Consider the following 56,114-nt stretch of genomic DNA (forward strand, 5'->3'; position numbering starts at 1 on the left):
GTGACACGGTGGGAGCACGAGGACGTGCTGGAGGCCGTGCAGCGCCGGTTGGACGGCGATCCGCTGGCCATGCGGGTCCGGCGCGAGACGGTCGAGCACCCCTTTGGCACGCTGAAGGCGCGGATGGGGGCGACGCACTTCCTGACCAAGACGTTGCCGCGCGTCTCGACCGAGATGGCACTTCAGGTCTTGGCCTACAATCTGACGCGTGTTCTCAACATCCTGGGAAGCCGGAAGCTCTTAGAAGCCATTCCCGCCTGAGCAAGAGCCTTGGATCGCTCACTGAGGAACTGAAAAGCCGTCCAACAGCGCCTTCAACTCAAACGGATTGTCGCTCGACCACAAAAGGTCGCTCCAAGCCATGGAACGCCCATTCTCGCAAGATTGGGGGTCACCCGAGCGCAAAGCCCATTCCCGGCGTTTTGACACGGCCTGGGTCGAAAGCTGCCGACACCAAAGTTAGACCTCCGCCCACGCATTCCGCCCTATCGCGCGCCGACCCCCGGCTCACCCGCCCAGGCCGGCGCATCATCCCCCAGCCGGCGCGCGGCCCGGTCCCAGCGCATCGCGGTCCCGGCTACCGTGAGCGGCGGGCGCAGGCGGCGGGCCAGGCCCCAGGAGGTCGCCTCGATCTCCGGGGCCAGATCCTCCGGGGTCTCGGGGGCGAGCGCCGGCTCCGGCTCGGCTGGGCCGGCGGCGATCAGGAGGTCCGCGGTCCGGGCCAGCGACAGCCGGGCCTGGCCGCCGGTGCCGTCCGACAGGCGCCGGGCCAGCAGCTGGAGCACCGAAGCCGCCATCAGGTAGCCGGTGGCGTGGTCGAGGGCCTGGACCGGGAGCGGCACCGGCACTTCGGCCTGGCGCCAGGCCTGGCCGGCCTCGGCGAGGCCGCAGCTCATCTGCACCAGGCTGTCGAAGCCGCGCCGTCCGGCCCAGGGGCCGGTCCAGCCATAGGCGTCGAGCGACACGTCGACGAGGCCCGGGGCCAGGGCGCGGCGCGCCTCCGGGCCGTAGCCGAGCCCGTCGAGGGCGCCGGGGCGGTAGCCGTGGACCAGCACGTCCGCCCCCGCCAGCAGACCCTCGAAGGTCGCCCGATCGGCCTGCCGGCGCAGGTCGAGGCGGGAACAGGTCTTTCCGAGCGTCACCTCGGGCTCGATGGCCGGCTCGCTCCAGTCGGGCGAATCGATCCGCAGCACGTCCGCCCCGAACCCGGCCAGGAACCGGGTCGCCACCGGGCCGGCCAGCACCCGGGTCAGGTCGAGGACTTTCAGGCCCATGAGCGGACGCTCCGGCCGGGGGCGCCAGCGCGACGCGGTCCGGTCGGACACGGGGGTGAACGCCACCAGGGGTTCGTCCGCCACCGCCCGGCCCTGGGGATGGGCCGCCCAGGCGTCGCGCCCGCGCATCTCGGCCGCGCAACCGCCCTCGGCCAGGATCGCCGCCTCCAGCGCCGCCTTGTCCCAGCCGGCCACGGCCTGCGCCATGCCGGCCCGGTCACCTTGCGCGCCGAGCACCCGCTCGGCCGCCGCCCGGTGGTGCGGGGCGTTGGTGTGGAGCCGGATCCAGCCGTCCCGGGCCCGGTAATCGCCGGCCACCGGGTCCCAGGGGGCCGGAACCCGCCAGCCGTCCGGCCGCAGCGAGGTCGCGAACCAGGCGGAGGCGAGCCGCCGGTCCACCGTGATCGGCCCGTCGAGGCCAGCAACCTCCGCGAGCGCCAGGCCGGCGGTTGCAATCGAGGCCGCGGCGAGGTCAGTCGCCCGGAAGCAGGAGGGGAGGGCGCCGGTGCCGATATTTCGAAGGGTTCGGGCAGCCTGCGAAGGGCCGCCGAAGTGTTCCCAGATCCGGGCGGCCAATTCTTCGACGTGATCGGGCATGGCGAATCCCCGGGCTGCAGACCACGCGCATGATCGCGCATCTCTGGCCGGGTAGGCTAGGGTCCCGGCCGCGCTATAAGGGTGCCATGTCCGAGGCCGAAACCCCGCCGCTCCTGTCCGTCGAGGGCCTGTCCGTCGCCTTCCGCTCCCGGGAGGGCGAGACGGCGGCGGTCGATTCGATCGGCTTCACCATCCGCCGGGGCGAGACCGTGGCGCTGGTGGGCGAATCGGGCTCCGGCAAGTCGGTGACCGCCCTGGCGATCCTGCGGCTGCTCGACGGCGCGGCCCGCCAGAGCGGCAAAATCCTGTTCCAGGGCAGGGACTTGATGAGCCTGCCGGAGCGCCAGATGCGCGACGTGCGCGGCGCCGACATCACCATGGTGTTCCAGGAGCCGATGACATCGCTGAACCCGCTCCACACGATCGAGCGGCAGATCGGCGAGGTGCTGGGCCTCCATCGCGGCCTCTCGGGCAAGGCCGCGCGCAAAAGAATTCTCGAGCTCCTGGAACTGGTTGGCCTGCGCGACGCCGAACGCCGCATGGGCGCCTACCCGCACGAGCTCTCCGGCGGCCAGCGCCAGCGGGTGATGATCGCCATGGCGCTCGCCTGCGAACCGGACCTGCTGGTCGCCGACGAGCCGACCACCGCCCTCGATGTGACGGTGCAGGCCCAGATCCTGGCGCTGCTCGCCGACCTGCAGAAGCGCCTCGGCATGGCGCTGCTGTTCATCACCCACGATCTCGGCATCGTCGAGCGCATCGCCGACCGGGTCTGCGTGATGCTGAAGGGTAAGATCGTCGAGGCCGGCGAGACTAGGTCGGTCTTCGCCAACCCGCAGCACGACTACACCCGCCGCCTCATCGCCTCGGAGCCGAAGGGCCGGGCCAACCCGGTCCCGGCCGACGCGCCGCCGCTCGTGGAGGCCGGGCCGCTCAAGGTCTGGTTCCCGCTCAAATCGGGGGCGTTCCGGCGCGTCACCGGCTACGTCAAGGCGGTGGACGGGGTCTCGCTCAAGGTCCGGTCCGGCGAAACCGTTGGCGTCGTTGGCGAATCCGGATCCGGCAAGACCACGCTCGGGCTGGCTTTGCTGCGCCTCACCGCCTCGGAGGGGCCGATCGTGTTCCTCGGCAAGCCCATCGATGGGCTCACTGTCGCGCAGATGCGGCCGCTTCGCCGGGACATGCAGGTGGTCTTCCAGGACCCCTATGGCTCGCTCTCGCCGCGCATGTCGGTGGCCGATATCGTCGCCGAAGGGCTGATCGTGCAGGGCGCGGCGCGCTCCCGGGCGGAGCACCGGGCGGTGGTGTCCAAGGCGCTCACCGATGTCGGGCTCGACCCGGCCGCCATGGACCGCTACCCGCATGAATTCTCCGGCGGCCAGCGCCAGCGCATCGCCATCGCCCGGGCCATGGTGCTCAACCCCCGCTTCGTCGTGCTGGACGAGCCGACTTCGGCGCTCGACCGCTCGGTGCAAGCGCAGATCGTGACGCTGCTGCGCGACCTGCAGAGCGCGCGCGGGCTGGCCTACCTGTTCATCAGCCACGACCTGAAGGTGGTCCGGGCGCTCGCGAACTACGTGGTGGTGATGCAGAACGGCCGCGTGGTCGAGGAAGGCCCCGCCGAGACGATCTTTTCCGACCCACAGACGCCCTACACCCGGGCTCTGTTCAAGGCCGCCTTCGCCCTCGACAGCGATGTCGCCGCCGAGTTGGAGCCCGCCTGACGTGACCCGCGCCCTCCTCATTGTGCTCGATTCCGTCGGCATCGGCGGCGCCCCGGATGCCGCCGCCTATGGCGATGCCGGGTCCGACACGCTCGGGCACATCGCCGAGGCCTGCGCGATCGGGCGCGGCGATCGGAAAGGCCTTCGCAGCGGGCTCCTGCGTCTGCCCCATCTCGCCGAACTCGGGCTCGGCCTCGCCGCCGCCGGGGCCTCCGGCCGGATCCCGCCGAACCTCGCGCCGCAGGGGAATCCGCGCGGCGCCTACGGCCACGCTGTCGAGACGGCCGCCGGCAAGGACACGCCTTCGGGCCATTGGGAGATCACCGGCCTGCCGCTGCCCGAACCCTGGGGCCATTTTCCGGACACGCGGCCGGCCTTCCCGTCGGCCCTGGTCGAGGCCCTGATCGCCGAGGGCGGCCTGCCCGGTATCCTGGGGGACCGGCACGCGCCGGGCGTCGCCATCATCGACGAACTCGGCACCGAGCATGTCCGGACGGCGAAGCCGATCTGCTACACCTCGGCCGACAGCGTCTTCCAGATCGCCGCCCACGAGGAGGCGTTCGGGCTGGAGCGGCTCTACGCGCTGTGCCGGCTGGCGCGCCGCCTGTGCGATCCCTACCGGGTCTGCCGGGTGATCGCCCGGCCGTTCGTGGGCTCGGTGGACACGGGTTTCCGCCGCACCGGCAACCGCAAGGACTTTGCCGTAGAGCCCCCCGGCCTCACGCTGCTCGACCGGGCCGAAGCCGCGGGGCGGGCGGTGGTCAGCGTCGGCAAGATCGGCGACATCTTCGCCCACCGCGCCACCGGCCGCGAGATCAAGCCCGGCGCCAACGCCGCCTGCCTGCAGGCTGGGCTCGACGCCCTGGCCGACCTGCCCGACGGCGGCCTGATCTTCGTCAACCTGGTGGATTTCGACACGGAGCACGGCCATCGCCGGGACGTGCCGGGCTACGCCGCCGAGCTGGAGGCGTTCGACGCCCGCATCCCCGAGATCCTGGCGGCGCTGAAGGCCGGCGACCTCGCGGTCATCACCGCCGACCACGGCAACGACCCGACCTGGACCGGGACCGACCATACCCGTGAGCAGGTGCCGGTCCTGGCCTTCGGCCCCGGAATCGTCCCTCGGGCGATCGGCCGGCGGGACACGTTCGCCGATATCGGCGCCACCCTGGCGGCCCATCTCGGGCTCCCCTGGGACGGCGCCGGTCGCGTATTCCTGTAGGGAGCCGCATCATGCGAGACGACGACGACCGGCCGCGCGAGGCCGTGGCCCACGAGATCGGGCAGACCCTCGACACGCTCTCGCTCTCCGACCTCGACGCGCGCATCGCGCTGCTGCGGGAGGAGATCGCCCGGATCGAGGCGGCGCGGGCGGCGAAGCAGGCGGCGCAGGGCGCGGCCGACGCCTTCTTCAAGCGGGGCTGACACTTTGGACCGAACTGAAACCCTCGCCGCCCTGCGGCGCGGCGCTCTTGCGGGCGCCCGGGAGCTGCGGCTGCCCGATGGGCTTTCCGAATTTCCCCGCGAGATTTTTGGCCTCGCCGACACCCTGGAGGTGCTGGATCTCGGCCGGGGCGGCTTCACCGACCTACCGGACGATCTCGGCCGCCTGAACCACCTGCGGGTCCTGTTCGCCTCCGGCAACCGGTTCGAGCGCCTGCCGCCGGTTCTGGGCGATTGCCCGACGCTTAGCCAGCTGGGCTTCCGCGGCTGCGGAATCCGAGAGGTGCCGGCGGAGGCGCTGCCGCGCGACCTGCGCTGGCTCACCCTCACCGATAACGCCATCGAGACCCTGCCGGACGCCCTTGGCGAGCGGCCCCTGCTGCAGAAGCTGATGCTGGCGGGCAATCGGATCGCGCGTCTGCCCGCGAGCCTCGCGGCTGCGGACAACCTCGAGCTGATCCGCCTGTCCTGCAACCGGCTCGATACCCTGCCGCCCTGGCTGGCGCGCCTGCCGCGCCTCGCCTGGATCTCCTATGCGGGCAATCCCGCCGAGCCCATCACGGAGCCCAATCCATCGACACCCGTGCCCTGGGCGGCGCTGGAGATCGGCGACCTGCTCGGGGAGGGGGCCTCGGGCCGGGTCTATCGCACAGTCTGGCACGATCCGTTCGGCCCGCAGGCGGTGGCGCTCAAGCTGTTCAAGGGCGCCATGACCAGCGACGGCCTGCCGGAGCGCGAGATGGAGGCCTGCCTCGCTGCCGGCACCCATGCGGCGCTCACCGGTGCTCTCGGCCGGCTCGTCGACCATCCCGACGGTGCGCAGGGGCTGCTGCTACGGCTGCTGCCGGCGCAGTGGCGCGTGCTGGCCGGCCCGCCGAGCCTCGCGAGTTGCAGCCGCGATGTTTACGATCCGGCCCTGCGCCTCAATACCGAGAAGGCCTTGAAGATCGCCAGCGCCGTGGCGGAGGCCGTGGCCCACCTGCACGGGCGCGGCCTGATCCACGGCGATGTCTACGCCCACAACACGCTGTGGGATGCCGAAACCGGCGCGGCCGTGCTCAGCGATTTCGGTGCCGCCTCGGCGTTAGCCGCCGGAGCAGAGGGCGCCGCGCTGAGGCGGGTCGAGGTGCGTGCGGTCGGGATCCTGATGAACGAACTGGTCGACCGGTGCCACGTGGCGCCTTACGGGCTGCGGCCCCTGGCCGAGGCCTGCCTCCAGGCCAATCCGGAGGAGCGCCCCGGCTTGGAAGAGGTCATCGCCGGGATCGAACAAATCGCGGTGTAGCCCACGCGTCGCCCAGACGCGCGCGTCGTTTCACTGAACGGCGGCTCAGATTGAGGTCGAGGACGAGATAGCGCTTGGCCTGATTCGCATCGCGCGTCTTGGCAACACTCGGCCTGCGGCGTCCCGGGTCAGACCATAGCCAGTCGTGGAAACAGGGTGGAAACGGACCCAAAGGACTTGCCCCTTGCCAGATCAGGCAGCGGCTCTCCGGACATGCATGGCCGACGGCCTGCAGAACAGACGACTACGCGTCCGGAGCTGCGACGACCACCTCAAGCCCAGCCCTCAGCGACCCAGATACGTACCAGCTATCCCACTGAGAGAACTGGCGAAACACCCTGACATAGCCCTTTAATGCGAGGAGTTCGTCGATGGCCGCCTCGTTCTTTGGGTTGTTCTCCACAGAGATCACGTTGAATGTGCGGCTGAAGCTGTAAGCGGACAGGATGTCGAGTTCGCTGCCCTCCGTGTCGATCGACAGATAGTCGATGCAGTTTGGAGCCGAATACGCATCCAGTAGGTCATCCAGCGATATCGTCTCGATCTCGATCCGTTGACCCCGGCTGCGCGTTTCGGCGAAATGGTCGGCATCGGCATGGCGGGCGATACCGCTCAATTCCGGGTCCGTATCGTTGGTCGCGAGGAAAGTGACCGTCTCGTGCGACCGCGACGAGACGCATCTGTGTTCGATCGCAGCGCTCCGCTCAGCCGCCAACGCAGCGTGCCAGATCGGATTCGGCTCCGCGAGAATGCCTTTCCACCCAAGTGTTTTTTCCAGCAGCCACGTGTTGCTGTTCTTGCTGCCGTTGGTCGCCCCGAACTCGACGAAGTAGCCGTTCGTTTTCTCGCCAAGCTCGAAACAGACCCAGAGATCCTGCAGGATCTGCGATTTCGATCGCGTCCTGCGCGCCAGGCAATACGCAAGAAATGCGGCATCAGGGTTCGACACGAGGTGTTGAACTTCCCTTCTATTGAGACGGATAGCGTTAAATAGAATTTTTTGAACAGCAAGACTGTTGAACAGCTTATTGCCGATGACTGCCATGCCGGACAAGAGTAATGTTTTGAACGACATTACGACTCGACCTATATACTTAATTTCAATCAGCGATATATATATTACTATAATCAGGCCAAGGATACAACATAGAATATCCTGCCCAATCCATGCGGAAGGAGTCCATCCGGCGCCAGCGGATGATTTTGTCCATCAGAACGTGGGGCCGTGTTTGTGGTCGGACCGGAAAGTTGGAAACCCGACCCTCGTGATGACCTGACCGTTGTGAGGGCTCGACGATGGTTCTGAACGTCTCACACAGCCGTCGATCTTTCGCCTACCGCGGCAGCGGCGCCCCAGGATCGATCGCCGGCAATTCGTTTGCCGGCAGGCCCGCACCGGCCTGTGCCTGGGCGCCGCCGACGCCGCGGGCGCGGTTGGCGAGGGTCACGGTCAGACGCTCGGCCGTATCGGGCTGCATCACCGCCAGGATCTCGGACATCTTGCGCGGGTTCATGGCCAGGACGATCGGCACCAGCACGTCTTGGCCGAGGCGATCGAACACCCGGGCGGCATCCTTCGGCTTCATCGACTCGTACATCGTGACGATGTTCTTCAGGCCCTGCTTCTCGGCCTCCTCGCGGGCCTTGGCAGCCAAATCGACCTTCTCCTCCGCCTGCTTGAGGTCGCCCAGCCCGGTCTCGAGCTTGCGCTCGGCCTCGTTGAGCATTTTCTCGCGCAGCTCCAGCTCCTCGTTCTTCTGGCGCAGCGCGTCGCGCCGGGCGCCGAGCTTTTCCAGGAGCGCGCGCTCGGTCGGGGAACCGGATGCCGCCTTGGCTGGCTCGGGGGCGGGCATGTCCGGCGGTTTTTCAGCCGGCGCTGCGGGGGCCTCCTCCTTGGCGCCGACCGAGCCGGTGGTGACGGGATCGGGCGGCTCGTAGCCGGTGCGCGCCCGGGCCACCGCCCGGCCGTATTCGGGCAGGGTTCCGGCGCCCGGCAGGCCGACCTGCAGCAGGGTCAGCAGCTTGAGCAGCAGCAGGCCGCCGGCGGCGATCGCCACGGCATCGATCAGGCGCAGCCGCATCGGCCGCACAGGCGTCAGACGCGAGCGGCGCAGGGCCGTGGCGGCCGGGCGCGGCGCCTTCGGGACGGGCTTGGGCGCCTTCGGAATCTTTGGAGCCGGGACGCCGGTCACGCGGCGCGCGCCCGCACACGGGCCAGGGCGCGCTCGCTCATCGCCAGGGCGGCCGCGGCGGCAGCGCCGAGGCGTTCACCGTTCGGGCTCGCGGGCTCGGGGCGGGCGGCGGGCATCTCGGGCGCGGGCGGCGGGGCCGGCGGCGGCTCGGCCCGGACCGGCACGGCCCGCATCTGCGCGACGATCGCGCCGATGCGCATCACCACGGTTTCCCCGGCCTCGACCTGCGCGGCCAGCTCGGCGGAGCGGGCGGTGGCGGCCTCGATCCGGTTGGTGAGGGTGCGGTCGCCGTCGTCGATCGCCGAGCGCAGCCCCGCGATGGCGCGCTCGGCCGTGCCGGTGGCGACCATCAGGTCGCCGATGGTCTGGCGCAGCGCCGCCTCGTCACCCTTGAGCTGGCTGATCCGGCGCGACAGGCGCAGGCACGTGACGATGGTGGCCGCGAGCAGGACCGCGACCAGGATGTCGGCGGCGAGCGTGACGAAGAGACTCATGATCGGGCCCGCACGCTAAACATCGGAATGGCTGTTCATCGAGGCCTCGTAGGCCTGGATGGTCGTGCGCGAGCGGCGCAGGGGCCGCGTGACCTGGACGGCGATGTTGCCGTCGACCTGGCCGATCCGTCCCTGGGTCAGGGCCCAGTCGCCGCAGCGCACGGCGATCAGGTCGGAGGGCTTGGCGTCGAACATCAGGGTGTCGCCGACCTTGAGGCGCATCACCTGCTTGAGCGGCAGCATCATCTCGTGCAGCACCGCCTGCATGGTCACATCGGCCTGCCAGATCTCGGTGGCGAGATGGCCCTCCCAGACGTGGTCGCGGCCGAGCTTCTCGCCCATGAAGCTCTGGGTCAGCAGCTCCCGGATCGGCTCGATGGTCGCGTAGGGGAACAGGATCTGCAGCATGCCGCCGCGCCCATCGACGTCGAGGCGCAGGCTGATCAGGATCGCGGCGTTGCCGGGCCGGGTGATGGTGGCGAAGCGCGGGTTGGTCTCGATCCGGTCGATGTCGAAGGTCACCGGCGAGAGCGGCTGGAACGACTGTTCCAGGTCGCCCAGGATGATCTCCACGAGCCGGCGCACCAGCGTCATCTCGATCGACGTGAACGGCCGTCCGTCGAGGCGGCTCGACGAGCCGCCGCGCTTGCCCCCGAGCAGGAGGTCGAAGGTCGCGTAGGCGAGGTTGGAATCGACCGTGACGAGGCCCGAATTCTCCCACTGCTCGGCGCGAAAAACGCCTAGCAGAGTCGGCAGCGGGATCGCGTTGAGGTAGTCGCCGAACCGCACCGAGGTGATGTTGTCCAGTGTCACCTCGACGTTGTCCTGGAACAGGTTGCGCAGGGAGGTCGACAGCAACCGGATCATCCGGTCGAAGACGATCTCCAGCATCGGCAGGCGTTCGTACTGGACGACGCCCGAATCGACGATGGCCTGAACGCCCCCGGCCCCTGAGGCCGAGAGCTCGCGCATGGAGAAGCCGAGGACGCCGTCGATCTCGTCCTGGTTCAGCACCCGGTCGTTGCCGGCGAGCTCGGGGAGGTTGTCGCTCTCCCCGTCCTCGATCATCGTCGCCCATTCGGCGGCGACGTCTCCGGCGTTGCGCGTGGTGCCCTGCTCGGCGAGCGCCGCGCCCCATTCCTCGGCGAGCGACGTGTCGCCGCCCTCGGCGCCCTGCTCCAGAAGGGCGGCCGACCAATCGTCTTCGGGGAGTTCGTCCTCGGGTTCCATCAGGCGCGTCCGCTCAAGGCCTGGTTGGTGGCGACCGACAGGGTCATCGGCTGGCTCACTGGACGATCACGTCCTTGAACAGCACCGCCTCGACCTTGGCGGGGTAGACGGCGACGTTGACCCGCCGCAGCAGCTCCTCGCGCAGCCGGTAGAGACCGACCGAGCCGGTGAGGTCGCTGACGCGCAGCTCGCGCATGTAGACCTGGAGGGTGTCCTCGATGCGCGGCATCAGGGGCTTCACCTCCTCCTCGACCCCGGCATCCTTGAGCTCCAGGGCGAGCCGCAGCTTGGCGTATTTGGCCTTCTCCTGGGGCATGTCGGGGCTGAGGTTCAGCAGCATCTCGCGCAGCTCGACGAACACGATCGGCTTCTTGCCGTCGGGGCCGACGCCCTTGGCGGCCTCCCCGTGCCCGCCGCCGCCGTGACCACCCCCATGCCCGCCGCCCCCGGCAGCCGCCGCCTTGCCTTCGGCGTTGCCGCCTTGGCCCATCATCATGAAGGCCCCGCCACCGCCGACCACCACCAGCAGAGCGACGGCCCCGATGATGATGAAGAGCATCTTCTTGCTCTTGGGGGCGGCGTCGGCACCGGCCTCGCCATCTACGGCGGCCTTCTGGGGCTTCTTGGCCATGGGAAATAATGCTCTATCGCGGATATCCGCGTGCCGGGTACGCTCGGATATCGAAGCATTACGGTTAACGTGTCGTTAAGGGGGCAAATCCTGCCGGGCCAGGATTGCCGCGGCGCAGGCCCGACCCATCGGGCAGGTTACCGGATGCCTGCGTAAATCCTTACATTTGCAAGCAAAATCGGTTTTTCAGGTGTTGGCACAGCGGATGCTGAATGGATCGTTGCCGCCACCGCGGCACGCGAGTGTCAGAGTCCACGATGCAGAATGCCCTCTTCGTCGGCGTGTCGAGCCAGATGGCGCTCCAGCGCGAGCTGGACGTGATCTCCAACAACATGGCGAACGTGTCGACCACCGGCTTCAAGGGCCGGAGCACGCGCTTCCAGGAATACCTAATGCCGGTGGCGAGCGCGGATTCCTTCGCCCGGCCCGACCGACGGCTGTCCTACGTCATCGACCAGGGCACCACCCTCGACCTGGGGCAGGGGCCGATCGAGCAGACCGGCAACCCGCTCAACGTCGCCGTCAAAGGCTCGGCTTTCATCGCGGTCCAGTCGCCGCAGGGCGAGCGCTACACCCGCAACGGCGCCTTCGAGGTCGACCAGACCGGAGCCCTCGTCACCAGCGACGGCTACAAGGTGGCGGGCGACGGCGGGCCGATCACCATCAACCCGCAGGAGACCGGCCTGACGATCGGGACCGACGGCACCGTGTCGACCAATCTCGGCATCCGCGGCAAGATCAAGCTCGTCACCTTCGCCAACCCGCAGCGGCTCACCAACGAGGGCGGCAACCTCTACGCCTCCCCGGAGCCGGCGCGCCCGGCCGGGATCGACGGCCGCGTGGAATCCGGCGCGCTCGAGCGCTCGAACGTGCGGCCCGTCATCGAGATGACCCGGCTGATGGACGTGAACCGCTCCTACGCCATGGTGTCGAGCATGATCACCCGCCTCGACGACCTGCGGGGCACGGCGATCCGCCGCCTCGCCGACGTCGCGTAAGGGGGCCTGACCGATGCGCGCCCTCTATTCAGCCGCCACCGGCATGGCGGCCCAGGAACTCAACGTCCAGGTCATCTCCAACAACATCGCGAACCTTCGGACCACCGGCTACAAGCGCCAGCAGGTGCACTTCCAGGATCTGCTCTACCAGAACCTGCGCCGGGCCGGCTCCTCGACCTCCGAGCAGAACACTCAGCTGCCCGCCGGCCTCGCCCTCGGCTCAGGCGTAAAGACGACCTCCACGGCCCGCGTCATGTCGCAGGGCACGCTGAGCTCGACCGAGAAGGATTACGACGTCGCCGTCCGGGGCGAGGGCTTCTTCCGGGTGACGATGCCGGACGGCCGCACCGCCTATTCCCGGGACGGCTCCTTCGACCTGTCGGCCACCGGCCAGCTCGTCACCCGCGACGGCTACCTGCTCGATCCGGCGATCACCGTGCCGCAGACGGCGACGGCCGTGACGATCAGCGCCACCGGCGCCGTCCAGGCGACGCTGCCTGGGCAGACCGCGCCACAGGCTCTGGGCCAATTCCAGCTCTCGCGCTTCGTCAACAAGGTCGGCCTCGAATCGATCGGCGACAACCTGTTCATCGAGACCGCGGCCTCCGGGCCGGCGATCAGCGGCCTGCCGGGGGCGGAAGGGTTCGGTAACCTTCAGCAGAGCTACTTGGAAGAAGCGAACGTCAACGCCGTCACCGAGATCTCGTCGCTGATCGCCGCGCAGCGCGCCTACGAGATGAACTCGAAGGTCGTCACCGCCGCCGACCAGATGCTCTCCACCACCTCGCAGATGTTCCGCAGCTGACCGCGCGTCCTGCCCTCACTTCAGGTCTCCGCTCATGTATGCTGGCTTCCATCCCGACTCCGCTCTCGCCGATCTTCCGCTCGTCAGCACGGCGTCGGACGAGAGCGACCTCAGCCCGATCGTGCGCCGTGCCCGCCCGCGGGTGCCCACCCCCGGCGCCGCGGTGCTGCTGCGCGCGGCGCTCGCCTTCATGACCTTCGCGGCCATCGGCGCGCTGGCGATCCCCGCCATGGCCGAGCCCGGGATGCAGCCAAGCGAGACGCAGAAGACGCAGCCGCGGCTGCGCGGCGATGTGACCGCGCGGGGCGACGTCCTGGCGCTCGCCGACCTCGTCGAGGGCGCGCCGGACTTCCTCGCCGCCCGCCCGCTGTTCCGCTCGCCGGCTTTGGGCGCCACCGGGACGATCCAGACCCGCCGCATCGTCGAGGCCGCCGCCGCCCTGGGCCTCACCGGCATCGAGACCGGCGGCCGGATGCAGATCGCCGTGCAGCGCGCCGCCCGGCGCCTGGGGCCGCCGGAACTCGAGGCGGCGCTCAAGCGCGGCCTGGAATCGGGCTACGGCCTCGACCCGCGCAACGTGGCCGTCCGCTTCGACGGCGACGGCCCGACCCTGCTGGCGCCCGTGGACCTCGCCGGCCAGGCCGCCGCCCTCGACCTGACCTACGATCCGCGCTCGCGCCGGGTCTCGGGCCTCGTGAGCCTCGGCGAGCGGCAGGCGTCGCTGCGGGTCTCGGGTGTCGTGATCGAGCTGCGTGAGGTGGCGGTGCTGACCCGGGCCCTCAACCGCGGCGACCCGGTGCGCGAAAGCGACCTCGTTGTCGAGCGCCGCCCCCGCGAGGCCGTGGCGAGCGACGCGCAGGCCGGCGCCAGTACGGTGGTGGGCGAAGTCGCCCAGCACGCGCTCCCGGCTGGCTCGGTGCTGCGGGTCTCTGATACCGCTCTGCCGGAGCTCGTCGCCCGGGGCGAGAGCGTGACCATCGTGTACGAGACCGCCAGCGTCAGCCTGTCGATGCGCGGCCTCGCCAACGAGGCCGGCCGCATGGGCGCCGTCGTCAACGTCGTGAACGTTGCCTCGAAGAAGGTGCTCCAGGCGACCGTGATCGGCCCCGGCCGCGTCTCTGTCGGCCCCGGCCCGGTCGCCCAACAGGCTGCCGCAGCCCCGCAAGTCCAGGCGACGGCGTCCCTGCGCTGATCGCCTTTCTCGATGCGTGAACGAGTTTCCCCGATGGCCAGTCGCCTTGTCCTGAACCCGCTCGCCGCCGCGCTGATCGCCGGCGCGCTTGGCGCCTGCAACACCGCCGACCGGCTGTCCCAGGTCGGCGCCACGCCGGCTCTGTCGGCCATCGAGGATCCCACGACGCAGCCCGGCTACAAGCCGGTGCGGATGCCGATGCCCGACGTGCAGCCGGTCTCCTACGCGCCGAACTCCCTCTGGCGCACCGGCTCCCGGGCGTTCTTCAAGGACCAGCGCGCGGCCCGGCTGGGCGACCTGCTGACCGTGAAGGTCAACGTCACCGACCAGGCCAACATCAGCAACGAGACCAAGCGGTCCCGGGCCAACACCGAGAGTTTCGGCCTGCCGAACGCCCTGGGGCTGGAGAACAACGCCGTCGGCAAGTCCTTCGGCGTCGGCAGCACCGCGCTCCTGTCGGCGACCTCGGCCACCGCCAATGACGGCGCCGGCTCGGTCCAACGGGCAGAGACCGTGACCACGAACGTCGCCGCGGTGGTCACCCAGGTCCTGCCCAACGGCAACCTCGTGGTCGAGGGCAAGCAGGAGATCCGGGTGAACTTCGAGGTCCGCGAGATGGTGGTGGCCGGCGTGGTCCGGCCCGAGGACATCGAATCGGACAACACCATCGACTCGACCAAGATCGCCCAGGCCCGCATCGCCTATGGCGGCCGCGGCCAGATCACCGACGTGCAGCAGCCCCGCTACGGGCAGCAGATCGTGGATATCCTGCTGCCGTTCTGAGGCGGCGATTCGGGCACGGCATGAACTGGCAGGCTTGGAAGGGGCGATCCGAGGACCATCTCCGCGCCGCACAGACCCTTGCTGCGGCCGGACACTCCAGCGCCGCCTATTACCTGGCCGGGCTGGCCGTCGAATGCGCCCTCAAGGCGCGGATCGCGCGATCGTTCCGGAGCGGGACATGGCCGCTCCGGCAATTCGTCAACGACATCCACACGCACGATTTGTCGAAGCTCGTGATCCTCGCCGATCTGCGCGATCAACGGCAGATCGATGAGAAGCGCGACCCGTCGTTTCTCGATGCCTGGGATATCGTGGCAAAGTGGACGATCGAGTCCCGGTACGCCGAATGGTCAGACGAGGAGGCATCGGATATGCCCGATGCCGTCGTGCGGCGGCGCTCCGGTGTGATGCCATGGATAAGACGTCACTGGTAGACGAGGATATCGAGGTCGGCCGCCGGTTCGTTGCAGCGCTGGAGGAGGCCGGATTGCCTGTCGCCGCCGCGATGTGGTTCAAGCGATCGTCGTACGACACGTGGATGTTGGGGATCGCGAGCCCCAACGTACAGGTTTACGGCCCTCTGTCAGTCCTCAGATTCGCAGAGGCAGTCCGTCAGAATGGCTTTGCCGATCGGATCAACCGGGACAATCTGTTCTACTTCAACACGTCGAAGCAAGCTCTCGATGACCTCGCGTCTCTGCCGAAAACGCTGACGGAGGGTGTTCGGGAGATCTGGAGCTTCCGATTGAACCACGTCGACATCGATAAGGCGCTCTTCTTCCACCTCGCCCTCGACCGGCGCCCCTCCGACGTGGCGCCGAGGCCTCCGGGCCTGAAAAAGAAGAGCCTCCCGCGCAAGCGCGTGGCCTGAGGAGCCTCAACTCGGCTCCTCAGGCTCCGGTCCCCGGGTCACGTCGAGACCTGTGCCGGCGCCCGTGGGGGGACCGACCTTGACCGGGGCGCCGGTGCGGGCGGATTCGTAGATCGCCTCCATCAGCACCTGGTCCTGGAGCCCCTCCTCGCCGGGGGTGCGAGGGCGCAGGTTCTCTTGGATGCACCGGGAGAAGTGATCCATCTCCAGGGCGAACTGGTTCTTCGGGCTCAGAACCTTCTCGTCGCGGGCACCGGACTTGCCGTCGCGATGAGAGATGAACAGGCGCTGGCCCTCATACGCGAAGGCGTTCTGCAGATCGACCGCGGCGTTGCCGGTATGCAGCGTCAGGCTGCGCGCCTCGTAAACGCCGTAGCTCGACGTGCATTGCGCGATCACGCCGGAGGGGAAGTGCATCGTGAAGCTCACGGTCTCCTCGACCTCGCGGAACTTCGGATCGTCCGGCGGCGAGTAGATCTGGGCCTGGATCAGGTCCGGCTCCTCGCCGAGCACCGCCCGGGTGGTGTTGAGGCAGTAGAGCCCGATATCCGGCAGGGAGCCGCCGCCCGCCAGCGCCTTCTTGAGACGCCACTGCTCCGGCAGCCCGGTGGTCTGGCCGTTGAACGCCTGGATCATCCGCGGGCGCCCGAACTCGCCCGAGCGGGCGAGCTTGATCACCGCGCGGTTATGCGGCTCGTACTGGCAACGATAGGCGATCATCAGCTTGACGTTGGCCTGGTTGCAGGCCGCGATCATGTCGCGGCACTCTTGCGACGCCACCGCCATCGGCTTCTCGCACAGCACCTGCTTGCCCGCCGCCGCCGCGGCCAGGACGTTGTCCCGATGCACGCTGTTGGGGGTGACGATGTAGACCGCCTGGACCGCGGGATTGGCCTTGAGCCGGTCCCACTCGTCGTAGCCGTAGACGGCATCCTCCGGCAGCCCGTATTGCCGGGCCACGAGCTTGGCCTTGTCGGGCGTTCCCGACATCACCGCGGCGAGCCGCGAGCGCTTGGCCGCTCCGAAGGCCGGAAGGATCTCGTCGAGGCTCAGCCGCCCGAGGCCGACCACGCAGTAGCCGACGCGCTGGCTTGGGGGCTGGGGCGCCGGGCTCGGGGCCGGCGGACGGTCGGCCTGGCCGCGCCAGTTCGGAAACATCACGCGCCCGCCCTGGACCGCGCCGGTATCGGCCGGGACCGCCGGACCGGGCTGCGCCGCCTGGGCCGCACCGCCGAGGCCGGCGCCGGCCAGGGCGCCCCCCGCGGCCAAGAGGGTACGTCGTGAGAGCCGGGTGTCGTCCGCCATGAGCCTCGCCGTTTCGCTGACTTGGGGCCGCGGCCCCGAATCGCCGCGACATGGGGCGAGCGTCCGCCATCGGCGCTGTCCCGTCAGTGAACGCCGGCGAGCCCCCGGTCGTTTCCCCCGAGCAGCGCGGCGCGCAGACGCGCGACCTTGGCCTCGCTGTCGGCGAGGCGACGGACCAGCGCCTCCGGCTCGGACGCCGCCCGCGTCTCCGCGAAGCCGATGCCGACCATCGCACCCGCCCGCCACGCCACGAAGGCCCGCCGGGTCTCGTTGCGGCAGGGGATGAACAGGTCGAAGCAATCCGGCAGCGTGGCCTCGACCGGGACGCCGATCCGGGCGCCGCCGAGCGAGACGTCGCGGACGACGCAGTCGATCTCCGGCAGGAAGGCGGCAATCCGGACGCGTCCACCGAGGCAGACGCGGCGGCGGGCGGTTTGGCGGCGCTCGATCACGATCGCGGTCCTCACGATATCGGTCGCATCGACAACCTCAATCGAGCCCGGATCGCACCCTGAGGTCCACCTTAACCTCCGGTTTACCTTAATTCCGTTGTCAGGCCGGGGGTGGCGGGTCCGGCGCCTCGACCTCGCCCCGCCTCTGAAGCTGGAGGGCGACGAACCAGCAGAGCGACGCCCAGGCCGCGCCGATGCACCAGCCGGCCAGCACGTCGCTCGGCCAGTGGACCCCCAGATAGATCCGGCTGAGGCCGACGAGCAGCGTCAGGCCGACCCCGAGCCCAAGCACCAGGGCCTTAACGCGCCGGTTGCGGTCGATCCGGGCGACGAGGGTCGCCAGAGTCAGGTAGGCGATGGCCGACATGGTGGCGTGGCCGCTCGGGAAGCTCGCGGTGAACACCTCCATGCCGTGGGGCACCAGATCCGGCCGCGGCCGCTGGTAAAACAGCTTCAGCACCGTCGAGACCAGCTCGCCGCCGCCGACCGCGGCGAGCACGAACACGCCGATCCGCTTCCGCCCGGACACCGCCAGATAGGCCGCCACCGCGCAGGTCAGGAACAGCACCGTGAAGACGCTGCCGAGCCCGGTGATGTCGCGCATCGTCTCCTCGAGCCAGGGCGGCCCAATCGGGTCGGAGAGGTCGGCCGGGTTGCGCAGGGCGAGCAGGATCTTGCGGTCGAGCGCCGCGGTCGATCCCTCGCCGACCTCGTGAGCCAGGTAGAAGAACCCGTAGCCGAGAATGCTGACGCCCAGGAGGGCGACCAGCGGGCCGACCTCGTTGAGCCGCAGGCGCAGCCAGACCGCCATCGCCCGCCCGGTCAGGGGATTATGCTGCAGACGACTCGGCGCCCTCATGGCGCGCTCCCCGCGTTGCGCGTGTGGACCATCAGGCATTCTCTCCGAAGGCCAGGACAGCGACCGCCTCCCAGGGGCCGCCGAGATAGCGCCACAGCCGGGTCGCGGGCGCCGTGAAGTGGAACGGCGCGAACCCGGCGGCCAGATCGGCGTGGAGCGCACGCGCCTTGTCGGGGGCGACCTTGTTCTGCACGGTCACGTGCGGGCGCCAGCCCTGGCGGTCCTGCGCGGTGAGGTGGGGCTCGAAGGTCTTGGCGAGCCGGGCCCGGAAATTCGACAGCGATTCGGATTCGAGCACGTAGGCCACGCCCCGCCCGGTGAAGCGCAGGCCGGTGACGGCGACCTCCGGGGCCAGCACCGTGCGGGCCAGGGTCGACACCGCCTCGATCACGCCGCGCTCCTTGTCCCCCGGCAAGTGGTGGAACAGGGTCGCGTGCGCCGGGATGAGGTTCAGGGCTTCGGGGAAATTCCGCCGCCGCTCACCGTCGAAACGCGCGAAGGTCGGCTCGTCGAAGGCGAGGGTCAGGATCAGGGGGGCCGCGTCATGCATGCGGGGCGACATGGCGCCTGAACCCGCTCAGGTCCAGTACAGCACCCGCGCGGCCGGCAGGTCGCGGGTCAGGCGCTCGGTGAGATGGGCTCGCATCGCCTGCATCAGCGCCTTCGGGAAGACATGCTTCACCGTGCCGAACTTGGTGCGCTTCTCCACCCGGTCGGCCTCGTCGAGGGGCAGGTCCGAGCCCGGATACCAGCCGCGCAGGACCGCCTTCGAGATCGGCGTGAACCGGTGAGTGATCAGCTCGGCAGTCAGGTCGAGATCGGGGATGCCGGCCAACGCGTCGGCGGCGTCGCGAATCAGGCCGGCATAGGCGTCCTCCCAGCCCTCCACCGGGATGATCGGCGCGATGGTCAGGCCGACGGGATAGCCGGCCCGGGCCATGGCGCCCATCGCGGCGAGCCGCGCGTCGAGCGGATCGGTGCCGCCCTCGTAGCGCGAAGCGGGGCGGGCATTGACCGAGAAGCGGATGCGCGTGCGCCGGTTGTGCGGCAGGTCGAGGAGCGGGGCCACGGCGGCAAATTTCGTGGTGAAGCGCAGCTGCACCGGCCCATCCCAGGCACCGAAATGCCGGATCGCCGCCGAGAGCGAGCCCGTGAGGTGCTCGATCCCCAGCGGGTCGGTGTAGCAGGAGGCCTCGAAGGTCGTCCCCTCATGCGCCCGCTCGGCGGAGGCCGAGGTGACGGCGCCCTGGCCGGCATAGGCTGCGAGGTTGTCGAGGATCGCGTCGAGATTGGCGTAGGCGCGGGTGACCGGCGGCCCCTGGAGCGAGCCGGCGAGGTAGCAATACTGGCAATGGGCCGGGCAGCCCTCCGCCAGGTCGAACCGCCAGTCGGCCGAGGGCGGGATCGGCTGGAGCCGCAGCTTGGTCGGCGGCGCCACCGTGATCGCGAGGGTCGCTTTGGCCGAGGTATAGGCCCTGCGCGGATCGGGATCGCGCAGGCCGGTGAGGCGGTTGGAGGCGAGCCGTTCCACCGGCAGGCCCATCGCCTCGGCGCGCTCCGCCATGACCCGGCCATGGGCGAAATCGAGCGCGGCCGGCGTCACCAGGACCCGGCGCGGGCGCCAGAGCCGGGCTGGACGGGCGCGGGACGCACCGGGGCTTTCGGCCGCCGAAGCAGGCATCAGGAGTGAGGTGGGCGACATACCTGTCGAACGCGCGCCTACTGCACCGGGTCCGGCTCAGGTGTCCCGGCGCGGTGCGGCCGAAGCGCTCGCCGCCGAGGGGGAAGCCGGTTCGGCGGGGGGCCCGTGTCGCCGAGCGGTCGGAGCCGTCCCGATTGCATGGCGGTTGGGAACGGCTCTAAAGCACGGCCATGGCTTCAGGCAGGGAGAGCGTACATGTCGGCCGGGACGGATGGCTGTTCCTCATCGGCGGCAGCAACCGCGTCATGGATCGCTACCGGGGCGGCCTGCGGCACTGGCTGCTGCTGCGCGGCTGGGCGCGACTGATCGAAGCCCGGTCCCGGCGCGCGGAAAGCCTCGGGATCCGCTGCCTGCACGTGATCGTGCCTGAGAAGCTGTCGGTCTACGACGACAAGGTCGAGGGGTTGCGCTACGCCCCGGCCAAGGCCTCGACCCGGCGCTTGGCCCGGCGCCTCGCCCGGCACCCGGCCTACCTCGATCTCCTGGCTCCGCTCCGGGCGGGCCGCGACGGCCCGGTGCCGCTGTACCTGCGCACCGATACGCACTGGACCATCCAGGGTTGCCTGCTGGCCTATCGCGAGATCATGCGCGCCCTCGGGGCGATCCCGCCGGCCGATATCGGGGCGCGGCCGCACATCGTCTCGGACGCGGTTATGGATCTCGGCGAGAAGCTGCGCGAGCCTCCCCGGGAGCGGCTGGACCGGCTCATGCTGCAGCGCGACGCGAAGCGGGTCGAGGTCGGCCCGATGCTCGCCGCCTACGAGGCGGAAGGACGGGACCGGGAGGCGCATGTCGGCGCCCACGTCGTCTACCGGAACGAGACGGAGGGCGCCGATCCGCGCCGCCTCGTCCTATTCGGCGATTCCTGCGCGCATTTCGACCCGTTCCTGCTGACCGGGCTGCTGGCCGAGAGTTTTCGCGAAGTCCACTTCGTCTGGTCGGCAAGCCTGGATTGGCCCTACATCGAGCGCGTGCGCCCCGACATCCTGCTCTTCGAGTTGGCCGAGCGCTTCCTCGCCCGGCTCCCGAAGGACGATTTCGACGTGACGGTCTCGGGCCAGCGCGGGACCGGCGGACGCGTGGCACAGATGAGGGCGGCGAAGGTCGCTGCCGCTCAGTAGATCGCCGTATCCAGGTAGGCGTAGTCGGTGATGCTCGCCGCCTGGTACTTGGCGAAGGATTCCGGCGCGCAGGCGATGCCGATCATCAGGATAAGCAGCGTCGCCACGCAGGCCAGCGTCGCCGTGACGAGGTCCGCGTGCCGCCGGAGGGTGTGGATGATCAGGCACCCCAGGGTGAACAGGGCCGCCTCTGCGACGGGCACCAGCGCGAACGACATCTCTCAGCTCCATCCAGTCTCCCGCCGGGCCGGGGTCGCTGCGGACGCGCAGCGGCAGGCGGGTGTCGTGTAAATGGCCGATTATGCTGCACTGCAACAGAAGCGCGGGCGCAGGCCTGCGTTGCACGCGGCTCTTAAGCGAATCGCAACCGGGACGGGTCGTCCGGCGCATGACCCTTTCCGCGCGGCGCGCGGCGCCCATCTCGCCTCGATCGCATCTCGAAACGGGACATCACCCATGGGCCTCCTCGTCGACGGCGTCTGGCGCGACCAGTGGTACGACACCGCCTCCACCGGCGGCCGGTTCGAGCGGAAGGCCTCATCCTTCCGCAACTGGGTGACCGCGGACGGCGCGCCCGGCCCCTCGGGGGAGGGCGGCTTCAAGGCCGAGCCGGGGCGCTATCACCTCTACGTCTCGCTCGCCTGCCCCTGGGCCCACCGCACCCTGATCGGGCGCGCCCTCAAGGGGCTGGAGGAGGCGATCACCGTCTCCGTGGTCGATCCGCATATGGGCGGGGAGGGCTGGGTGTTCGGCGACACGCCGGGGGCGACGCCGGACCCGATCCATCACGCGACCCGCCTCTACGAGGTCTACCGGGCAGCCGACCCGACCTATACCGGGCGGGTTACGGTGCCTGTGCTTTGGGATCGGCAGCGCGGCACGATCGTGTCGAACGAATCCGCGGAGATCCTACGGATGCTGAACGGCGCCTTCGGGGGGTCCGGGCCGGACCTGTACCCGGAGGACCTGCGTGCCACGATCGATTCGATCAACGCGCGGGTCTACGACCGGGTGAACAACGGCGTCTACAAGGCCGGCTTCGCCACCGCGCAGGACGCCTACGCGGCCGCATTCGAGGCCCTGTTCGCCGAACTCGACGCCTTGGAAGATCGCCTCGACCGGAGCCGCTACCTCTGCGGCGACAGGCTGACCGAGGCCGATATCCGGCTGTTCACCACGCTGGTGCGGTTCGATGCGGTCTATGTCGGGCACTTCAAGTGCAACCGCCGCCGGATCGCCGATTATCCGAACCTGTCGAACTACCTGCGCGACCTCTACGCGCTCCACGGCGTGGCCCCGACCGTGAATCTCACCCACATCAAGCGCCACTATTACGAGAGCCACCCGACCATCAATCCGACCGGGATCGTGCCCCTGGGGCCGGATCTGGACTTCTCCGCGCCCAACGACCGGGCCCTGCGCTTCGGCTAGGGTGCCGGATGGATCGGACCGATCGGCGCGCCTCCCTCGACAGGCGGCGCCGCACGCCTAGTTCGACGGCAAACGGAGGAGACCCGGCCCGCCATGACCACACGCCTGCGCCTTGCGCTGCTCTGCGCCCTTCTCAGCCTGCCGAGCGCGGCGCAGGCCCAGGCGGCGCTCAAGCTAGAGGGGGCCTGCGAGAAGCTGGTCGTCGACGGACGCGATCTCAGCGCGTCCTGCAGCAACGTGCTGGTCAACGCGGTGAGCAGGAACCGCACGAGCTTCGATTTCTCCGCGGCTGACGGACAGGCGCTGAGCTTCAGCGGCAACGGCGCCCAGCAGGAGGCCACCGAGGAGACCGACCCGCTGCAGCCGATCAACCTGGTGATGGTCGGCAAGGACGGCGCGCCGACGCTGGCAATCGGCGCCTGCCGGTTCTCCACGCCGGAGCCCGGCCGCACCGCGATCACCTGCGAGGCGAGCACCGCGGACGGCCACGCTTATGCGGGGACCTTCGTGACCGCCGCCAAAGCCGCGGAGAAGGCGCCCCCCGCGGCGCCGGCCCGCTGAGTTTGGGCTGGTCAGAGCGCCTCCGAAGCCCCATCTAAGGCGCTCCACGAAAAAAGTTCCGAAGCCAGGCCAATGCTGAATGACACCTTCGCCGGCGGCGCTGCCCCGGCCGGCGATACCGATGCCCTGATCAAGGACACGACCACTGCGGGCTTCCGGCAGGATGTCATCGCCGAGTCGATGCATCGGCCGGTCCTGGTCGATTTCTGGGCGCCCTGGTGCGGCCCCTGCAAGCAGCTCACGCCGGTCCTGGAAAAGGTGGTCAAGGCGGCCAAGGGCGCGGTCGCCCTGGTCAAGATGAACATCGACGACCATCCCTCGATCGCCGGCCAGCTCGGCATCCAGTCGATCCCGGCGGTGATCGTCTTCCAGAAGGGCCAGCCCGTCGACGGCTTCATGGGCGCGGTGCCCGAGAGCCAGATCAAGGAGCTGATCGCCCGAGTCGCCGGCCCGGCCCAGGATCCGGTCGAGGCGGCCTTGGCCGACGCCGCCGCCCTGATCGAGGAGGGCGACCTTGCCGGCGCCTCCGAGATCTATGCCGCGGTGCTGGAGCAGCAGCCCGACAACGTGACGGCGCTCGCCGGCCTCGCCAAGATGCAGCTCGACGCGGGCGAGATCGAGAACGCCAAGCGCGTGCTGGCCATGGTCCCGGAGGCGAAGGCCGCCGACCCGGCGCTCACCGGCATCCGCGCCGCCCTCGAACTCGCCGAGCAGGCCGCCTCGCTCGGCGATCTCGCGGGTCTGCAGCGGGAGGTCGAGGCCAATCCGGACGCGCACCAGGCGCGGTTCGACCTCGCCCTGGGGCTCGCCGCCGCGGGCGAGCGCGGTCAGGCGGTCGATCACCTGATCGAGCTGCGCAAGCGCGACAAGGACTGGAACGAGGACGCGGCCCGCAAGCAGCTCCTGCAGTTCTTCGAAGCCTGGGGCGTGATGGATCCCGACACGATCCGCGGACGGCGCAAGCTCTCGGCGCTCCTGTTCTCATGACGCTTCGGCTCGCACCGGGGCGGATTATCCGGCCCGGCTTCGGGCCCATCGGGGAGGCGCCATGAGCACCCATGCGAGCTACAAAGGCCCGGCGGATTGCCCCGCCGTTATCCCGGTGTTTCCGCTGCCCGGTGCGCTGCTGCTTCCGCGCGGCCAGATGCCCCTCAACATCTTCGAGCCGCGCTATCTGTCGATGATCGACGACGCGATGCGCACGGACCGGATCATCGGCATGATCCAGCCCGATCCCGAAGGATCGGGCGCGGCCAACCCGAAGCTTTTTCGCGTCGGCTGCGCCGGGCGGATCACGCAATATGCCGAGACCGGCGACGGCCGCTACCTCGTCTCGCTGACCGGGATCAGCCGGTTTCGGGTCGAGAGCGAGTTGGCCTCCACCAGCACCTACCGCCGCTGCCACGTCTCCTATGACGACTTCGCGGTGGACTTCGAGCCCCGGGCGGGCGAGGAACAGGTCGACCGCGATGGCGTGCTCAAGGCGCTGCGCGACTTTGTGGACTCGAACGACTTGAAGGTGGATTGGGCCGGGATCGACGAGGCGCCCGACGAGGCGCTGGTCAACGCCCTCTGCATGATGAGCCCGTTCGGCGTGCGCGAGAAGCAGGCGATGCTGGAGGCCCCGGACCTCAAGACCCGGGCGGAGATCCTGATCGCGGTCACGCAGATGGAACTGGTTCGCGGCTCCGGGCCCGAGCCGACGATGCAATAGGCTGCACGATTGTCATGACCAACGACCTCACCAACCCCGTCGAGGCGACGCGCGTGGACCCGAAGCTCTTGGAGATCCTGGTCTGCCCGCTGACCAAGGGCACGCTGGACTACGATTCCGCCCGCCAGGAGCTGATCAGCCGCTCCGCCAAGCTCGCCTACCCGATCCGCGACGGCATCCCGATCATGCTGCCGGAAGAGGCGCGCCCGCTCACGGATTGAGTGAGTCAGGGGGTCGCGAGAGGTTGAACGGCGGCCTCGAAAGCCTGCCGTGAGAGCACCCGGCTTCACGCGACAGTTCCCGCATCGTCCGTAGACCGCCGACACAAAACCCGCTCCAACCATGGCGCGCGTTTCCCTCCCCCCTCTGCGGGGGAGGGTGGGCCGGCCGTCAGGCCGGGTCGGGAGAGGGGAACCCGGCGTCCGAAAGAGGCAGAGCAGATGTGCGGGCCGGAGCCACATTCTGCATCGTCGCTCTCCTCTCCCGACCCCCTTTCGTGGGCCACCCTCCCCCGCAGAGGGGGAGGAAGACGCGCATGGGTCCGGCCGCCGTGCTCATCCATCGACCGTCCAAATACGATCTTCGAGCGAACGCCGGCCCGATTCGCCAATACCGCCAAGCAATCCCAAAACGCAGCGTGGCTATTCCCGTCCCAGCCGCGCGCGGATCATGATCTCATCTCACAAACCGCGCGGTCATACTCTCGCCGCTTCTCGCATTCAGCATAGAGTCATCCTCCATCGACGAGTGTGACCCGGCGCGCCAGGACGGGCGGCGCGTGCTTTGCTGAAAGAGACTCCTGCATGATCAAGCTGGTCGCCGCTGCGGCTCTCGCCGCCGGCCTGTCCTCCGCCGTGTCGCTGCCGGCTTCGGCCGGGCCGGGCGCGAACAACGGGACGTGGTCGGTGGAGCTGGTGACGGAGAGCGGCCTGTGCAGCGCCCGCTATTCCTACGCCCTGGCGATCCGGGAGGGGCAGGTGCAGCTGGTCTCGGGCGGGGCGGGCGCTCGCGTCAGCGGCCATGTCGGCGCCGATGGCAGCGTCGGGCTCGCCGTCACCAATGGGACGGCGAGCGGCACCGGGACCGGCCGGCTCCAGGCCGGCAGCGGCTCGGGCACCTGGAAGGTCGCCTCCCTGTGCTCCGGCCGCTGGACCGCGCGGCGCCGGGATGACCGCACCGCGCAGGCTGATTGATCGTCTTCAGGCGGCGCCGGCGAGCCAGGTGCGGGCCTCGGCCAGACGGGCGCGCTCGAACACCTTGATCTGGGTCGGCGAGACGAAGTTGAAGGTCTCGGCCAGGGCCTTCAGCCAGGGGGCATCGGTCACCAGGGCAACGTGGCTGACGCTCTTCATCATCGAGATGCCGAAGCGCGGGTCCTTGAAGAAAGCCGCCGGCTCCATGCCCTCGAAGGCGCGGATATCCTCGAGCAGCTTGAGCTTGCCGCCCTTGTCGAGGTCCGCCTTCATGGCGGTCATGGCGGCGTTCATCTCCTCGTCGGAGATCTTGCCGTCGACCACGATCTCGGCGACGTTCGAATCCGGCGTCTTGGTATAGGTCAGCACTGATCGCTCCTCCGGGAACCGCACGCGTTCCGCCGCCGGTAGCCGGCTTCGGATCCGCTGCCCGTGCCCGCAGTGTCTTACAAAAAGCTTTGCGGGTCGACATCGATCGCGACCTTGACGTTGCCGCGCACTTTCGGGCCGCGGGCGATCCAGGCGCGCAGATAGGCCTGCATGTCGACGTTGCGCTCGGTCTTCACCAGCAGCCGGAACCGGTAGCGGCCCCGGACCAGGGCAAGGGGCGCCTCGGCCGGTCCGAGCACCATCACGCCCTCGGGCGGGTCGGCGGCGCGGGCGAGCGCCTGGCCGTGGGCCTCCGCGACCTCCCGCTCGGCGGCCGAGACGATCAGGGCGGCGAGCCGCCCGAACGGTGGCAGGCCCGCCGCCTCCCGGGCCTGGATCTCCTCCTGGTAGAAGCGCTCGGCATCCCCGGACAGCAGCGAGGCGATCACCGGGTGTTCGGGCTGATAGGTCTGGACCAGCGCCCGGCCGGGCTTGTCGCCGCGCCCGGCCCGGCCGGTGACCTGCTGGAGCAGCTGGAAGGTGCGCTCCGCCGCCCGGGGATCGCCCGAGGTCAGGCCGATATCCGCATCCAGCACCCCGACCAGGGTCAGGCTGGGGAAGTTATGGCCTTTGGCCACCAGCTGCGTGCCGATCACGAGGTCGCATTCCCCGGCCGCCACCGCCTCAAGTTCCTGCCGCAGCCGGTCGGCACCGCCCGGAAAATCGCTCGACAGGACGATGATGCGGCGGTCAGGGAACAGCCCGGCGGCCTCCTCGGCGATCCGCTCGACCCCGGGGCCGCAGGCCGTGAGGTTGTCGAAGGTGCCGCACTCGGTGCAGGCATCGGGCCGCCGCTCGGTATAGCCGCATTGGTGGCAGACGAGCGCCCGCCGGAACCGGTGCTCCACGAGCCAGGTCGAGCAGTTCTTGCACTGGTAGCGATGCCCGCAGGCCCGGCATAGGGTGAGCGGCGCGTAGCCCCGGCGGTTGAGGAACAGCAGCGCCTGCTCGCCACGCTCCAGGGTGTGCTTCACGGCGTTGACCAGCGGCGGGCTGAGGAAGCGGCCGCGCTCGGGCTGGTCCTTGCGCATGTCGATGGCGGCGATGTCGGGCAGGCGTCGGCCGCCGAAGCGCTCCGGCAACACCACGTGCCGGTAGCGCCCCCGCGCCGCGTTCACCCGGGTCTCGATCGACGGCGTCGCCGAGGCGAGCACCACCGGGCAGCCTTCCAGGCGCCCGCGCACCACCGCCATGTCGCGGGCGTGGTAGTGGACGCCGTCCTCCTGCTTGTAGGCGGCCTCGTGCTCCTCATCGACCACGATCAGGCCGAGGTGGGCGAACGGCAGGAACAGGGCCGAGCGGGCGCCCACCACCACCAGGGCCTCGCCGGCCGCCACGGCCGCCCGCAGGCGCTCCCGTCGCTTGCCACCGATGCCGGAATGCCAGGCCGCCGGCCGGACCCCGAAGCGCTGGGCGAAGCGGTCGAGGAACTGGGCCGTCAGGGCGATCTCGGGCATTAGGATCAGCGCCTGCCGGCCCGCCCGGATGCAGGCGGCCACCGCCTCGAAATACACCTCGGTCTTGCCCGAGCCGGTGACCCCTTCGAGCAGGATCGGCCGATTGTCAGCCGCCTCGGCCTCGGGCTGTTGCCAGGGGAACGGCTCGACCAGTTCGGTCACCGCCTCGGCCTGGGCGGGGGAGAGCGGCGTCCGCGGGAAGTCGGGATCCGGCCGCGGGGCGACCGGCTCGGGCTCCACCGCGACGGTCTCCAGGACGCCGTCGTCGATCAGGCCGTCTACCACCGAGAGCGAGACCCCGGCTTCCTTGGCGAGCGCGCTCTTGCCGCGCAGCTCCCGGTCCACCGCCACTGCCAGGACCTTGGCCCGAGCCGCGGTCGGCCGGGTCGGCTGCTTGTCGGTGAGGCGCACCGCCACCCGGGCGGTCTCGGCGGCGGCGGCCTCGTCGGGCAGGCGCAGCACCATGGCGAGCGCCGAGCCCTTCGGGGCCAGGGTGTAGCGGGCGATCCAGTCGACCAGGCTGCGCAGGGGCTCGGAGAGGGGCGCGTAGGGCAGGCGGCCGGTGACCGGGCGCAGGTTCGAGCCGCCCGGCGTCTCGGCCAGGCCCCAGACCACGCCCACGATCTCGCGGGGGCCGAGCGGGACCTGCACCACGTCGCCGACCGAAAGGTCGAGGGTGCCGGGCACGACGTAGCTGTAGGGCGCATCGAGCGCCAGCGGGATCAGGATCTCGGCGACAAAGGGCATGCGGGGCGTATCGGGCGGGTCCGTTCCGGGTCCGTACCACAGGGCCGGGAAAAGAACCCGCGGCTTCAGCGGTCACGCAGACCCGACACGACCGGCAGGGCGGCGAGGCTGAGCGCGGCCATCGCCCAGAAGGCCGAGGCGCCGAACGCCCCGTAGAGCGCGCCCGAGGCCAGGGTCGCGAGCACGCCGGACAGGCCCAGCGCTACGGTCCCGTAGAGCGCCAGTGCGGTCGCCCGGAGTTCCGGGGGTGTGGTGGCCTCGATCAGGCCGAGACAGGCGAGGTGCAGGAGGGCGAAGCTCAGCCCGTGCAGGGACTCCGCAGCGGCGACGAGGGGGATCGCGGTGGTGGAGGCGAGCACCGCCCAGCGCAGGGCACCGGCGCAGGCCGCCACCGCGATCCCGGCGGGCAGGCCGATCCGCGCCAGGAGCGGGGGACCGGCGAGCAGAAAGACCAGCACCTCGGCGGCCACCGATCCGGACCAGATCAGCCCGGCGGTGCCGGCCCCGATCCCGGCGCCGCGCCACAGGATCATGGCGAAACCGTCGTGAAGGGCATGGGCGCCGATCACCAGCGAACCCGCGAAGAGGATGCGACGGAAGCGCGGCAGCCGCAGCAACGCTGCGAAGTTTTGGCCCGGCCAACCATTGGCCTTCGCCGAACCGTCCCGGACCGGCAGCGCCAGGGCCGCCCCGGACGCGGCGATGAACAGGAGGCCGCTCGCCACCAGGGCGGCGGCCAGGCCGAACGCGCCGATCAGCCAGCCGGCGGCGCCGGTGGCGGCGATGAAGGCGGCCGAGCCGGCGCCCCGGACCCAGCCGTACTGGAACACCGCGCCACCCCGGGCGGCGGCGAGCGCCAGGGCGTCGGCGAGGGGCGGCGGCGCGGCGGTCCCGGCGGCGTACAGGAGGGCCGGCCCGAGGAGCTGCCAGAAGCCCGCGCCGGGCAGGTGCGCCAGGACGGCAAGGCCGGCCAGCGCGACGCTCGCCGCCAGGACGGGGCGTCCGGCCCGGCGCCGGTCGGCGAAGGCACCGGCCAGAGGGCCGACCCCAAGCCTGAGTGCGCCAGCGACGGCGAGGAGGATGCCGATCTGGCCCGGACTGAGGCCGCGCGCCGCCAGGAAGCCCGGAAGAATTGGCGTTAGGAGGCCGTAGGCGCCGTAGAGGACGGCGTACAGGACCAGGAAGCGGGCCAGACCGCCCCGCCACCCGTCGCTGATCGCGCCCTCTCCCATGGAGAGCGCATAGCATCCGCACGCGTCCCTGTATCAGGAGCGCCGGGACAATCGCTCAGGAATTGCGGCGCACCGCGTAGCGGTAGCGGCGGCCCTGTTCGTCCAGAAGCTCGCTGTCGGAGCCTTCCTGCCAGACGACCTCGTCCTTCGGGCCCTTGGCGTTGGTCAAGGTCGCGCCGCGGACGATGTCGAGGCTCAGGCCGAAACCGTAATTGGTGGCGGTGGCGTCCGTGATCGCGGCCGAGATGTCGGCCTCGTCGGGCAGGCAGGCGAACAGGACGCCGTCGGCAATCGCGAGCGTATAGGTTTGCACGAATGGGCTCCGGAGATCGGGACGAGTGGGGGCCGGCACGCGAGCGCCCCAACCTAGGAGACCCGCTCGGGACGAGAAGCGCGTTCTCCGAAATGCTGCATTGCAACATGGGGAGAGCGCGCCCTATCACAAGGTGCGGAGACCCGGGCTCTCAGCGGGCCAGATGCGCGTCCAGGAACCGAGCCATCTCGCCGAACACCTCCTTGGTCTCCGGCGCATTCGGGGCGGCGAGGTACTGGGCGTGCGACATGCCCTCGAACAGCTGCAGATCCGCCTCGATCCCGGCGGCGCGCAACTTCCGATGGGTGCGTACCGTGTTCGACAGGAACAGGTCGCGGGTGCCGCTGATCAGGATCGCCGGGGGGAGGCCGGCGAAGTCGCCGTTGATCGGCGAAAGCTGCGGATCCTTCAGGTCGCGCCCGGCGGCGTAGAGCTTGGCGGCGGGGGTCAGGTAGCCGGAATAGCTCACCAGCACGTTGTCGAGCCACTCGTTGGTCCGGTACGTGTCGCCGGTCTCGGTCATGTCCGACCAGGGGGTGCCCAGCCCGATCGCGGCGGGCAGCGCCAGGCCCTCCTGCTTGGCGCGCAGCATCAGCGCCAGCGTCATGCCGCCGCCCGTGGAGGTGCCGAACACGCCCATGTTCTGCGGCTTCTGCATGCCGAGCATCGCCTTCCAGACCGCGGTGGCGTCGTCCATGGCGGCGGGGTAGGGGGCGTCCGGCGGCATACGGTAATCCACCGAGACCACCTTGTAGCCGCCGAGCCCGGCCATCAGGATCGCCTCCAGGGTGCCCGCCTCGCCCGGGTTGTAGACGTAGCCGCCGCCGTGGATGTGCAGCAGCAGCCGGTTGCGGTTGGCCTCGGGGATCGTCCTGGGCTGGACCACGAACACCTTCACGCCGCCGATCACCGCGGCCTCGCTGGTGACGTTCAGTTTTTCGCGCAAAGCCGGCAGGGTGGCCGCGCCCGCCGCCGCCAGCCGATCGACCAAAGCCTTCCAACCGGCGGCATCCGGCGGGTTCGCGTTCCAGGCCGGCACCCGGTAGGGCGCCGCGACGGCATTGCGGAAATCCGGGCTGGTCGTGTCGGGCACGGGGATGACCCGGCCCGGCACCGTGCGGGGCCCGGGCGCGGCATTGGCCGCCCCGATCTCGGCTTCGAGTCGTCTGAAGTCTGGCTCGGGCGCCGCCTGCCCGAAGGCGGCATGCGTGCCGAACGCGATCATCAGCACAGCGGACAGGCTCAGGCGCATCGGGTTTCCTCCAGCGAGCGACTTCTCGCGATGGCCCGTCGTTGCGGGCAGGGGGCGCTCGGCCGTCAGGGATACAGGGGGTGAGGGCAGGATGGGACCTGTTTTTCGTCCTAGGGTTCGAGCGTTGCACGAACCTTTGAACGCAGGACCGTCATTGCGAGCGCAGCGAAGCAACCCAGTGATGCGCAACGTTCTAAGATCGCGCGTTGCCCTGGGTCGCTTCGCTGCGCTCGCAATGACGGTGTGGGGGACAGCTCGCTCCCCCCAAAAAGAATCACCCCGCCACGCGGGGCAGGGTGGACGGGTGTTCGGGCTCCACCACCACGGTGGCGGGCACGGTTCCGTCGCCGACCAGGGCGTCCGCCACGGCGTCGGGGGAGATCGCGGCCTCGGTGGTGGCCTCGCCCGGGGTTGCGGGCTCGGCGGTGATGCGGGCGGTCTCGCGGCGGGGGGCCGCCTCGGCGCCGGCATGCTCGTCAGCGACGCGGGCCACGGCTTCGGCGGCGATCAGGCCGATCCCGGCGGCGTGCTCGGCCATGGCGACGCTGTCGGCGGCCAGAACCAGGCTGGAGCCCGAGCGGGCCACGGCCCCGGCGAGCCGGACGATTTCTTCGACCCGGGCGGCGTCGTTGGAGACGTTGCGGATGTAGACGGCGAGCACTCGGCCGGGATGCTCCTCGACGATCTGGGCGTAGACCTCCGGGTCGTGCTGGCCGCTATCGCCGATCAGCACGAAGGGCAGGTCGCGGTAGAGGCTGAGCATGTGGCGGATCAGCGCCTGCTTGTGGTCGGTGGCCCGGCGCGGCAGCGGGTGCGTCCAAGACAGGCCCCATTCCCGCAGGAACAGCACAGGCCCAACCGGGATGCCGTGCCGCTGAAAGAACTCGGAGAGCATCTCGTAGAGGCCCCAGGGGGCGCGGGAGACATAGAGCATCGGGTTGCCCTCGGCCCCGCCGGCGCCCGCGTGCAGGGCGCGGTACAGAGCGGCGACGCCCGGGAACGCGACCCGGCTGTCGGCATCCTCGACGAACAGGCGCCAGAGCATCTTCAGCTTGTTGGCGACGCCAGTATGCATCACCGTGTCGTCGATATCGCTGATCACCACGCAGCGGCACCCATTGGGTGGGATGAACACCGCCCCCTCGGCCTGGATCGGCGGCTCGTCCTCCAGGACGAGTTCCACCGGCTGCCAGGCCCCGGGGCGCCCGGGCAGCGCGCGCGGATGCAGGTGCAGGCGGAAATAGCCGTCGCGGTCGGTCTCGACGCGGGCCGCGTCGCCGCCGAACCGGGCCGTGATCGCGGCGCCGGCGACGGTGCGCCGGGCGATGCGGCGGCGCAGGTCGCGCCACTGCGCCCGTAGGGAATCCGGATCCTCCCCGGGGATGCCCGGGGATTGCCGAAACACCCGGCCGATCAGAAAGATCTCGTCGCGGGAGCCGTAGCCGCGATAGGGCTCGACCACGAGGCCGCCGGGACTCGTGCCGCCACGCCCCTGGGCACGGCGAACCGGGCGTGTGAGGACCCGCAGCGCCTTGGTGGCGCCGCGGCGAACCCGGGAAGCCATGCCAGCTTTCTCCCGTCGGGGATCAGGCCTGGGGCAGTTCGGGGCTGAGCCCCATGGCGTCGAGGCCCTCCTCCAGGAGGTCGCCCGCATCCGGCGCGCCGAGCAATTCCTTCACGGCGCCCTCGCCGGCGGCCTCACGCTCGCGGGCGAAGCGGACCGCGTCGCCCCATTCCTCCGGCTCCATGTCGCCGCGGCCGATATAGAACAGCGCCAGCAGTTCGGCCCGGGCATCGTCGTCGAGTCCGGCGATGGCGCCGCGGACCTCGGATTCCGTGGCGTCGTCACCGCCCGACATCAGGACGTCGGTGGAGCCGTCGTCGATCGGGTTCGAGCCGGAATCCGGATCGGTGTTGCCCTCCTTCACCTCGACGGCGCGCAGCCGCAGAACGATGTCGGTGATGGTGTCGACGGCGATATCCATGCGCTGGTCTCCGGAGGCTGACAGAAGCGGGCGCTCATGCCCTCAAGCGGCGACAACGGGCGAAGGCGCGCCGAGTTCGCTGCGCCCGATGAACCGGGCGGGGATGCGTGGTCCGCGCCACTTCCCGGCTGCACGACCGTAGGCTAGAGGCAGCCAGACCTTCCGAATAACCGGATCGACAGCGGCGATAGACGTGACAACTTTTAACGCTGCCGGGACGACTCCTGCCGATACCATCGATCTTTTTTCACTTCGCTCCGACCAACCCCGGCGGGCTGCCGTGCGAGCGGCGACGCGGCTGGCGGTTTCGATCCTCGCGGCCGCCTTCGCGGCGCCATTCCCGGCCAAGGCCCGGGCCGCGGGCGCCGAAGCCAGCGCGCCGAGCTGCTACATCACCGGCGGCGGCGGGCTGGAGATCTGCCGCGACGGGGCCGAGGCCGAGGGCGTGCTGATCGCGCCGGCGCCCTGCGCGTTCGTGCGCGGCGTCCAGGTCTTTCGGCTGCCCCGGGCCGAGGCGCCGGGGCCCCTGCAGATGATCTTCCAGGGCCAGAGCCCGCTGCAGTCGCGCCGCCGGGACGAGCCCTGCCCGGAGCGGCGCGCCACAGACAGCCGCGACGGCGGGTCGCTGCGCACCGGCCGCAGCCCGGAGGCGCTGGCCACGACGCTGCCGCCTTCGGCCGACCGGTTCTGGGTCGATCTCCCGGAGGAGCGTGCGGCCAAGCGCGGCTCGTCCGAGCCGGCCCCGACCGTCGAGGGCATCGGCCCGCGGGACCCGATCGCGGTCTCGGGTCGCGACTGGGCCGGGGAAGCCTACAGCTACGTCTTCCTGCTCGGACAGGAGCGGGTCGGCGGCGAGCCGGATGACGACGCGCCGACCCGGCGGCGCGGTCGCCGGGCGGAGCGGGACGAGCCGGCGGCGCAGCCGGCCGACATCAGGCGCCGGGTGCAAATCGCGGCCCGGACCCTCGACTTCCAGACCTTCGAGATCCGCAGCCGCAGCCCGGACGGCTACGGCCTCGCCTGGACGCCGTTCACCCCCGGCGGGCGCGGCGCGCCGCCCAATCCCGCCCCGGTGGCCGACGAGGCCGGCAAGCCGATCGCCTCCGCCTGCCCGGCGCCGGCCTTCGAGACCCACGGGCTGGCCGGCTCGATCAGCATCGTCGACCGGACCTATCACTACGTCTACACCGACGTGCTGCCCGAGGATTGCGGCCTCCCGCCCGAGAAGCGGCGGACCGCGCTCTACCTGCGCACCGCCAAGGATCTGTCGGCCGCAAAAGTCTGGTCGGCGGCGAAAAAACTCGCCGGGCCGTTGCCGCCGGGCAGCGTGGTCCGGGTGGCGCGGGCCAAGGGCATGCAGCGCTGGGCAGTGTCCTATACCTGCCAGCGGCCGGCCAACGCCCCGGGCGGCCCCGTGGCCGATATCTGCCTGCAATACACCCCCGACCTGAACCTCGACGGGATCGGGGCGCTCACCCTCTACGCCGACCCGGTGGAGGCCGGCCGCTCACCATCTTATCTCGGGCTGCGCTCAGGGGGCGACGGCAGCGGGCGTTACGACCGCAGCGCGCATTTCTGGATGACCGACGCGCAGGGCAATCTCGACACCCCGGCGGTCTATCCAGGCAAGGCCGGGTTCCTGACCTGGCTCGACCGGCTGGCCCCTTCGGCCTCCGGACGCGACGCGTCGAGCCTTTACGGCCGGCCGGTCTATTGGGCGACGTGGACGGTGCGTCGGATCGGCGCGCAATAAGCCGCGCGAGGCGCTATATGGGCGGCCTTCCCGCCGCACGAGTCGTGCCTCTTGGAACCGATGGATACCCATATCGACCTGTGGTTCGCCGCGAGCATCGTGGTGATCTCGCTGCTACTCTCGGCCTTCTTCGCAGGCGCCGAGACCGCCTTCACGGCCGCGTCCCGGGCGCGAATGCACGCCCTGGAGCAGGCGGGCGACCCGCGGGCGGCGATCGTCAACCGCATCCTGGCGATCCGCGAGCGCTTCATCGGCGCCATGCTGATCGGCTACAACATCGTGGCGATCGGCGCCTCGGCCTTCACCACCAGCGTGCTCACCGCCCTGTTCGGCAAGAGCGGCGTGATCTACGCCACCGTCGGCATGTCGGTGCTGGTCATCGTCTTCGCCGAGGTGCTGCCGAAGACGCTGGCCATCTCCAAGCCCGACAAGGCGGCCCTGCTCACCGCCCGGCCGGTGGCCTTCGCGGTGGCGATCATGGGCCCGGCGGCGATCGCCATCGAGCACCTGGTGCGGCTGATGCTGAAGCCGTTCGGCGTCACCATCGGCGACCACCAGTCGATCCTCACCCCCGCCGAGGAGTTGCGCGGGCAGGTGGCGCTGATGCACCGGGAGGGCGGCGTCGCCAAGGCCGAGCGCGACATGCTCGGCGGCCTGCTCGACCTGTCGAACCTGTCGGTCTCGGACGTGATGGTCCACCGCACCAAGATGCGGGCGATCGACGCCGACCAGCCCTCCGAGGACATCGTCCGGGCGGTGCTGGCCTCGCCCTATACCCGCATGCCTCTGTGGCGCGGAACCCCTGAGAACATCGTCGGCGTGCTCCACGCCAAGGACCTGCTGCGCGCCCTCGACGCGGCCGGCGGCGACGCGTCGGGGCTGAAGGTCGAGGCCCTGGCGCTGGAGACCTGGTTCGTGCCGGGCACGACCTCGCTGCGCGCCCAGCTCAAGGCCTTCCTCACGAAGAAGACCCACTTCGCCCTGGTCGTCGACGAGTACGGCGAGGTGATGGGCCTCGTGACCCTGGAGGACATCCTGGAGGAGATCGTCGGCGAGATCGCCGACGAGCACGACGTCACCGTCTCGGGCGTGCGTCCGCAGGGCGACGGATCGGTCAATGTCGATGGCGGCGTCCCGATCCGCGACCTCAACCGCGCCATGGACTGGAACCTGCCCGACGACGAGGCCACCACCATCGCGGGCCTCGTCATCCACGAGGCCCGGACCATCCCGGACCAGGGCACGGCCTTCAACTTCCACGGCTTCCGCTTCCAGGTGATCCGGAAGGCCAAGAACCGGATCACCACCCTGCGAATCACGCCGCTGACCCCGTTGGGGCTTCAGACCACCGCCCAGGCGGAGGCGCAGCGCGACCCGGTGTGAGCCGCGCCGCCGGGTTCAGCCCGGCATCGCCTCCAGCCCCTCGGCCCGGATCCAGTCGCGAGTGCGGTCGAGCGCCCGGCCGAGCCGATCGAACAGCGCGTCGATCTCGTCGGGGGTGATGATCAGCGGCGGGCAGACGGCGACCCGGTCGCCGGCCAGCGACCGCACGATCAGGCCCTCGGCTTGCGCGAAGGCGACACAGCGGGCCGCCACGCCGGCCTTCGGGTCGTACTGGCGCTTGCTCCCCTTGTCGGCGACGATCTCCAGCCCGCCGATCAGGCCGATGCCGCCGGCCTCGCCGACGATGTCGTGGTCGGCGAGCGCCGCGAGCCGGCGCTGGAAGTGCGGCGCCTTCTCGGCGGCACCCTCGATCACCCGGTCGCGCCGGTAGATCTCGATCGCCTTGAGCGCCACCGCGGCCGCCACCGGGTGACCGGAATAGGTTGTTCCGTGCCCGAACGTGCCGAGCTTCTCGCTCTGGCCGATCATCGCCTGGTAGAGCGGCTCGTCGATGCTGACGCCGCCGAGCGGCATGTAAGCCGAGGTCAGGGCCTTGGCGAAGGAGACCGAAGCCGGCCGTATCCCCAGGGCCTCGCTGCCGAACCAGGTGCCGAGCCGGCCGAAGCCGCAGATCACCTCGTCGGCGATCATCCGCACGTCGTACTTCGCCAACACCGCCTGGATCGCCGGAAAATAGCCCCGCGGCGGCACGATCGCCCCACCGGCGCCCATCACCGGCTCGGCGATGAAGGCGGCCACCGTCTCCGGCCCCTCGCGCAGGATGGTCTGTTCCAGCTCGGCGGCGAGGCGGGCCGAATAGGCCTCCTCGGTCTCGCCGGGCTCGGCGCCGCGATAGAAATGCGGGCAGGACACATGCAAAAAGCCCGGCAGCGGCAGGTCCCAGTCGGCATGGTTCGCGGTCAGGCCAGTCATCGAGGCGCTGGCCACGGTGACACCGTGATAGCCCTTCTGCCGCGCGATGATTTTTTTCTTCTGCGGCCGGCCCAGCGCGTTGTTGTAGTACCAGGTGAGCTTGACCTGGGTGTCGTTGGCCTCGGACCCGGACGACGTGAAGAAGATCTTCGAGGTCGGGACCGGCATCAGCTCCTTCAGGGTCTCGGCCAGCTCGATCCCGGGATCGTGGCTGCGGCCGGAGAACAGGTGGGTGAAGGGCAGCCGGCCCATCTGGACCCGGGCGGCCTCGACCAGCTCCGCGTTCGAGTAGCCGAGCGCCGTGCACCACAGGCCCGACATGCCCTCGATATAGCCGCGGCCCTCCGTGTCGTAGACGTGGACGCCTTCGCCGCGCTCCAGCACCAGCGGGCCGGTGTGCCGGTGGGTCGAGAGGTTGGTATAGGGGTGGAGCAGGGTTTCGACGTCGCGGGTCGCGAGATTCGAGAGCATCGTTCTCACCGTCCTCATCCCAGGTAAGCCGCCACACTACCGACCCGATGCCCGTGCAGGTAGTCCGGCGGCCCCGCGCCCGGCCGTTGCCGGACGCATGCCACCGTGTTTGACCGGCGCGACGCACGATCCATGCTGAATCCCGAATCCTTCGTGGCGCAGCCGGCCCCCGGGCGCGCCTGCGGCGCCTGCACCCTGTGCTGCAAGGTCTACGACGTGCCGGCGGTGGAGAGCGTGGCGGGCCAATGGTGCCGCCACACCAAGGCGGGCCAGGGCTGCGCGATCCACGCGACGCGCCCCGACCATTGCCGGGCGTTCCACTGCCTCTGGATGACCGAGAGCTGGCTCGGGCCGGAATGGAAGCCCGACCGCGCCAAGATGGTGCTCACCCTGGACCCGCTCTCGCGCAACATGAACGTGCAGGTCGATCCCGGCCAGGCCAATGCCTGGCGCCGGGAGCCCTATTACGGCCAGCTCAAGCGCTGGGCGGTGGCCTCGGTGCCGTTGCGCCGGCATGTGCTGGTGCACGTCAACAAGACCACCACGGTGGTCCTGCCGGACCGCGACGTCAGCCTCGGGGTGGTCGGGCCGGACGAGCGGATCGTCTCGCACGACCGGATGACCCCGCAGGGGCCGAGTTTCGACGTGCAGAAGGTCAAGGCCGCGTAAGGGCCTTGCGGCCCCCGCCGGTTTGCCCGACTGATCGGGCATGACGACGATCCACGATTTCACCGTTCCCGCGGCGGACGGGAGCCCGTACCCCCTCGCGCAGCATCGCGGCGAGGTGCTGCTCATTGTGAACACCGCCTCGCGCTGCGGCTTCACCCCGCAATATGCCGGGCTGGAGGCGCTGTGGCGGGCGCACCGGGCCGAGGGGCTGACGGTGCTGGGTTTCCCCTGCAATCAGTTCGGCGCCCAGGAGCCAGGGGACGCCGCCGAGATCGCGAGCTTCTGCTCCCTGACCTACGATGTCAGCTTTCCCGTGCTCGGCAAGATCGCGGTGAACGGCCCAGAGGCCGAGCCCCTGTTCGACCACTTGAAGCAGGCCCGCTCAGGGCTGTTCGGCTCCAAGGCGATCAAGTGGAATTTTACGAAGTTTTTGGTCGGCCGGAACGGCGCGGTGATCGCCCGGTTCGCGCCGTCGGCCAAGCCCGCCTCACTGGAGGGGAAGGTGCGGGATGCGCTGGCTCAGCCGGCGGGGTGAGCGGTCGGCGCGACGATCGCCACCGTCATTGCGAGCGGAGCGAAGCAACCCAGTGAAGCGCCACCTTCGGGGATCGCGCGCTGCCCTGGGTTGCTTCGCTCCGCTCGCAATGACGGCCGTGAAAGGTCGGGCCGCGACTCAGGCCGGCTCGCCCTCTACGACACAGCGCGTCTCCGCCGCCAGCCGCAGCAGGCTCCGCAGCGGCGCGATCCGCGACGGGCGCATCGAGTCGCGCAGGATGCCCACCAGGAACCGCGCCTCGGCGATCTTGTGCAGGGTCGGATCCGCGGCGCCGGCGATCAGCGCCTGACGTTCCAGCCGCGACAGGGCCGCGAACAGCGCCTCGCGGGCCTCCGCGTCGTCGGACGCGTGCTTGGTGGCAAGGAGCGCAGCGAGTTCATCTTCGAAACGGTTACGATGACAAGGATCGGCGCGCATTGGTGATCCGATGACTGAATTCTTCGGACCCTAAGTCAATCCTCGCGGGATGTCAGCCGGCTCCGCTTTGGTGCGGCAGCGAGTTCGGGATTGTTGCGCAATTGCATCTGCGCAATCCACCCTGATTTGGTTCAGACACTGGCGATGAGCTCGGCCGCGGCCTCGAATTCCACCCGGCGGATCGCCAGCCGCGCTTCGGCCTCGGAATCGCGGCCCCAGACAGCCGCCTGATAGGTCTCATCGACATGGGCGGCGTCCCAGGCCTCCGCCGGGGTCAGCCGGCCGCGCAAAACCGCGAGCGCGATCAGCAGGGAGCCGGTCAGCGTCGTCAGCGTGTGCAGGCCGGCCAGCCGGAACGGGCTCTCCACCGCGGCGACCGCCTCGGACAGCGCCCGGACGGTGTCGGGCGGTTGCTCCACATGCATCACGCCCTCGCTGAGGATCACCCGGGCACCGAAAGTCTCCCGGGCCCAGTCGAGGATCGGATCCCAGGCGGCGGCCTGAGCCGAGACCAAGCGCTCCGGATCCCCGGCCCGATACGCGACGAGGTCGGTGCCCGCATAGGCGCAGAGATCCTCGACCACCGCCGCGTGCCGGGGGGCGACGCCGTCGATGCTGGTATTCGCCAGCCGGGTCAGCGGCATCCTGGCCGGGTCGATCGCCATCTCCTGGGCCGCCCATTCGGCCGCGACCTTCTCCGCCAGGGCCCGGGTCGGCAGGCTCAACGGGTTGCGGGCGGGGGTGTTGGCCGGACGGCCGTCGAGGGTCAGCCGGAACCCGTCCGCACCCTCGGCGAAGCCGGCCTCCTTGTAGAATCGTTTCGGCAGGGCGGGCTTGGCATGGCCGCGGGCCGACCGCATCGGGTCGGGTCGTTCCGAGCCGCCCGGTTCGCCGAGCCAGTCGTTCGTCAGATCGCTCATGGATCCGAGATAGGGGTTTTGGGGTTCGTCGGCGAGCCTCGCTGGACATCGCACCGTCATTGCGAGCGGAGTGAAGCAACCCAGGGCGGCGAGCGTTCTCCGAGCGGTGCGAGTCCCTGGGTCGCTTCGCTACGCTCGCAATGACGGCGAAGCGGGCGGGCTCGGAGGCCCCCCCCCGGAAAACAGCCCCTCCAGCGCACCGGCGCTCGAGACCACCGTGACCGCCCCGGCCCCGTAGAGGGCGCCGGCCGGGTGATAGCCCCAGCCGACCCCGATGGCGACGGCCCCGGCCGAGACGCCCATGCCGATGTCGAAGGTGGTGTCGCCGACCATGATGGTGGCCTCGGGGGTGCAGCCGGCCTCCGCCATCGCCTGGCGCAGCATGGTCGGGTCGGGCTTCGACGGCGCGTCGTCGGCGCTCTGGGTGGTGGCGAACCAGTCGGCCCAGCCGTGATGCTCGATCAGGCGGTCCACGCCCCGGCGCGACTTGCCGGTGGCGAGACCGATCAGCACGTCCTCGCGGGCATGCAGCCGGGCCAGCAACTCGCCCATCCCGGGAAACAGCGGCTCCTCGTAGGCGGGATCGACCCGCAGGCGGTTGTAGGCCTGTTTGTAGCTCTCGGAGAGCTCCGCGATCGGCCCGTCCTCTCCGACGAGGCGCCGGAACGCCTGCGGCAGAGACAGCCCTACCACCGAGAGCGCTTCACGCCGGCCCGGGGCCGGCAGACCGTTCTCCGCGAAGGCGAGCCCCTGCGCGGCGACGATCAGGTGCTGGCTGTCGACCAGGGTGCCGTCGACATCGAAGACGATGAGCTTCATCGCCCGGGCGCCCCCGGCACGGGGCGGCCGGTCACGGCTTGCGGCCCGGCTGGACCGGCTGGGCGGCACCCGGCTGCGCCGCCTGGCCGTGGGTGCGCTCGTAACCGAGCCGGCAGCGGATCAGGAACCGCCGCCGGCGGCCACCGCGCAGGCCGCGCTGATGGGAGGCGCGGTTGCAGGCCGCGTAGGACCGCCGCCGACGCTCGGCCCGGCCGCTCGACGCCGGACGCGGCACGGCCTGCGGCTGGGCCGCGGACGGGGCAGGAGTCGCGGCCGGAGGCGGCACATCGGCCGCGGGGATCGGCTGAGCGGGCTTCGGCGCGTTGGCCGGCGGGGCGGCATTCGCCGGCGCGGCCGGCTTGGCGGCCTCGCCCGGCGCGGCATGGGCAGCCGGCCCGACCAGGCAGAGGGCGGCGAGGCAGGCCAGCGTCGCGAGCTTCATGCGTCAGGGTCTCGAACCGCGGGAAATCGGCCCCGCGGCGGAACGGCGGGTCACGGATCAGCATATGAGGCGAGGCGGCCGATTGCCAAGGCGTGCCGGGCGCGACACCTCCGGATCGCGGGCCGCGCGTCACCGGATTTTTCGGGCGGTCGACCCGCATGAGCGCGCCATGACCCTCGTCCTGCTCCCCGGCTTCATGACCGATCCCGACCTCTGGACGGACATGCTCCCGCACCTCGCGCCCCTCGGGCCGGTGCAGCACGGCGACCTCACCCGGGACGCCGGCATCGACGCCATGGCGCACCGGGTCATCGCGGAGGCGCCGGAGCGATTCGCCCTGGTCGGCTTCTCGATGGGCGGCTACGTGGCGCGGGCGATCGCCCGGCTCGCGCCCGAGCGGGTCCGGGCGCTGGTGCTGATCGCGACCTCGGCCCGGGCCGACACCCCGGCCCAGGCGCGCCGGAAGGCGGCGGCGGTGGCGAACGTCCGCAGCCAAGGGTTCTCAGGGCTCAGCCGGACGGCGATCCTGGGCTCGGTCCATCCGGACCGGGTCGGCGACGCGGCCCTAATCGCCCGCATCCGCGCGATGGGCGACCGCCTCGGCGGGGACGTGTTCCTGCGCCAGGCCGGGCAGCCGCGCGACAGCGACCTGGACCGGCTCGGCGCCATCGCCTGCCCGACCCTGGTGGTCGCCGCCGCCCAGGACGGCCTGCGCAGCCTCGACGAGGCGCGAGAGCTGCAGGCCGGCATTCCCGGCGCTACCCTGACGGTGATCGACGGCTCCGGCCACATGCTGCCGATGGAGGCCCCCGACGCCCTGGCGGAGGCGATCGTGCCGTGGCTGCGGGCTCAGCTCTCCGGCGCCTCGACGATCGGGTCGTAGCGGGAGGCGTCGAAGCCTAGAAGATTCCAGCTCTGGGCCATGTGCGGCGGCAGCGGCGCGCTGACATCCACGGGCCGGCCGGTGCGCGGATGCGGGATCACGATCCGGCGGGCGAGCAGGTGCAGCCGGTTCTGGATGCCGCCAGGCAGCTCCCAGTTCTCCACCGAGAAGTATTTCGGATCGCCGACGATCGGGTGGCCGATATGGGCCGCGTGGGCGCGCAGCTGGTGGGTCCGCCCGGTCACCGGCTTGAACGACAGCCAGGACAGTTTTTGGGCGGCCTGATCGACCATGGCGTAATAGGTCAGGGCGTGGCTCGCGCCCTCGTCGCCGTGCTTGGCGACCCGCATGCGCGCATCGGCATCGGTCGGCTCGTCCTTGGCGAGGTAGGTCGAGACCCGCCCCTGCCGCACCCGCGGCACGCCCGCCGTGAGCGCCCAGTAGATTTTTCGCGCCGCCCGCGAGCGGAAGCTCTTCGCGAGGGTGGCCGCCGCCAGCCGCGTCTTGGCGATGATCAGGCAGCCGGCCGTATCCTTGTCGAGCCGGTGGACCAGCCGCGGCTTCTGGCCGTCCGGTCCAGTCAGCGCGGCGAGCAGCCCGTCGACATGGCGGACCGTGCCTGAGCCGCCCTGGACTGCGAGGCCGAAGGGCTTGTTGAGGATCATCATGTCGGCGTCCTCGTAGAGGATCAGCGAGCGGATGAACTCGGCATCGTCCTGCTCCCGGGCGGCGCTGCGCGGTCTCTCGGTCGGCTGGTCGAGGCGCAGCGGCGGCACGCGCACGCTCATGCCCGGCTCCAGCCGGTCGTTGGGCTTGGCGCGCTTGCCGTCGACCCGCAACTCGCCCTTGCGGACGATGCTCTGGACCCGGGTGAAGGGCAGGAGCGGGAAGCGCGCGGTGAGGAAGCGGTCGATACGCATGCCCGCCTCGTCCGGTTCCACCGTCAGGGTCTGTACCCCCGACGCGAGGGTCGCGGAGGCGGCGGCGCGCTGCTCGCGCCGGGTCGGGCCGGCGGGCGGGGCGGGGGGCGAAGACTTGGGTTCCGGACGCGACTCGACGGATCGGTTCTGCGCTTTCGCGGCCGGCCTGGCGCTCGGCCGGGGCGGCGCCTTGCGCGGGGGCGGGGCATCCTTGCGCTCGTCCCGGGCCGGCCGCGGCTTCGCGGCAGCCGCCGCGGCCGCAGCGACGGCGTGGGGCGTGCCCGGCGCGGTCCAGGGATCGCGCGCGCCGGCATCGTCGCCGCGATTGCGGGCGGCGCGCTCGGCGGCGTCGCGGGCGCTGGTGCGCGGGCCGGTGCGGGCGCGCTCGCTATACAGCGGGAACTTACCGGCCGGGGGCTTGCGCCCCTTCGGGCCGCCGCGTGGGGGTGGTCGTGTCGTCATGATTCCGCCAGCACCCGTCTCCGCTTCGGACGGAACGTCCGGGCGCATCGGCCGCGGCGTCGCGGAGGACCCGGACCGATGGGGTCGCCCGGCTCTAGCATCGCGGGGGCGCAGCGGCAAAGGCGACGGTGCCCAGCCTCACAACCCTCAGTACTTGAGCCCGGTGTCGCACAGCACCGTGACGGCGACCGCGTCGGCCGGCAGGCGGCCCGAGGCGAGCAGAGCCGCAGCCGCGCAGACATTGGCGGCAGCCGAGTAGCCGACATGCAGGCCCTCCCGGATCGCCAGCAGCCGGCGCCAATGGGCGGCCTCGTCGTCGGTGACCGAGACGGCGAGATCCATCAGCCCCGGATCCCAATGCGGCGGCACGCTGCCGTAGCCCGTCCCCTGCAGGACGTGGCGCGGCTTGGTGACGGGCTCGCCCGCGAGCGGCCGGCAGCCATCGGGCTCCACCGCCGCGCAGACCACCTGGGGGTTACGCGCCCGCAGCGCCGCCGCAACCCCGAGGAAGGTCGCCCCAGTCCCCACGGACGCGACCCAGGCATCGACCCGGCCACCGGACTGCGCCCAGATCTCCGGGCCGGTCGTGTCCCGGTGGATCCCGACGCCTTCCGAGGCGTGGAACTGATCGACGTAGAAACCGCCGCGTTCCCGGGCGAGTCGCCCCGCCTCTTCGGCGGCGGCCGCGACATCGGCCCCGGTCACCTGCCCGGGCAGGCCATCGACCTGCGGCACCAGGACGACCTCCGCCCCGAGGGCTTCGAGCATCCGCGCCCGCTGCGGGCTGTTCCCCGCCGACAGGGTGACGACCAGCGGATGCCCGAGCGCCGCGCAGGCCACGGCGAGGCCCGCCCCCATATTACCGCTGGTCATCTCGACCACGGGCGCCCCCCGGACCAGGCGGCCATCCGCCCGGGCGGCGAGCAGGATGGCCCGGGCCGCCCGGTCCTTCACGCTCCCGCCGGGCTGCATGAACTCAGCTTTGGCCAGGATGCGGCCCGGCCCCGGATGGGCTCGGTCGAGGGCGATCAGGGGCGTGTTGCCGATCAGATCGAGGGCCGATGGGGTGATCGCAGGGGGCACGGAGGCGGACTCGGCGCGGCTGATCCCACCGGGAAGCTTAGCAGCGGCTTCCTGCAGGTGACAGGGACCGGAATGGGCCGCACATCCCTGCGGTCCGACGCGTCCGAGGCTACGGCCGCCCCTCGGCAAGAAGCCGCGCCTTGAGCCCGCTTGGATAGAGCTCGGGCCCGCCGTCGCGATCCAGCTCTTCCAGATCGTACCAGCGCGCGACGCAAGCCGTGCCGCAATCCTCGTGGAAGACGATACACTCCTGCGTGTCGAGCGGGCCGGGCGGCAGGGCGACCGGGAACAGGAACAGCACCTCGTGGCCCGGGCTGCCCTCGTGCGTGTAAAGATTTTCCATCATGAACGGCGCGCCGAGCACCTGCACCGTGAGGCCGAGTTCCTCCCGGAATTCCCGCACGAGCGCCGCCTCCGCCCGCTCGCCGAACGCGACGCTGCCCCCGAGCGGCCGCACGCCCTTCAGGCGCCCGTCGTCGGCATAGACCTCCGCTACGAGCAGCCGACGCCCCCGCCAGGGCAGGCCCAAGGCCTTCACGCGAATCTCCGAAGGCGGGCGCCAGATGGTCATGCGGGCGTCGTATCCCGCCCCTCGGAGCGCGACAACGATCGGAGCTGCGGGGGACCTGGCAGGATCTTCTAGACTGGATCGTATCGCCGTTCCCCGCTGCGCCGTGCACCGACGCATCCGACACGGCGCGGAATTTCGAATGGTCGTGTGGTGTTTCGACTCCGAAAGCTCGCAGGCGAAGGCCGTGACGGCTCGCCTGTCGGATGATCGGAATGGAGTACTTGGCCGCGCTCGCCGCAATGCTGGTGTAAGGTCTTAGCAGGTTTCGCAAAGGTGCTCAGCGGGGTCCTAAAGCAGGCCCGCGTTCGCCTGCCCAGCGGGGCTGCTCAGGAAGGACATACAGTCAAGTCCTTCCGTCATCTCGGTAACTGGGCCCGGCATTCCGAATGCCGGACCGCGCAGATGCGGCCAGCGAACCTCAACTGGCGGCGCGCTGACGATTGGAAGCGACGATCTGGGGTTTTGTCCTGACAAGCTGGGGCCCCGTCTTCTTCGGCTGGGACCTGGCCCTGGCGAGCAATTCGTCCTGCATTTTCTTCTCGCGCCTGCGCACCAGAGCGATGTCGAAGCGGCTCTGCATCTCCATCATCATTTCCATATTGAACCCGAACGCCTTCTCGATTCGAAAGGCCAGTTCGGCATTCAGCCCTGTCTTCTCATTGAGGAAATCGGACAGCGATTGACGGGTGATACCGAGCATGCTGGCCATGCCCATCACGGTCAGGTTGTTCGGCTCAAAAATATTGCGCCGGAGAAACCCACCCGGATGGCATGGATTTTCCAATCTGTAGACTGTGCTCACACCATTCTCCTCTAAAAATCTGCGAGGGATATCCGGCCCGATGGACGGGTTTTTCAGCACCAACAGAATAATGCATCACCTACCCCACATGTCAGTAAATATACCGGCTCGCTGGGGTAATCTTCTATGAAGTACGTTACTCGCCTATCGTTTTGCAATTTTCACTACCCGCCAAGACAGCATGGTTTCTCGAACGATTGGCGAAGCGGCGAGTATCAAGGGGACCGCGCGATGTCAATCAACGCAGAATGCGAGTGCACAATTCACAAAACAACCAGGATGACCTAATCTGTGTAATGCAGAATAGAACATCGAAAAAAACACCTCCTCCCACGAACGTGGCAGCAAAGCCAGAAAGAGAACGTCCTACGGTCTTAGAATTTTCTTTTTTGACGATCGCGCGACAAAATTTCGTACGGGCAACATCGCCGGCAGGTGCGGTTGTCCACAGGTTCGGCGAAACGCCAACCTCAGGCTTAACAGGGCCCTGACGGGTCCCCTCGGAGATCGAAAAGCAAGCTCGGCGGTGCAGAGTTCGCTCCCGGACCCCGCGCCAGACGCATTTGCAAATGCTGCGCCCTTCATCCCCACGCCACCGAGTCATGGCCACGGGAAGATGGGGCAAGGGCCGCCACGGCCTCGCTCAAGATCTGAGGCACGGCAGTCACGCGGTGCAACAGGATCAGTTCCCAACGACGCGACAGGTCGTCCGCGATGGGAGCTGCTCGGAGAGTGGAAACGTCCGCCCGCAGCTTATGCCCACGGCCAAGCGTTCCGGATGCCCGGCCGGGGCAGCGATAGGTCAACGTCATCCGAACGCGTACACGCGCTTGACGATCGGCTGAGAACGTCTGGCGGACGCCTGGACTCCAGTTCTAGCCGCGAGTTCGCGCTGGATGTTCGACTCGCGCTTGCGGGCTTCGGCGATGTCGAAGCGGGTCTGCATGTCCATCAGCGTTTCCATCCGGCACCCGAACACCTTCTCGAGGCGCAGGGCCAGTTCCGCCGTGAGGGCGGTCTTCTCAGTGAGGAAGTCGGACAGCGATTGGCGCGTCACGTTGAGCAAGCTGGCCGCGGCCATGACGGTCAGGTTGCGCGGCTCCAGAATATTGCGGCGCACGAACCCGCCCGGATGGCCTGGATTTTCCAGTCGATAGGTGATGCTCATCGCGTCCTCCTTGTCGATAACGGCCTGCGTTACATCCCTCGAAAGAGAAATAGCCCGCGGCCCTGAGGAACGGCGTGTTGCGTGGCACCTCAATTGACCGCAGCGACTCGTTTACGCGACAGATCATCACTGGTTCCACAGAAATAATATCGACTCAACTTACGGGGCAAAATGCAATTGAAACACCTATCCGAAACGATTGGGTAAAATGCAACTTTGATAGGCGAGCGACGCGACAAAAACATCAAAAATAAGAAATATTTTTGCCGATAAGATGCCAAATATTGCCAACGCCGGCTCATCAAGACCGGTCGCGCAGCGCGCCTCCATTCGTGCGTCCAGCCCACCCGGCCTCGGGCGCCAGCGGCTCGGCGACAACCGCAGATATCCACACGCTTGACGCCCCGCCGCCATACAGCCAAGCTACGGCCTGACGGTTCCCTTCGGGGATCAAAAGGGAACGCGGTGAGGGAGTCTTTCCCGAAACCGCGGCTGTCCCCGCAACTGTGAGCGGTGAGCCCTTCACCACCACGTCACTGGGTTCTTTGGCCCGGGAAGACGGTGCGAGGGCGGCGACCCGCGAGCCAGGAGACCTGCCGTCAGCCGTGGTCACACGCGAAACGCGCTGGGCGGGGTGTCCTGGCGGGTGTCGAGCCGGTCGTGCGCGAGCACGGTCGGCGCGGCCTCGTTCGCGGTGACGTGCCACAGCAAGCGCGCCCGCGTCCCGGTTCTCGATGCCCTCCTATGTCGTGCCGATCCCGGCCGCGTTCCCGCGCGGCCCGATCCTTCGTCCGAGGCCCTGCGCCGTGGCGGAGCGGGTTCCAGCACGCACTGATGATTGCAATGTTATTACGTTGCCTTTAGGGCATCCGGGCCGGCGGTCGCCGCGCACGGACCTACACACGCCATGTCACGATCCAACAACCCGCCCCGCAGCCGGAGCGCGTCGCTCTGCGGTGCCCTCCTCACCTTCCTGGCAAGCCCGGCCGCATCCCAGGAGACCGTCGCCCTCGATCAGCTCTCCGTCGAGGGGGAGGGCGGCGTCAGCCTGACCCGCGCCGCCCCGATCGGGCTGAACCTGCGCACCCCCGACCGGACCGCGAGCCGGCTCGGCCTGACGCCGCTGGAGACACCCGCAAGCGTCGACATCGTGTCCGGCGAGACCGCGCGGCTGCGCGGCCAGGACACGATCGCCGAGGCCGTGACGCAGGACGCCACCGGCATCACCACGATCGCGGCGCCGGGCAACGGCAACGGCGCGTTCACTGCCCGCGGCTTCGCGGGGCCGAACTCGATCCAGCAGCTCTACGACGGCACCCGCTTCTATGTCGGCGCCAACACGGTCACGTTCCCGTTCGACACCTGGAACGTCGAGCGCATCGAGGTGCTGCGTGGGCCGTCCTCGGTGCTCTACGGCGACGGCGCCATCGGCGGGGTGATCAACGTCGTGCCCAAGAAGCCGGTCTTCGTGCCGATCAACACCGCCCGCGCGGTCATCGGCACCGACGGCGTCGCGCGGCTTGCGCTGGATTCCGGCGGCGCGCTCGGCCGGGAGGAATTCGGCGAGACCTTCGCGTATCGTCTCAACGTCAGCGGCAACCGCGCGGATGGCTGGATCCGGCCGGAGGGCGATTTCCGCAACCTCGCGGTCTCGGCCGCCCTTCTGTTCCAGCCGAGCCCGGACCTCGCCTTCACGGTCAGCCACGATCTCGGCTACCAAGAGCCCACGCGCTATTGGGGCACGCCCCTGGTCGAAGGAAAAATCCCGGACCTGATCCGGTTCAACAACTACAACGTCCGCGACGCGAAGATCACCTGGGCGGATAACTGGACCCAGTTCAAGACCGAGTGGACGCCCTCGGCCGACATTACCGTGCGCAACACCGCCTACCGTCTCACCAGCCGGCGTCACTGGCTCGATACCGAGCAATACAGCTACAACCGCGGGACTGGACTGGTCGATCGCGGCGATTATCTTGAGATCTACCACAGCCAGGAGCAGGTCGGGAATCGCCTGGACGCCAGCGTCAAGGGCAGCCTGTTCGGCCTGCCGAACGCATTCGCGGTCGGGTTCGACGTGAACCACATCGACTTCCGCCACACGAACAATTTCTACTTCGACCAGCCCACCAGCGTGCCGCTGACCGGCTACGATCCGGGCTATTTCCCGCAGGACGGTCGGGCGCGTCCGGCCTACGCCACGCAGACCAGCCAGGCCTCGGTCTTCGCCGAGGACCGGGTGATCCTGTCCGAAAAACTCTCGTTCCTCACGGGCGTGCGGCTCGACGTGCCGACGCTGCAACGGCAGGACCTGCAGACCGGATCGCAATTCGAGAAGACCTACCGGGCCCTCGGCTATCGGTTCGGCCTCGTCTACAACCCGACGCCGGACAGCGCGCTCTACGCGCAGTACAGCTTCGCCACCGACCCGGTGAACAGCCTCATCACGCTCAATCAGTCGCTCGCGGGGTTCCAGCTCGCCACCGGCACGCAGATCGAAATCGGTGCCAAGGGGCTCGCCTTCGACGGAGCCCTCGAATGGACGGTGGCTGGCTACCGGATCGTCAAGGACAACCTGATCTCGGCCGTGCCGGGCCAGCCGACGCTGTCGACCCAGGTCGGGAGCCAATCCTCCCAGGGCTTCGAGCTGGCGCTGGGCTGGCAGTTCGCCCCCGGCTGGCGGCTCGACGGCAATCTCGCGCTGCTGCACGCGCAATACGACGCCTTCGACCAGAGCGTGAACGGCACGACCGTCTCGTATGCCGGCAACCAGCCGATCGACGTGCCCGAGCGGGTCGCCAATCTTTGGCTGACCTGGGATTTTTCGCGCGACTGGACGGCGCGCGTGGGGCTCCAGAATGTGGGACAGGTCTACAGCGATTTCTCCAACACGGCCCGGCGGCCGGCCTACAACCTCGTCAATCTTGTGCTCGACCATCAAGTGACTGCGGATTCGCGCCTGAGCCTGCGGGTCTACAACCTGTTCGACAAGGTCTACGCGATCAGCGGCAACGCCGTGAACGGCGTCGGCACCAACTGGCTGCTCGGCCGGCCGCGCTCGGTGGAGCTCGCCTACACGGTGACTTGGTGAGGCGCTGGGCCGGCAAAATCGCGCGCCGCTGGCTGCTCCTGTTCCACCGCTGGGCGGGGATCGCAACGGCCCTGTTCTTCGCCCTGTGGATCGGCTCCGGGCTGGTGATGCTCTACGTGCCGTTCCCGGCGCTCACGCCGCCTGAGCGCCTCGCGCGCCTGGCACCGATCGCCTGGGGCGACGTCGCGGTCGCGCCCGATGCGGCGCTCCCGGCCGGCGGTGTCGCGGGCGTGCCGGCGGCGTTCGACCTGGAGATGCGCGGCGCCGAGCCGGTCTACCGGATCACCGGTCGCGACGGGGCGCGGGCGACGATCTCAGGCCGGACCGGCACGCGGCTCGGCCCGGTCGACGCGGAGGCGGCCTTGCGGCTCGCCGCCGGGGAATGGCCGGGCGCCCGCGTCGAGCCGGTGGAGCGGGACCAGTGGACCGTCACCGCCCGCTACGACCCGCTCCGGCCGTTCCACAAGGTCGCCCTCGGCGATCCCGCGGGGACTGAGCTCTACGTCTCGCAGGTCACCGGCGAGATCGCCCTCGACACGACCCGGTCCGAGCGCGCCTGGAACTGGCTCGGCTCGGTGCCGCACTGGATCTACCTGACGCCTTTGCGCGCCCGGGCGGAGCTGTGGCGCACGGTGCTGCTGTGGCTCTCGGGCTTGGCCGCCCTCGGGGCGCTCAGCGGCCTCACCATCGGGATCTGGCGCCTGCGCCTGCGCCGCCGCTACGCCAGGGGCACCGTGACGCCCTATCGCGGGCTGGCGCGTTGGCACCACCTGTTCGGCCTCGTGGGCGGGCTGGGGCTCGGGGCGTTCATCCTGAGCGGCTGGATCTCCATGAACCCGAACCGCTGGTTCGCGTCGAGCGCCCCGCCCGGCGGAATGAGCACCGCCTACGTCGGGACGCCCGGCGCCATCGGCGTCGATGTCCGGCGACTCTCAAAACTCGCCGGCCCGGACGCCCGGGCCGTACGCTTCACCGCGATCGGCGGCCGCTGGTGGCTGATCGCCGAGGCGCCCGGCAGCCTCTGCGCCGTCGCCCCGGACGGCGGCCCTGGTCCCGACGCCGCCACCCTGGCGGAAGCCGCCGCCGCGGCCATTCCGGAGGGACACCTCCGGGCCGCCCGGCAGATCGTCGATTACGATTCCTACTGGTATCCGCACGGGGTGGACCCGCGGCCCCTGCCGGTCCTGCGCCTGCGCTTCGACGACCCGGCCGCCACCTGGCTCCACATCGACCCGCGCGACGGCACGATCCTCCAGCGGCTGGACCGCTCCGGCCGCATCAACCGCTGGCTGTTCGACGCCCCGCACCGCCTCGACCTGCCGTTCCTCACAGGCCGGCCCGCCCTGCGCGACGCCGCGCAGTGGGTCCTGAACCTGCTCGCGGCCGGGATCGCGCTCACCGGCCTCGTGGCGGGTTGGCGGCGGCTGGGCCGGAGTTTCCGTTCGGTGGCTCGCTGAGCGGAGACACGCGACGGCCCAGCAAACCACACCGTCATTCCGGGGCCGCGAAGCGGAGCCCGGAATCCAGAACCATAGGTGGAGCAGGCGCTTGCACCGTCGCCGGTTCTGGATTCCGGGCTCGCCTGCGGCGCCCCGGAATAACGGGCTGTGCGCCTCCCTAGCGCACCGAAGAGCGGCATTCAGTTACAAGGCGTCGACTTGAGTTTGGCTACGCCCTTCCGCCTCACGCGCGTGGCGATGCGGCGCCATACCCCGCGATCCGGGTTATATCCCGCTCTTCCGCCGTGAGCGCCGGCGCGACGGACGTCCCGGTCCGCGCCGAGATCAGGGCCGCCTCGATGCAGGCCATCACCTGAAGCGCCTCCAGCGCCGCTGAAGACTCGATCGCGCCCCGGGTGAGCTGGCGCGCCACGCCTTCGTAGTAGCGCCGCTGGTCGCCGGCGACCGCCGGCATACGCTCCACATGCCCGGTGCCGTCGTGGATCGCGAGCCCGTCCGGATCCGCGCCCCATCCCGACGCGCCAGGGGCCATGCCGGCCAGGAGCTGCTGCTCCTGGATATCGAGGCGCTCCTTAATGAGGCTGCCAGCCTCGCCGTGGACGACGAAGCGGGGCGATCCGCCGGCGACCAGCATGCTGGCCTGCAACACCACGCGCAGGTCCGGATAGTCCAGCACCACATGGGCCCAATCGTCGGCGAGCGCACCGGGACGCAGTCGCGCCAGGTTGGCGGTCATCCGGTCGGGTAGGCGGAACAGCTGGAGCGCTTGATCGACGAGGTGGGGCCCGAGATCGTACCAGATCCCGCCGCCGGGGCCGGCCCCCTCCCGCCACCGATCGCGGACCTGTGGGCGGAACCGGTCGAAATGCGATTCGAAGTGCCGGACCTTGCCGATGGCACCCGCGGCGATGGCTTTTCGGACGGTGAGATAATCGCTGTCCCAGCGCCGGTTGTGGAAGACGGACAGCATCCGACCGTGGCGCCGCGCCAGCGCGACCAGGCCGCGCGCCTCCGCAAGGTCGAGGGTGAAGGGCTTGTCGACGACCACGTGCTTGCCAGCCTCCAGAGCGATCCGGGCCAGGGGCGCGTGCGTGTCGTTGGGCGAGGCGATCACCACGAGGTCGACGCCGTCCGACGTGGCGACCGCGGCGGGATCGGTGACGACGGCCATTCCGGGCAGGTCGGACCGGACCTTGGCGGGGTCGCGCGATGCGACCACCCGGAGGTCGAGCGTCGGAACTGCCCGGATCAGCGGGGCGTGGAAGGTCTTGCCGGCATAACCGTAGCCGATCAGGCCGACGCGGATCGGTGCAGATGCGCTCGCCATTCAGCTCTCGTCCGGGCCGGCCATCGGGACGGCGCGATTATAGCCGCGCGACCGCTCGGGTTCACAGCCTCGGCAGCATGGAGCATCTTCCGGCCGTTCGATCGGAGGCCGCTGTCAGCACGGCCCTCACCGTCATCACGAGCGCAGCGAAGTGACCCAGTGATGCGCCACCTACGGGGATCGCGCGCCGCCCTGGGTTCTCCCTAGAACCGCGCGGTCAAAAACAACCGCACGTTCCGGCCCGGCAACAAAATCTCGTCCTTCTTGAACGAGGTCGAGTTGCGGATGTCGGCGTCGAGCAGGTTGCGGCCCTGGACGCCGAGGGTGATCGTGCTTGCGCCGTAGACCGCCGGGTCGATCGCCTTCGTGTAGCTCAGCTCGGCGCGCAGGTCGTCGTAGCCGGGGGTGGGGGTCTCGAACAGGGCGGTCGCCTGGTGGTCGAAGGCGTGGAGCAGGTTCACCCGGGCGAACCAGCCGTCCGCCCGCAGGTAGACGCCGCCGCCGAGCCGGTAGGGCGGGATGCGCGGCACGTTGGTGCCGTTGTCGAACTGGGCGCGCACGAAGTCGAACTGCGCCTCGATGCCGGCAAAACCGTTGCCGACCGGCAGGAGGTCGTACTGGCCGATGATCTCGGCGCCGTAGAAGGTGGCGTTCTGCTGCTGGTAGACGACCTGCCGGTTCTCGGTGTCGCTGCCGCAGGAGGCGAAGTCGTCGCCGCAGGTCAGCCCAGTGAAGTTGCGGTAGATGAAGCCGGTATAGCGCGTGTAATAGCCGGTGGCGTCGAGGCGCAGCGGCCCCTCGGCCCGGCGGATGCTCGCCTCGATCGTGCGGGCGCGCTCCTTCTTGAGGTCCGGATTGCCGATCTCGAAGGTCGCGGTGGCGTCGTGCGGCCCCTGCGAGAACAGCTCGTAGCCGGTGGGTCCGCGCTCGACATAGGAGCCGTTGAGGCTCGCCACGAAGCCGAAGGGCAGGTCCTGGAGGGCGCCGATGCTGGCGCTCTTCGGGGCGAAGCGCCGGGTCCGGGCGTATTGGAACGGATCTTGTCCGTCGACCGGGGTGAAGTCCGCGGGGAATTGCGCGGCCGTGCTCGACAGCCGATCGACCTCGTAGCGGCCCGCCGCCTGGAGCCGCGTGCCGGGGCGCAGCTCCAGCTCCTCGAACAGGTAGACCGCGTTGGCCCGGGACTCGGTCTTGGGCAGGAACGATTCGAGCTGGGTGTTGATCACCCGCCGGTCCGACTGGAAGCCGAGCGCGCCGGTGAGCCGGCCGAAGGGCGTATCGACCGGGACGTGCTGGAGCTCCAGGCGCCCCTCGGCCTCGCGGTTCTTGAAGATCGCCTGGATGCCCTCGATCCCGTCCTCGCCGATGCCGACCTCGTTGTGGCGGTAGACCGAGTAGCCCGCCCAGTAGCGGATCACCTCGAACGGCCCGTCCAGTGGCCGGTACTCGCCCCGCGACAGGACACGGTCCTGGTTCGGGGTCAGGCGGGTGCGGTCCTGTTCGGCCACGCCGCCCGGGATCGCGTAGATCGCGTCGTAGTGGCTGAACGAGATTCCGACGAAGCCGCGGTCGCCGATCGCCGAGATGCCAACCGCGCCGCCCTGCGATTCGTTGTAGGAGTTGCGCTGGATCCCCCCGGGGATCGCGTAGCTGTCGTTGGCGGTCCGGAACCCGTCGGCATGGACCGCGATCCCGTCGCCGCCGGCATCCACGGTGGCGGCGCCGAGCCGGCCGTTATCGACGCTGGAAAAGCCGCTGGTGACCTGCCCCTGCACGCCGTTGGCCGGGATGAAGGTCGGCACCCGGTTGTTGTCGGCCGAGACCACGCCGCCGATGGCGCCGGAGCCGTAGCGCAGGGTCGCGGGACCGCGGATCACCTCGATCCGGTCGGAGACCAGCGGGTTCACCGGCACCGCGTGGTCCTCGCCGAGATCCGAGACGCCGCCGTTGACGATGCCGTTCTCCTGGATGCGCACCCGGGCATTGTCGAGGCCGCGGATGATCGGCCGCGAGGCCGCGCCCGGCGCGTAGGTGGTGGAGGAGATGCCGGGCCGGTCGAACAGGGCGTCGCCCAGGGTCCGGGGCTGGTCGCGGGCGATCTGGTCCTGGGTCACCACGGTGACGGGCGAGAACGTATTGGTCGCCACCGGCAGGATGCCGGTCTGGAGCGGGGCCGTGGTCCCGACCGTGGGCTGACCGGTCTGGATCGGGCTGGGGCTAGTGACGCTGATCTGGTCGAGGGTCACAGCCGACTGCGCCTGCGCCGGAGCCGTCAGAAAACCGGTGCACAGGGGGGCGGACAGGATCGTGCCGGCCAGGAAAGCGAGACGGAGCGAAGAAGGCATCGAGACTCACACGGTGTTATAATGTTTCATTCACGCCTCGAAGTGGATTGATGCAAGGGCGGATCGCGTGTCCCGCAGCGATCGATTGGAAACGTTACATCATTGCAACATTCTGGTCCGGCGGCCTTTCACAGAGGCCTCCGGCGGCGGTTGACTTTGAAACGTTATAACGTTTTTCTCGGACTATGACCAAGCCCGATCCCCGCCTTCCCGTCACCGTCCTCTCCGGCTTCCTCGGGGCCGGCAAGACGACGCTGCTTAACCATGTCCTCAACAATCGCGACGGCCGCCGGGTCGCCGTGATCGTCAACGACATGAGCGACGTGAACATCGACGCCGACCTCGTGCGGGCCGGCGGCGCCGACCT

The 56,114-nt window shown here is 69.8% G+C and carries 57 protein-coding genes and 1 riboswitch (1 of these 58 running past the window's edge); of the genes, 26 read left to right on the plus strand and 31 right to left on the minus strand.

Features of this window, described 5'->3' with window-relative positions; translation table 11 throughout:
* On the plus strand, nt 1-261 hold a 261-nt coding region (locus BM228_RS07725), incomplete at its 5' end, for a transposase (protein WP_139234065.1).
* Between the two features lie 224 nt (nt 262-485).
* On the opposite strand, the gene BM228_RS07730 is transcribed toward BM228_RS07725, so the two are convergent.
* Nucleotides 486-1,871 (minus strand): CoA transferase, encoded by a 1,386-nt coding sequence (locus BM228_RS07730; protein WP_092038739.1) that lies wholly within the window; start codon nt 1,869-1,871, stop codon nt 486-488.
* Nucleotides 1,872-1,957: 86 nt separating this feature from the next.
* Between BM228_RS07730 and BM228_RS07735 the strand changes: the two genes are divergently transcribed.
* The 4 genes from BM228_RS07735 to BM228_RS07750 are packed head-to-tail and all read left to right on the plus strand — an operon-like array spanning nt 1,958 to nt 6,323.
* Nucleotides 1,958-3,595, plus strand: coding sequence for an ABC transporter ATP-binding protein (locus BM228_RS07735; protein ID WP_092038741.1), 1,638 nt, complete (start codon nt 1,958-1,960; stop codon nt 3,593-3,595).
* Nucleotide 3,596: 1 nt separating this feature from the next.
* Nucleotides 3,597-4,817, plus strand: coding sequence for a phosphopentomutase (locus tag BM228_RS07740; protein WP_092038743.1), 1,221 nt, complete (start codon nt 3,597-3,599; stop codon nt 4,815-4,817).
* A gap of 11 nt (nt 4,818-4,828) precedes the next feature.
* On the plus strand, nt 4,829-5,020 hold the full coding sequence (locus tag BM228_RS07745; RefSeq protein WP_092038744.1) for a DUF1192 domain-containing protein: 192 nt from the start codon (nt 4,829-4,831) through the stop codon (nt 5,018-5,020).
* A gap of 4 nt (nt 5,021-5,024) precedes the next feature.
* Entirely contained in the window at nt 5,025-6,323 is a 1,299-nt protein-coding gene (locus tag BM228_RS07750) for a leucine-rich repeat-containing protein kinase family protein (RefSeq protein ID WP_092038746.1), read from the plus strand.
* 244 nt (nt 6,324-6,567) lie between these two features.
* On the opposite strand, the gene BM228_RS07755 is transcribed toward BM228_RS07750, so the two are convergent.
* From BM228_RS07755 to fliL, 5 genes are all read right to left on the minus strand, one after another.
* On the minus strand, nt 6,568-7,398 hold the full coding sequence (locus BM228_RS07755) for an FkbM family methyltransferase (RefSeq protein ID WP_092038748.1): 831 nt from the start codon (nt 7,396-7,398) through the stop codon (nt 6,568-6,570).
* Nucleotides 7,399-7,657: 259 nt separating this feature from the next.
* Nucleotides 7,658-8,515, minus strand: coding sequence for a MotE family protein (locus BM228_RS07760; protein ID WP_208612000.1), 858 nt, complete (start codon nt 8,513-8,515; stop codon nt 7,658-7,660).
* A complete protein-coding gene (locus BM228_RS07765; protein ID WP_092038750.1) occupies nt 8,512-9,009 on the minus strand; it encodes a DUF6468 domain-containing protein in 498 nt (165 codons plus the stop codon). The genes BM228_RS07760 and BM228_RS07765 overlap by 4 nt, the downstream gene beginning before the upstream one ends.
* Before the next feature lie 15 nt (nt 9,010-9,024).
* Complete coding sequence (gene fliM / locus BM228_RS07770; RefSeq protein ID WP_409566926.1) at nt 9,025-10,239, minus strand: flagellar motor switch protein FliM; 1,215 nt, start codon at nt 10,237-10,239, stop codon at nt 9,025-9,027.
* Between the two features lie 55 nt (nt 10,240-10,294).
* Entirely contained in the window at nt 10,295-10,870 is a 576-nt protein-coding gene (fliL, locus tag BM228_RS07775; RefSeq protein ID WP_092038754.1) for a flagellar basal body-associated protein FliL, read from the minus strand.
* Between the two features lie 257 nt (nt 10,871-11,127).
* Here fliL and flgF point away from each other — a divergent pair, with 257 nt between their 5' ends.
* Genes flgF through BM228_RS07805 form a run of 6 tightly spaced genes read left to right on the plus strand, consistent with a single transcriptional unit; the run spans nt 11,128 to nt 15,519 of the window.
* Entirely contained in the window at nt 11,128-11,868 is a 741-nt protein-coding gene (gene flgF / locus BM228_RS07780) for a flagellar basal-body rod protein FlgF (RefSeq protein ID WP_092038756.1), read from the plus strand.
* Nucleotides 11,869-11,881: 13 nt separating this feature from the next.
* Nucleotides 11,882-12,673: a flagellar basal-body rod protein FlgG gene (flgG, locus tag BM228_RS07785; protein WP_092038758.1), complete on the plus strand. Its 792-nt coding sequence runs from the start codon at nt 11,882-11,884 to the stop codon at nt 12,671-12,673.
* A gap of 34 nt (nt 12,674-12,707) precedes the next feature.
* Nucleotides 12,708-13,865, plus strand: coding sequence for a flagellar basal body P-ring formation chaperone FlgA (gene flgA / locus BM228_RS07790; protein ID WP_092038760.1), 1,158 nt, complete (start codon nt 12,708-12,710; stop codon nt 13,863-13,865).
* A gap of 33 nt (nt 13,866-13,898) precedes the next feature.
* Nucleotides 13,899-14,648, plus strand: coding sequence for a flagellar basal body L-ring protein FlgH (flgH, locus tag BM228_RS07795; protein ID WP_050735218.1), 750 nt, complete (start codon nt 13,899-13,901; stop codon nt 14,646-14,648).
* Between the two features lie 20 nt (nt 14,649-14,668).
* Nucleotides 14,669-15,082 carry a HEPN domain-containing protein gene (locus tag BM228_RS07800; RefSeq protein WP_092038762.1) on the plus strand — a complete coding sequence of 138 codons (414 nt, stop codon included), beginning with the start codon at nt 14,669-14,671 and terminating at the stop codon, nt 15,080-15,082.
* Nucleotides 15,061-15,519, plus strand: coding sequence for a hypothetical protein (locus tag BM228_RS07805; protein WP_092038763.1), 459 nt, complete (start codon nt 15,061-15,063; stop codon nt 15,517-15,519). Before BM228_RS07800 ends, BM228_RS07805 begins: the two co-directional genes overlap by 22 nt.
* A gap of 6 nt (nt 15,520-15,525) precedes the next feature.
* Here the strand turns inward: BM228_RS07805 and BM228_RS07810 are convergent, their stop codons facing one another.
* The 5 genes from BM228_RS07810 to BM228_RS07830 all read right to left on the minus strand — a co-directional run bounded on the left by BM228_RS07810 (nt 15,526) and on the right by BM228_RS07830 (nt 19,816).
* Nucleotides 15,526-16,824, minus strand: coding sequence for a Gfo/Idh/MocA family protein (locus BM228_RS07810; RefSeq protein WP_092038765.1), 1,299 nt, complete (start codon nt 16,822-16,824; stop codon nt 15,526-15,528).
* Between the two features lie 83 nt (nt 16,825-16,907).
* On the minus strand, nt 16,908-17,291 hold the full coding sequence (locus tag BM228_RS07815; RefSeq protein WP_244537063.1) for a PilZ domain-containing protein: 384 nt from the start codon (nt 17,289-17,291) through the stop codon (nt 16,908-16,910).
* 85 nt (nt 17,292-17,376) lie between these two features.
* The gene (locus tag BM228_RS07820) at nt 17,377-18,135 is read right to left on the minus strand and encodes a phosphatase PAP2 family protein (protein ID WP_092038766.1); all 759 of its coding nucleotides are present in this window, start codon (nt 18,133-18,135) and stop codon (nt 17,377-17,379) included.
* Between the two features lie 31 nt (nt 18,136-18,166).
* Nucleotides 18,167-18,685, minus strand: coding sequence for a 2'-5' RNA ligase family protein (locus BM228_RS07825; protein WP_092039117.1), 519 nt, complete (start codon nt 18,683-18,685; stop codon nt 18,167-18,169).
* A gap of 27 nt (nt 18,686-18,712) precedes the next feature.
* Nucleotides 18,713-19,816, minus strand: a complete 1,104-nt coding sequence (locus tag BM228_RS07830; RefSeq protein WP_092039119.1) for an SPL family radical SAM protein — start codon at nt 19,814-19,816, stop codon at nt 18,713-18,715.
* A gap of 191 nt (nt 19,817-20,007) precedes the next feature.
* On the opposite strand from BM228_RS07830, the gene BM228_RS07835 reads away from it, so the two are divergent.
* Nucleotides 20,008-20,958 (plus strand): alginate O-acetyltransferase AlgX-related protein, encoded by a 951-nt coding sequence (locus BM228_RS07835; RefSeq protein WP_092038768.1) that lies wholly within the window; start codon nt 20,008-20,010, stop codon nt 20,956-20,958.
* Here the strand turns inward: BM228_RS07835 and BM228_RS07840 are convergent.
* Nucleotides 20,952-21,176, minus strand: coding sequence for a hypothetical protein (locus BM228_RS07840; protein WP_092038769.1), 225 nt, complete (start codon nt 21,174-21,176; stop codon nt 20,952-20,954). The genes BM228_RS07835 and BM228_RS07840 overlap by 7 nt on opposite strands.
* 238 nt (nt 21,177-21,414) lie before the next feature.
* On the opposite strand from BM228_RS07840, the gene BM228_RS07845 reads away from it, so the two are divergent.
* The 6 genes from BM228_RS07845 to BM228_RS07870 all read left to right on the plus strand — a co-directional run bounded on the left by BM228_RS07845 (nt 21,415) and on the right by BM228_RS07870 (nt 25,857).
* Nucleotides 21,415-22,389, plus strand: a complete 975-nt coding sequence (locus BM228_RS07845) for a glutathione S-transferase family protein (protein ID WP_092038771.1) — start codon at nt 21,415-21,417, stop codon at nt 22,387-22,389.
* 93 nt (nt 22,390-22,482) lie between these two features.
* A complete protein-coding gene (locus BM228_RS07850) occupies nt 22,483-22,950 on the plus strand; it encodes a hypothetical protein (RefSeq protein ID WP_092038773.1) in 468 nt (155 codons plus the stop codon).
* Between the two features lie 72 nt (nt 22,951-23,022).
* Nucleotides 23,023-23,937, plus strand: coding sequence for a thioredoxin (gene trxA / locus BM228_RS07855; protein ID WP_092038775.1), 915 nt, complete (start codon nt 23,023-23,025; stop codon nt 23,935-23,937).
* 61 nt (nt 23,938-23,998) lie between these two features.
* A complete protein-coding gene (locus BM228_RS07860) occupies nt 23,999-24,664 on the plus strand; it encodes an LON peptidase substrate-binding domain-containing protein (protein WP_092038777.1) in 666 nt (221 codons plus the stop codon).
* A gap of 14 nt (nt 24,665-24,678) precedes the next feature.
* A complete protein-coding gene (locus BM228_RS07865; protein WP_092038778.1) occupies nt 24,679-24,885 on the plus strand; it encodes a Trm112 family protein in 207 nt (68 codons plus the stop codon).
* 582 nt (nt 24,886-25,467) lie between these two features.
* Nucleotides 25,468-25,857, plus strand: coding sequence for a hypothetical protein (locus BM228_RS07870; protein WP_092038780.1), 390 nt, complete (start codon nt 25,468-25,470; stop codon nt 25,855-25,857).
* 6 nt (nt 25,858-25,863) lie between these two features.
* Here the strand turns inward: BM228_RS07870 and BM228_RS07875 are convergent, their stop codons facing one another.
* The 7 genes from BM228_RS07875 to BM228_RS07905 all read right to left on the minus strand — a co-directional run bounded on the left by BM228_RS07875 (nt 25,864) and on the right by BM228_RS07905 (nt 33,272).
* Nucleotides 25,864-26,226, minus strand: a complete 363-nt coding sequence (locus tag BM228_RS07875; protein WP_007564720.1) for a SpoIIAA family protein — start codon at nt 26,224-26,226, stop codon at nt 25,864-25,866.
* Between the two features lie 77 nt (nt 26,227-26,303).
* Entirely contained in the window at nt 26,304-28,490 is a 2,187-nt protein-coding gene (locus BM228_RS07880; protein ID WP_092038782.1) for a primosomal protein N', read from the minus strand.
* A gap of 65 nt (nt 28,491-28,555) precedes the next feature.
* Nucleotides 28,556-29,722 (minus strand): MFS transporter, encoded by a 1,167-nt coding sequence (locus BM228_RS07885; protein ID WP_092038784.1) that lies wholly within the window; start codon nt 29,720-29,722, stop codon nt 28,556-28,558.
* A gap of 55 nt (nt 29,723-29,777) precedes the next feature.
* Nucleotides 29,778-30,035 (minus strand): hypothetical protein, encoded by a 258-nt coding sequence (locus BM228_RS07890; protein ID WP_092038786.1) that lies wholly within the window; start codon nt 30,033-30,035, stop codon nt 29,778-29,780.
* Between the two features lie 151 nt (nt 30,036-30,186).
* Entirely contained in the window at nt 30,187-31,287 is a 1,101-nt protein-coding gene (locus tag BM228_RS07895) for an alpha/beta hydrolase (protein ID WP_092038788.1), read from the minus strand.
* 274 nt (nt 31,288-31,561) lie between these two features.
* Nucleotides 31,562-32,851 (minus strand): App1 family protein phosphatidate phosphatase, encoded by a 1,290-nt coding sequence (locus BM228_RS07900; protein WP_092038790.1) that lies wholly within the window; start codon nt 32,849-32,851, stop codon nt 31,562-31,564.
* A gap of 22 nt (nt 32,852-32,873) precedes the next feature.
* Nucleotides 32,874-33,272 carry a DUF3775 domain-containing protein gene (locus tag BM228_RS07905; RefSeq protein WP_092038792.1) on the minus strand — a complete coding sequence of 133 codons (399 nt, stop codon included), beginning with the start codon at nt 33,270-33,272 and terminating at the stop codon, nt 32,874-32,876.
* A gap of 280 nt (nt 33,273-33,552) precedes the next feature.
* Between BM228_RS07905 and BM228_RS07910 the strand changes: the two genes are divergently transcribed.
* On the plus strand, nt 33,553-35,025 hold the full coding sequence (locus tag BM228_RS07910; RefSeq protein ID WP_244537064.1) for a hypothetical protein: 1,473 nt from the start codon (nt 33,553-33,555) through the stop codon (nt 35,023-35,025).
* A 60-nt stretch (nt 35,026-35,085) separates the two neighbouring features.
* A complete protein-coding gene (locus tag BM228_RS07915) occupies nt 35,086-36,408 on the plus strand; it encodes an HlyC/CorC family transporter (protein WP_092038795.1) in 1,323 nt (440 codons plus the stop codon).
* A gap of 15 nt (nt 36,409-36,423) precedes the next feature.
* Here BM228_RS07915 and BM228_RS07920 read toward each other — a convergent pair whose 3' ends face one another.
* Complete coding sequence (locus tag BM228_RS07920) at nt 36,424-37,812, minus strand: aminotransferase (protein ID WP_092038797.1); 1,389 nt, start codon at nt 37,810-37,812, stop codon at nt 36,424-36,426.
* A gap of 132 nt (nt 37,813-37,944) precedes the next feature.
* Here BM228_RS07920 and BM228_RS07925 point away from each other — a divergent pair, with 132 nt between their 5' ends.
* The gene (locus tag BM228_RS07925) at nt 37,945-38,481 is read left to right on the plus strand and encodes a hypothetical protein (RefSeq protein ID WP_092038799.1); all 537 of its coding nucleotides are present in this window, start codon (nt 37,945-37,947) and stop codon (nt 38,479-38,481) included.
* A 40-nt stretch (nt 38,482-38,521) separates the two neighbouring features.
* Nucleotides 38,522-39,016, plus strand: a complete 495-nt coding sequence (locus BM228_RS07930) for a glutathione peroxidase (RefSeq protein WP_092038801.1) — start codon at nt 38,522-38,524, stop codon at nt 39,014-39,016.
* A 138-nt stretch (nt 39,017-39,154) separates the two neighbouring features.
* Here the strand turns inward: BM228_RS07930 and BM228_RS07935 are convergent, their stop codons facing one another.
* From BM228_RS07935 to BM228_RS07950, 4 genes are all read right to left on the minus strand, one after another.
* Entirely contained in the window at nt 39,155-39,454 is a 300-nt protein-coding gene (locus BM228_RS07935; RefSeq protein WP_092038803.1) for a hypothetical protein, read from the minus strand.
* A 131-nt stretch (nt 39,455-39,585) separates the two neighbouring features.
* Nucleotides 39,586-40,374: an ATP12 family chaperone protein gene (locus BM228_RS07940; RefSeq protein WP_092038805.1), complete on the minus strand. Its 789-nt coding sequence runs from the start codon at nt 40,372-40,374 to the stop codon at nt 39,586-39,588.
* A gap of 129 nt (nt 40,375-40,503) precedes the next feature.
* Complete coding sequence (locus BM228_RS07945; protein WP_092038807.1) at nt 40,504-41,193, minus strand: HAD-IA family hydrolase; 690 nt, start codon at nt 41,191-41,193, stop codon at nt 40,504-40,506.
* 31 nt (nt 41,194-41,224) lie between these two features.
* Entirely contained in the window at nt 41,225-41,635 is a 411-nt protein-coding gene (locus BM228_RS07950) for a hypothetical protein (protein WP_092038809.1), read from the minus strand.
* 169 nt (nt 41,636-41,804) lie between these two features.
* Between BM228_RS07950 and BM228_RS07955 the strand changes: the two genes are divergently transcribed.
* A complete protein-coding gene (locus BM228_RS07955) occupies nt 41,805-42,518 on the plus strand; it encodes an alpha/beta fold hydrolase (protein ID WP_092038811.1) in 714 nt (237 codons plus the stop codon).
* On the opposite strand, the gene BM228_RS07960 is transcribed toward BM228_RS07955, so the two are convergent.
* The 5 genes from BM228_RS07960 to BM228_RS07980 all read right to left on the minus strand — a co-directional run bounded on the left by BM228_RS07960 (nt 42,485) and on the right by BM228_RS07980 (nt 47,524).
* A complete protein-coding gene (locus tag BM228_RS07960; protein ID WP_092038813.1) occupies nt 42,485-43,900 on the minus strand; it encodes an RluA family pseudouridine synthase in 1,416 nt (471 codons plus the stop codon). The two genes, BM228_RS07955 and BM228_RS07960, sit on opposite strands and share 34 nt — an antisense overlap.
* 147 nt (nt 43,901-44,047) lie before the next feature.
* Nucleotides 44,048-44,983: a PLP-dependent cysteine synthase family protein gene (locus BM228_RS07965; RefSeq protein WP_244537065.1), complete on the minus strand. Its 936-nt coding sequence runs from the start codon at nt 44,981-44,983 to the stop codon at nt 44,048-44,050.
* 109 nt (nt 44,984-45,092) lie between these two features.
* A complete protein-coding gene (locus BM228_RS07970) occupies nt 45,093-45,521 on the minus strand; it encodes an NUDIX hydrolase (protein ID WP_425284923.1) in 429 nt (142 codons plus the stop codon).
* Nucleotides 45,522-45,972: 451 nt separating this feature from the next.
* On the minus strand, nt 45,973-46,356 hold the full coding sequence (locus BM228_RS07975) for a HigA family addiction module antitoxin (RefSeq protein ID WP_092038816.1): 384 nt from the start codon (nt 46,354-46,356) through the stop codon (nt 45,973-45,975).
* Between the two features lie 808 nt (nt 46,357-47,164).
* Nucleotides 47,165-47,524 (minus strand): HigA family addiction module antitoxin, encoded by a 360-nt coding sequence (locus tag BM228_RS07980; protein WP_092038818.1) that lies wholly within the window; start codon nt 47,522-47,524, stop codon nt 47,165-47,167.
* Between the two features lie 417 nt (nt 47,525-47,941).
* A riboswitch (cobalamin riboswitch) is annotated at nt 47,942-48,139 on the plus strand.
* A gap of 292 nt (nt 48,140-48,431) precedes the next feature.
* Here BM228_RS07980 and BM228_RS07985 point away from each other — a divergent pair.
* Nucleotides 48,432-50,615: a TonB-dependent receptor gene (locus BM228_RS07985; protein ID WP_092038820.1), complete on the plus strand. Its 2,184-nt coding sequence runs from the start codon at nt 48,432-48,434 to the stop codon at nt 50,613-50,615.
* Nucleotides 50,612-52,072: a peptidase gene (locus BM228_RS07990; protein WP_092038822.1), complete on the plus strand. Its 1,461-nt coding sequence runs from the start codon at nt 50,612-50,614 to the stop codon at nt 52,070-52,072. Before BM228_RS07985 ends, BM228_RS07990 begins: the two co-directional genes overlap by 4 nt.
* Nucleotides 52,073-52,298: 226 nt before the next feature.
* On the opposite strand, the gene BM228_RS07995 is transcribed toward BM228_RS07990, so the two are convergent.
* Nucleotides 52,299-53,402 (minus strand): oxidoreductase, encoded by a 1,104-nt coding sequence (locus BM228_RS07995; RefSeq protein WP_092038824.1) that lies wholly within the window; start codon nt 53,400-53,402, stop codon nt 52,299-52,301.
* A gap of 203 nt (nt 53,403-53,605) precedes the next feature.
* On the minus strand, nt 53,606-55,747 hold the full coding sequence (locus BM228_RS08000) for a TonB-dependent receptor (protein WP_208612001.1): 2,142 nt from the start codon (nt 55,745-55,747) through the stop codon (nt 53,606-53,608).
* Nucleotides 55,748-55,932: 185 nt separating this feature from the next.
* Between BM228_RS08000 and zigA the strand changes: the two genes are divergently transcribed.
* Nucleotides 55,933-56,114: the 5' end (the start) of a zinc metallochaperone GTPase ZigA gene (gene zigA, locus BM228_RS08005; protein ID WP_092038826.1), read on the plus strand. It continues 1,036 nt past the right edge of the window; 182 of the gene's 1,218 nt are visible here — the first part of the coding sequence; it begins with the start codon at nt 55,933-55,935; its stop codon lies beyond the right edge, outside the window.

It is taken from the genome of Methylobacterium pseudosasicola, from assembly GCF_900114535.1.
Taxonomy (GTDB): Bacteria; Pseudomonadota; Alphaproteobacteria; order Rhizobiales; family Beijerinckiaceae; genus Methylobacterium; species Methylobacterium pseudosasicola.

Coding starts and splice junctions, on each gene's coding strand:
- BM228_RS07825 (WP_092039117.1), bottom strand. CDS start 18,685: ATGCATGACGCGGCCCCCCTGATCCTGACCCTCGCCTTCGACGAGCCG.
- BM228_RS07810 (WP_092038765.1), bottom strand. CDS start 16,824: ATGGCGGACGACACCCGGCTCTCACGACGTACCCTCTTGGCCGCGGGG.
- BM228_RS07895 (WP_092038788.1), bottom strand. CDS start 31,287: ATGCGCCTGAGCCTGTCCGCTGTGCTGATGATCGCGTTCGGCACGCAT.
- BM228_RS07905 (WP_092038792.1), bottom strand. CDS start 33,272: ATGGATATCGCCGTCGACACCATCACCGACATCGTTCTGCGGCTGCGC.
- BM228_RS07830 (WP_092039119.1), bottom strand. CDS start 19,816: ATGCCTGCTTCGGCGGCCGAAAGCCCCGGTGCGTCCCGCGCCCGTCCA.
- BM228_RS07765 (WP_092038750.1), bottom strand. CDS start 9,009: ATGAGTCTCTTCGTCACGCTCGCCGCCGACATCCTGGTCGCGGTCCTG.
- BM228_RS07745 (WP_092038744.1), top strand. CDS start 4,829: ATGCGAGACGACGACGACCGGCCGCGCGAGGCCGTGGCCCACGAGATC.
- BM228_RS07900 (WP_092038790.1), bottom strand. CDS start 32,851: ATGGCTTCCCGGGTTCGCCGCGGCGCCACCAAGGCGCTGCGGGTCCTC.
- BM228_RS07820 (WP_092038766.1), bottom strand. CDS start 18,135: ATGAGGGCGCCGAGTCGTCTGCAGCATAATCCCCTGACCGGGCGGGCG.
- BM228_RS07940 (WP_092038805.1), bottom strand. CDS start 40,374: ATGAGCGATCTGACGAACGACTGGCTCGGCGAACCGGGCGGCTCGGAA.
- BM228_RS07755 (WP_092038748.1), bottom strand. CDS start 7,398: ATGTCGTTCAAAACATTACTCTTGTCCGGCATGGCAGTCATCGGCAAT.
- flgF (WP_092038756.1), top strand. CDS start 11,128: ATGCAGAATGCCCTCTTCGTCGGCGTGTCGAGCCAGATGGCGCTCCAG.
- BM228_RS07730 (WP_092038739.1), bottom strand. CDS start 1,871: ATGCCCGATCACGTCGAAGAATTGGCCGCCCGGATCTGGGAACACTTC.
- BM228_RS07980 (WP_092038818.1), bottom strand. CDS start 47,524: ATGAGCATCACCTATCGACTGGAAAATCCAGGCCATCCGGGCGGGTTC.
- BM228_RS07985 (WP_092038820.1), top strand. CDS start 48,432: ATGTCACGATCCAACAACCCGCCCCGCAGCCGGAGCGCGTCGCTCTGC.
- fliM (WP_409566926.1), bottom strand. CDS start 10,239: ATGGAACCCGAGGACGAACTCCCCGAAGACGATTGGTCGGCCGCCCTT.
- BM228_RS07735 (WP_092038741.1), top strand. CDS start 1,958: ATGTCCGAGGCCGAAACCCCGCCGCTCCTGTCCGTCGAGGGCCTGTCC.
- BM228_RS07880 (WP_092038782.1), bottom strand. CDS start 28,490: ATGCCCTTTGTCGCCGAGATCCTGATCCCGCTGGCGCTCGATGCGCCC.
- BM228_RS07920 (WP_092038797.1), bottom strand. CDS start 37,812: ATGCTCTCGAATCTCGCGACCCGCGACGTCGAAACCCTGCTCCACCCC.
- BM228_RS07930 (WP_092038801.1), top strand. CDS start 38,522: ATGACGACGATCCACGATTTCACCGTTCCCGCGGCGGACGGGAGCCCG.
- flgA (WP_092038760.1), top strand. CDS start 12,708: ATGTATGCTGGCTTCCATCCCGACTCCGCTCTCGCCGATCTTCCGCTC.
- BM228_RS07960 (WP_092038813.1), bottom strand. CDS start 43,900: ATGACGACACGACCACCCCCACGCGGCGGCCCGAAGGGGCGCAAGCCC.
- BM228_RS07840 (WP_092038769.1), bottom strand. CDS start 21,176: ATGTCGTTCGCGCTGGTGCCCGTCGCAGAGGCGGCCCTGTTCACCCTG.
- BM228_RS07800 (WP_092038762.1), top strand. CDS start 14,669: ATGAACTGGCAGGCTTGGAAGGGGCGATCCGAGGACCATCTCCGCGCC.
- BM228_RS07860 (WP_092038777.1), top strand. CDS start 23,999: ATGAGCACCCATGCGAGCTACAAAGGCCCGGCGGATTGCCCCGCCGTT.
- BM228_RS07925 (WP_092038799.1), top strand. CDS start 37,945: ATGCTGAATCCCGAATCCTTCGTGGCGCAGCCGGCCCCCGGGCGCGCC.
- trxA (WP_092038775.1), top strand. CDS start 23,023: ATGCTGAATGACACCTTCGCCGGCGGCGCTGCCCCGGCCGGCGATACC.
- BM228_RS07935 (WP_092038803.1), bottom strand. CDS start 39,454: ATGCGCGCCGATCCTTGTCATCGTAACCGTTTCGAAGATGAACTCGCT.
- BM228_RS07845 (WP_092038771.1), top strand. CDS start 21,415: ATGGGCCTCCTCGTCGACGGCGTCTGGCGCGACCAGTGGTACGACACC.
- BM228_RS07915 (WP_092038795.1), top strand. CDS start 35,086: ATGGATACCCATATCGACCTGTGGTTCGCCGCGAGCATCGTGGTGATC.
- BM228_RS07945 (WP_092038807.1), bottom strand. CDS start 41,193: ATGAAGCTCATCGTCTTCGATGTCGACGGCACCCTGGTCGACAGCCAG.
- BM228_RS07995 (WP_092038824.1), bottom strand. CDS start 53,402: ATGGCGAGCGCATCTGCACCGATCCGCGTCGGCCTGATCGGCTACGGT.
- flgG (WP_092038758.1), top strand. CDS start 11,882: ATGCGCGCCCTCTATTCAGCCGCCACCGGCATGGCGGCCCAGGAACTC.
- BM228_RS08000 (WP_208612001.1), bottom strand. CDS start 55,747: ATGCCTTCTTCGCTCCGTCTCGCTTTCCTGGCCGGCACGATCCTGTCC.
- BM228_RS07865 (WP_092038778.1), top strand. CDS start 24,679: ATGACCAACGACCTCACCAACCCCGTCGAGGCGACGCGCGTGGACCCG.
- flgH (WP_050735218.1), top strand. CDS start 13,899: ATGGCCAGTCGCCTTGTCCTGAACCCGCTCGCCGCCGCGCTGATCGCC.
- BM228_RS07955 (WP_092038811.1), top strand. CDS start 41,805: ATGACCCTCGTCCTGCTCCCCGGCTTCATGACCGATCCCGACCTCTGG.
- BM228_RS07950 (WP_092038809.1), bottom strand. CDS start 41,635: ATGAAGCTCGCGACGCTGGCCTGCCTCGCCGCCCTCTGCCTGGTCGGG.
- BM228_RS07850 (WP_092038773.1), top strand. CDS start 22,483: ATGACCACACGCCTGCGCCTTGCGCTGCTCTGCGCCCTTCTCAGCCTG.
- BM228_RS07885 (WP_092038784.1), bottom strand. CDS start 29,722: ATGGGAGAGGGCGCGATCAGCGACGGGTGGCGGGGCGGTCTGGCCCGC.
- BM228_RS07870 (WP_092038780.1), top strand. CDS start 25,468: ATGATCAAGCTGGTCGCCGCTGCGGCTCTCGCCGCCGGCCTGTCCTCC.
- BM228_RS07835 (WP_092038768.1), top strand. CDS start 20,008: ATGGCTTCAGGCAGGGAGAGCGTACATGTCGGCCGGGACGGATGGCTG.
- BM228_RS07805 (WP_092038763.1), top strand. CDS start 15,061: ATGGATAAGACGTCACTGGTAGACGAGGATATCGAGGTCGGCCGCCGG.
- fliL (WP_092038754.1), bottom strand. CDS start 10,870: ATGGCCAAGAAGCCCCAGAAGGCCGCCGTAGATGGCGAGGCCGGTGCC.